This is a genomic window from Pseudomonas sp. G(2018) (genome assembly GCF_005502415.1).
GTDB lineage: Bacteria > Pseudomonadota > Gammaproteobacteria > Pseudomonadales > Pseudomonadaceae > Aquipseudomonas.
On the sequence record NZ_SCOO01000003.1, the window covers coordinates 112,647 to 169,484 of the forward strand.

At 60.2% G+C, this 56,838-nt stretch carries 53 protein-coding genes (1 of these 53 cut by a window edge); 24 read left to right on the forward strand and 29 right to left on the reverse strand.

What is annotated here, in order from left to right; all coding sequences use genetic code 11:
• The 4 genes from FFS64_RS04055 to FFS64_RS04070 form a co-directional block, all read left to right on the forward strand.
• Positions 1 to 619, forward strand: the 3' portion of a protein-coding gene (locus tag FFS64_RS04055) for an aldo/keto reductase (RefSeq protein ID WP_137804333.1). It extends 215 nt beyond the left edge of the window; only the last 619 of its 834 coding nucleotides appear in the window; the start codon falls outside the window, past its left edge; it ends in the stop codon at positions 617 to 619.
• Positions 620 to 757: 138 nt separating this feature from the next.
• The gene (locus FFS64_RS04060) at positions 758 to 1,612 is read left to right on the forward strand and encodes a neutral zinc metallopeptidase (protein ID WP_137804334.1); all 855 of its coding nucleotides are present in this window, start codon (positions 758 to 760) and stop codon (positions 1,610 to 1,612) included.
• A gap of 148 nt (positions 1,613 to 1,760) precedes the next feature.
• The gene (locus FFS64_RS04065) at positions 1,761 to 2,651 is read left to right on the forward strand and encodes a neutral zinc metallopeptidase (RefSeq protein ID WP_137804335.1); all 891 of its coding nucleotides are present in this window, start codon (positions 1,761 to 1,763) and stop codon (positions 2,649 to 2,651) included.
• Entirely contained in the window at positions 2,652 to 3,623 is a 972-nt protein-coding gene (locus FFS64_RS04070; protein WP_137804336.1) for an alpha/beta hydrolase, read from the forward strand.
• Positions 3,624 to 3,675: 52 nt separating this feature from the next.
• Here the strand turns inward: FFS64_RS04070 and FFS64_RS04075 are convergent, their stop codons facing one another.
• The 3 genes from FFS64_RS04075 to FFS64_RS04085 all read right to left on the reverse strand — a co-directional run bounded on the left by FFS64_RS04075 (position 3,676) and on the right by FFS64_RS04085 (position 5,811).
• On the reverse strand, positions 3,676 to 4,269 hold the full coding sequence (locus FFS64_RS04075) for an HAD family hydrolase (RefSeq protein WP_137804337.1): 594 nt from the start codon (positions 4,267 to 4,269) through the stop codon (positions 3,676 to 3,678).
• The gene (gene tesB, locus FFS64_RS04080; RefSeq protein ID WP_137804338.1) at positions 4,266 to 5,135 is read right to left on the reverse strand and encodes an acyl-CoA thioesterase II; all 870 of its coding nucleotides are present in this window, start codon (positions 5,133 to 5,135) and stop codon (positions 4,266 to 4,268) included. The genes FFS64_RS04075 and tesB overlap by 4 nt, the downstream gene beginning before the upstream one ends.
• Before the next feature lie 106 nt (positions 5,136 to 5,241).
• Positions 5,242 to 5,811, reverse strand: a complete 570-nt coding sequence (locus tag FFS64_RS04085; protein WP_095196672.1) for a GNAT family N-acetyltransferase — start codon at positions 5,809 to 5,811, stop codon at positions 5,242 to 5,244.
• Between the two features lie 92 nt (positions 5,812 to 5,903).
• Here FFS64_RS04085 and FFS64_RS04090 point away from each other — a divergent pair, with 92 nt between their 5' ends.
• Both FFS64_RS04090 and FFS64_RS04100 read left to right on the forward strand, forming a co-directional pair.
• The gene (locus FFS64_RS04090; RefSeq protein ID WP_137804339.1) at positions 5,904 to 6,824 is read left to right on the forward strand and encodes a histone deacetylase; all 921 of its coding nucleotides are present in this window, start codon (positions 5,904 to 5,906) and stop codon (positions 6,822 to 6,824) included.
• A 292-nt stretch (positions 6,825 to 7,116) separates the two neighbouring features.
• Positions 7,117 to 8,364, forward strand: coding sequence for a TIGR03862 family flavoprotein (locus tag FFS64_RS04100; RefSeq protein WP_137804341.1), 1,248 nt, complete (start codon positions 7,117 to 7,119; stop codon positions 8,362 to 8,364).
• A gap of 58 nt (positions 8,365 to 8,422) precedes the next feature.
• Here the strand turns inward: FFS64_RS04100 and FFS64_RS04105 are convergent, their stop codons facing one another.
• Complete coding sequence (locus FFS64_RS04105; RefSeq protein ID WP_137804342.1) at positions 8,423 to 9,760, reverse strand: DEAD/DEAH box helicase; 1,338 nt, start codon at positions 9,758 to 9,760, stop codon at positions 8,423 to 8,425.
• A gap of 52 nt (positions 9,761 to 9,812) precedes the next feature.
• Positions 9,813 to 10,754, reverse strand: a complete 942-nt coding sequence (gene yedA / locus FFS64_RS04110) for a drug/metabolite exporter YedA (RefSeq protein WP_137804343.1) — start codon at positions 10,752 to 10,754, stop codon at positions 9,813 to 9,815.
• Between the two features lie 166 nt (positions 10,755 to 10,920).
• On the opposite strand from yedA, the gene FFS64_RS04115 reads away from it, so the two are divergent.
• Positions 10,921 to 11,379 carry an Lrp/AsnC family transcriptional regulator gene (locus FFS64_RS04115; protein ID WP_095196677.1) on the forward strand — a complete coding sequence of 153 codons (459 nt, stop codon included), beginning with the start codon at positions 10,921 to 10,923 and terminating at the stop codon, positions 11,377 to 11,379.
• Between the two features lie 33 nt (positions 11,380 to 11,412).
• Here the strand turns inward: FFS64_RS04115 and FFS64_RS04120 are convergent, their stop codons facing one another.
• From FFS64_RS04120 to FFS64_RS04130, 3 genes are all read right to left on the reverse strand, one after another.
• Positions 11,413 to 12,024, reverse strand: a complete 612-nt coding sequence (locus FFS64_RS04120; RefSeq protein ID WP_103396515.1) for a PolC-type DNA polymerase III — start codon at positions 12,022 to 12,024, stop codon at positions 11,413 to 11,415.
• A 22-nt stretch (positions 12,025 to 12,046) separates the two neighbouring features.
• Positions 12,047 to 12,526, reverse strand: coding sequence for an NYN domain-containing protein (locus FFS64_RS04125; protein ID WP_095196679.1), 480 nt, complete (start codon positions 12,524 to 12,526; stop codon positions 12,047 to 12,049).
• Positions 12,527 to 12,714: 188 nt separating this feature from the next.
• Positions 12,715 to 13,485, reverse strand: a complete 771-nt coding sequence (locus FFS64_RS04130) for a DUF2076 domain-containing protein (RefSeq protein WP_137804344.1) — start codon at positions 13,483 to 13,485, stop codon at positions 12,715 to 12,717.
• A gap of 178 nt (positions 13,486 to 13,663) precedes the next feature.
• Here FFS64_RS04130 and FFS64_RS04135 point away from each other — a divergent pair, with 178 nt between their 5' ends.
• Together FFS64_RS04135 and FFS64_RS04140 are read left to right on the forward strand one after the other, a co-directional pair.
• Positions 13,664 to 14,338 (forward strand): YciC family protein, encoded by a 675-nt coding sequence (locus FFS64_RS04135; RefSeq protein ID WP_137804345.1) that lies wholly within the window; start codon positions 13,664 to 13,666, stop codon positions 14,336 to 14,338.
• A gap of 66 nt (positions 14,339 to 14,404) precedes the next feature.
• Complete coding sequence (locus FFS64_RS04140) at positions 14,405 to 15,484, forward strand: endonuclease/exonuclease/phosphatase family protein (protein WP_137804346.1); 1,080 nt, start codon at positions 14,405 to 14,407, stop codon at positions 15,482 to 15,484.
• Positions 15,485 to 15,561: 77 nt separating this feature from the next.
• On the opposite strand, the gene FFS64_RS04145 is transcribed toward FFS64_RS04140, so the two are convergent.
• From FFS64_RS04145 to FFS64_RS04170, 6 genes are all read right to left on the reverse strand, one after another.
• Positions 15,562 to 15,987, reverse strand: a complete 426-nt coding sequence (locus FFS64_RS04145) for a RidA family protein (RefSeq protein ID WP_095196683.1) — start codon at positions 15,985 to 15,987, stop codon at positions 15,562 to 15,564.
• Between the two features lie 37 nt (positions 15,988 to 16,024).
• Positions 16,025 to 17,290: an NAD(P)/FAD-dependent oxidoreductase gene (locus FFS64_RS04150; protein WP_137804347.1), complete on the reverse strand. Its 1,266-nt coding sequence runs from the start codon at positions 17,288 to 17,290 to the stop codon at positions 16,025 to 16,027.
• A gap of 310 nt (positions 17,291 to 17,600) precedes the next feature.
• The gene (locus FFS64_RS04155; RefSeq protein ID WP_137804348.1) at positions 17,601 to 18,983 is read right to left on the reverse strand and encodes an aspartate aminotransferase family protein; all 1,383 of its coding nucleotides are present in this window, start codon (positions 18,981 to 18,983) and stop codon (positions 17,601 to 17,603) included.
• 28 nt (positions 18,984 to 19,011) lie between these two features.
• Entirely contained in the window at positions 19,012 to 20,457 is a 1,446-nt protein-coding gene (locus FFS64_RS04160; protein WP_137804349.1) for an APC family permease, read from the reverse strand.
• Between the two features lie 139 nt (positions 20,458 to 20,596).
• Positions 20,597 to 21,652, reverse strand: a complete 1,056-nt coding sequence (locus FFS64_RS04165) for an ABC transporter substrate-binding protein (protein WP_137804350.1) — start codon at positions 21,650 to 21,652, stop codon at positions 20,597 to 20,599.
• Between the two features lie 132 nt (positions 21,653 to 21,784).
• On the reverse strand, positions 21,785 to 23,275 hold the full coding sequence (locus FFS64_RS04170) for an aldehyde dehydrogenase (protein WP_137804351.1): 1,491 nt from the start codon (positions 23,273 to 23,275) through the stop codon (positions 21,785 to 21,787).
• Positions 23,276 to 23,507: 232 nt separating this feature from the next.
• Here FFS64_RS04170 and FFS64_RS04175 point away from each other — a divergent pair, with 232 nt between their 5' ends.
• Positions 23,508 to 24,437, forward strand: a complete 930-nt coding sequence (locus FFS64_RS04175) for a LysR family transcriptional regulator (RefSeq protein WP_137804352.1) — start codon at positions 23,508 to 23,510, stop codon at positions 24,435 to 24,437.
• A gap of 84 nt (positions 24,438 to 24,521) precedes the next feature.
• Here the strand turns inward: FFS64_RS04175 and argE are convergent, their stop codons facing one another.
• The 7 genes from argE to hrpB all read right to left on the reverse strand — a co-directional run bounded on the left by argE (position 24,522) and on the right by hrpB (position 32,383).
• Entirely contained in the window at positions 24,522 to 25,688 is a 1,167-nt protein-coding gene (gene argE, locus FFS64_RS04180) for an acetylornithine deacetylase (protein ID WP_137804353.1), read from the reverse strand.
• Entirely contained in the window at positions 25,681 to 26,358 is a 678-nt protein-coding gene (locus tag FFS64_RS04185; protein WP_137804354.1) for a DUF1028 domain-containing protein, read from the reverse strand. The genes argE and FFS64_RS04185 overlap by 8 nt, the downstream gene beginning before the upstream one ends.
• A gap of 181 nt (positions 26,359 to 26,539) precedes the next feature.
• The gene (locus tag FFS64_RS04190) at positions 26,540 to 26,932 is read right to left on the reverse strand and encodes a hypothetical protein (RefSeq protein WP_256660403.1); all 393 of its coding nucleotides are present in this window, start codon (positions 26,930 to 26,932) and stop codon (positions 26,540 to 26,542) included.
• Positions 26,932 to 28,341, reverse strand: a complete 1,410-nt coding sequence (locus FFS64_RS04195) for a PAAR domain-containing protein (RefSeq protein ID WP_137804355.1) — start codon at positions 28,339 to 28,341, stop codon at positions 26,932 to 26,934. The genes FFS64_RS04190 and FFS64_RS04195 overlap by 1 nt, the downstream gene beginning before the upstream one ends.
• Positions 28,338 to 28,835, reverse strand: coding sequence for a hypothetical protein (locus FFS64_RS04200; RefSeq protein ID WP_137804356.1), 498 nt, complete (start codon positions 28,833 to 28,835; stop codon positions 28,338 to 28,340). The genes FFS64_RS04195 and FFS64_RS04200 overlap by 4 nt, the downstream gene beginning before the upstream one ends.
• Positions 28,836 to 29,102: 267 nt before the next feature.
• Positions 29,103 to 29,462 carry a DUF6124 family protein gene (locus FFS64_RS04205; RefSeq protein WP_137804357.1) on the reverse strand — a complete coding sequence of 120 codons (360 nt, stop codon included), beginning with the start codon at positions 29,460 to 29,462 and terminating at the stop codon, positions 29,103 to 29,105.
• A gap of 404 nt (positions 29,463 to 29,866) precedes the next feature.
• Complete coding sequence (gene hrpB / locus FFS64_RS04210) at positions 29,867 to 32,383, reverse strand: ATP-dependent helicase HrpB (protein ID WP_137804358.1); 2,517 nt, start codon at positions 32,381 to 32,383, stop codon at positions 29,867 to 29,869.
• A 361-nt stretch (positions 32,384 to 32,744) separates the two neighbouring features.
• Between hrpB and FFS64_RS04215 the strand changes: the two genes are divergently transcribed.
• Both FFS64_RS04215 and FFS64_RS04220 read left to right on the forward strand, forming a co-directional pair.
• Positions 32,745 to 33,164 (forward strand): polyribonucleotide nucleotidyltransferase, encoded by a 420-nt coding sequence (locus FFS64_RS04215; RefSeq protein WP_137804359.1) that lies wholly within the window; start codon positions 32,745 to 32,747, stop codon positions 33,162 to 33,164.
• Positions 33,165 to 33,187: 23 nt separating this feature from the next.
• A complete protein-coding gene (locus FFS64_RS04220) occupies positions 33,188 to 34,093 on the forward strand; it encodes a cation diffusion facilitator family transporter (RefSeq protein ID WP_137804360.1) in 906 nt (301 codons plus the stop codon).
• Here FFS64_RS04220 and FFS64_RS04225 read toward each other — a convergent pair.
• Positions 34,078 to 35,118, reverse strand: coding sequence for a DUF6515 family protein (locus FFS64_RS04225; protein WP_137804361.1), 1,041 nt, complete (start codon positions 35,116 to 35,118; stop codon positions 34,078 to 34,080). The two genes, FFS64_RS04220 and FFS64_RS04225, sit on opposite strands and share 16 nt — an antisense overlap.
• Before the next feature lie 437 nt (positions 35,119 to 35,555).
• On the opposite strand from FFS64_RS04225, the gene FFS64_RS04230 reads away from it, so the two are divergent.
• Positions 35,556 to 36,035 carry an Lrp/AsnC family transcriptional regulator gene (locus tag FFS64_RS04230; RefSeq protein ID WP_007937367.1) on the forward strand — a complete coding sequence of 160 codons (480 nt, stop codon included), beginning with the start codon at positions 35,556 to 35,558 and terminating at the stop codon, positions 36,033 to 36,035.
• 196 nt (positions 36,036 to 36,231) lie between these two features.
• Positions 36,232 to 36,441 carry a DUF2788 domain-containing protein gene (locus FFS64_RS04235; protein WP_095196702.1) on the forward strand — a complete coding sequence of 70 codons (210 nt, stop codon included), beginning with the start codon at positions 36,232 to 36,234 and terminating at the stop codon, positions 36,439 to 36,441.
• Here the strand turns inward: FFS64_RS04235 and FFS64_RS04240 are convergent.
• The 4 genes from FFS64_RS04240 to FFS64_RS04255 form a co-directional block, all read right to left on the reverse strand.
• The gene (locus FFS64_RS04240; RefSeq protein WP_137804362.1) at positions 36,436 to 37,071 is read right to left on the reverse strand and encodes a pseudouridine synthase; all 636 of its coding nucleotides are present in this window, start codon (positions 37,069 to 37,071) and stop codon (positions 36,436 to 36,438) included. The genes FFS64_RS04235 and FFS64_RS04240 overlap by 6 nt on opposite strands.
• 68 nt (positions 37,072 to 37,139) lie before the next feature.
• Entirely contained in the window at positions 37,140 to 38,639 is a 1,500-nt protein-coding gene (gene amn, locus FFS64_RS04245) for an AMP nucleosidase (protein ID WP_171017060.1), read from the reverse strand.
• 86 nt (positions 38,640 to 38,725) lie between these two features.
• Positions 38,726 to 40,375 (reverse strand): acyl-CoA dehydrogenase family protein, encoded by a 1,650-nt coding sequence (locus FFS64_RS04250; RefSeq protein WP_137804364.1) that lies wholly within the window; start codon positions 40,373 to 40,375, stop codon positions 38,726 to 38,728.
• A gap of 74 nt (positions 40,376 to 40,449) precedes the next feature.
• Complete coding sequence (locus tag FFS64_RS04255; protein WP_137804365.1) at positions 40,450 to 42,834, reverse strand: hybrid sensor histidine kinase/response regulator; 2,385 nt, start codon at positions 42,832 to 42,834, stop codon at positions 40,450 to 40,452.
• 313 nt (positions 42,835 to 43,147) lie between these two features.
• Between FFS64_RS04255 and FFS64_RS04260 the strand changes: the two genes are divergently transcribed.
• The 4 genes from FFS64_RS04260 (at position 43,148) to FFS64_RS04275 (ending at position 46,677) form a co-directional block, all read left to right on the forward strand.
• On the forward strand, positions 43,148 to 43,945 hold the full coding sequence (locus tag FFS64_RS04260; protein ID WP_095197261.1) for a hydroxymethylpyrimidine/phosphomethylpyrimidine kinase: 798 nt from the start codon (positions 43,148 to 43,150) through the stop codon (positions 43,943 to 43,945).
• Between the two features lie 18 nt (positions 43,946 to 43,963).
• Complete coding sequence (gene thiE / locus FFS64_RS04265) at positions 43,964 to 44,590, forward strand: thiamine phosphate synthase (protein ID WP_137804366.1); 627 nt, start codon at positions 43,964 to 43,966, stop codon at positions 44,588 to 44,590.
• A gap of 22 nt (positions 44,591 to 44,612) precedes the next feature.
• Complete coding sequence (gene hemL, locus FFS64_RS04270; protein WP_137804367.1) at positions 44,613 to 45,896, forward strand: glutamate-1-semialdehyde 2,1-aminomutase; 1,284 nt, start codon at positions 44,613 to 44,615, stop codon at positions 45,894 to 45,896.
• A 226-nt stretch (positions 45,897 to 46,122) separates the two neighbouring features.
• Entirely contained in the window at positions 46,123 to 46,677 is a 555-nt protein-coding gene (locus FFS64_RS04275) for a tetratricopeptide repeat protein (protein WP_137804368.1), read from the forward strand.
• Positions 46,678 to 46,744: 67 nt separating this feature from the next.
• Here FFS64_RS04275 and FFS64_RS04280 read toward each other — a convergent pair whose 3' ends face one another.
• Positions 46,745 to 47,074 (reverse strand): DUF1820 family protein, encoded by a 330-nt coding sequence (locus tag FFS64_RS04280; RefSeq protein ID WP_007958692.1) that lies wholly within the window; start codon positions 47,072 to 47,074, stop codon positions 46,745 to 46,747.
• Positions 47,075 to 47,209: 135 nt separating this feature from the next.
• Here FFS64_RS04280 and miaB point away from each other — a divergent pair, with 135 nt between their 5' ends.
• The 5 genes from miaB (at position 47,210) to lnt (ending at position 52,621) form a co-directional block, all read left to right on the forward strand.
• Entirely contained in the window at positions 47,210 to 48,538 is a 1,329-nt protein-coding gene (gene miaB / locus FFS64_RS04285) for a tRNA (N6-isopentenyl adenosine(37)-C2)-methylthiotransferase MiaB (RefSeq protein ID WP_137804369.1), read from the forward strand.
• Between the two features lie 207 nt (positions 48,539 to 48,745).
• Entirely contained in the window at positions 48,746 to 49,750 is a 1,005-nt protein-coding gene (locus tag FFS64_RS04290) for a PhoH family protein (RefSeq protein WP_095197265.1), read from the forward strand.
• Positions 49,743 to 50,237, forward strand: a complete 495-nt coding sequence (gene ybeY / locus FFS64_RS04295; protein WP_137804370.1) for an rRNA maturation RNase YbeY — start codon at positions 49,743 to 49,745, stop codon at positions 50,235 to 50,237. The genes FFS64_RS04290 and ybeY overlap by 8 nt, the downstream gene beginning before the upstream one ends.
• 5 nt (positions 50,238 to 50,242) lie before the next feature.
• Positions 50,243 to 51,082 (forward strand): HlyC/CorC family transporter, encoded by an 840-nt coding sequence (locus FFS64_RS04300; protein WP_095197255.1) that lies wholly within the window; start codon positions 50,243 to 50,245, stop codon positions 51,080 to 51,082.
• 15 nt (positions 51,083 to 51,097) lie between these two features.
• Positions 51,098 to 52,621: an apolipoprotein N-acyltransferase gene (lnt, locus tag FFS64_RS04305; RefSeq protein WP_137804371.1), complete on the forward strand. Its 1,524-nt coding sequence runs from the start codon at positions 51,098 to 51,100 to the stop codon at positions 52,619 to 52,621.
• A gap of 67 nt (positions 52,622 to 52,688) precedes the next feature.
• On the opposite strand, the gene FFS64_RS04310 is transcribed toward lnt, so the two are convergent.
• Together FFS64_RS04310 and FFS64_RS04315 are read right to left on the reverse strand one after the other, a co-directional pair.
• Positions 52,689 to 53,450, reverse strand: coding sequence for a YdcF family protein (locus FFS64_RS04310; protein ID WP_137804372.1), 762 nt, complete (start codon positions 53,448 to 53,450; stop codon positions 52,689 to 52,691).
• A gap of 106 nt (positions 53,451 to 53,556) precedes the next feature.
• Positions 53,557 to 53,877 (reverse strand): hypothetical protein, encoded by a 321-nt coding sequence (locus FFS64_RS04315; RefSeq protein WP_095197252.1) that lies wholly within the window; start codon positions 53,875 to 53,877, stop codon positions 53,557 to 53,559.
• A gap of 280 nt (positions 53,878 to 54,157) precedes the next feature.
• Between FFS64_RS04315 and leuS the strand changes: the two genes are divergently transcribed.
• A complete protein-coding gene (gene leuS, locus FFS64_RS04320) occupies positions 54,158 to 56,764 on the forward strand; it encodes a leucine--tRNA ligase (RefSeq protein ID WP_137804373.1) in 2,607 nt (868 codons plus the stop codon).
• The last annotated feature ends 74 nt before the right edge of the window (positions 56,765 to 56,838 follow it).

The window sequence follows — 56,838 nt, forward strand, 5'->3', positions numbered from 1 at the left end:
CAAAGTCTGGTGGGATCAACTGCAGCCCGACGCCATGCGCCATTCCATGGACCGCAGCCTCAAGGCCCTGCACAGCGATTACGTCGACTTGTTCATGATTCATTGGCCCTCCACGGATTGGGATCTGCTGCGCACCCTTGAAACCCTGGTGTCGTTCAAGGAACAAGGCCTGGCGCGCAACATCGGCGTGGCGAATTTTCCATTGCCACTGCTGCGCAAAGTCGTCGAGGAGCTTGGCGCGCCTCTGTCCGCGATTCAGGTCGAATACCACGTGCTGCTCGGACAAAACGCCTTGCTGAACTACGCCCGCCTACACGACATGGCGCTGACGGCCTACACACCACTGGCCCGCAACAAGGTGTCGGATATTCCTGCAATCCAGCAGATCGCCGCCAAACACGGTGTGCTTCCGACCCAGGTCGCACTCAAATGGTTGCTGGATCAACCGAACGTGGCGGCGATTCCCAAAGCCAGCAGCGAGGCCAATCAACGAGCCAATCTCGCCGCGCTGAACGTGCACCTGGATGATGAGGATCGTCGATTGATCGCCGGTTTGTCCAAGCGCGAACGTCAGGTCAGCCCGGACTTTGCACCGGTGTGGGATGCGTTCGACCAGTAAGCGGGAAATGGCCATGGCCGTTCCGCGACGATCGTGGCCTTACTAACCCTTACACATTTTTCCCACACCATTTTTGCCTGTGCAGTTATTCATGGATCTGGCGATACCCGCCCCATCAATCCATGAGAGACCGCAAACATGTTATGGAACAAGGCAAGACGCAGTGACAACGTGAACGACACACGCAAGGGCAAGGATGCCCGCACACTCACAGGGAAAACCCTCGGGGCCGGACTGGCCGTGGCCGCGCTGGCGAGCGCGGGGCTTTACTCGACGCTGGGCGACACTCCGAAAACCTCCTCGCAGCAGCTTGTGCCATCAACCGCCCTCGCCATCGAACCCGAAAAAGATCGGCAGCTGATGTTTGTTCAATCAGTGCTGGGTGAAACCGAAGACACCTGGAAGCAGCTTTTTGCAAAAACAGGACGCCACTATCCGCCTCCCTCACTAACGCTATTCGATGATGGCGTGAGCTCAGGGTGTGGTTTTGCCAGTTCCACCATCGGACCCTTCTACTGCCCGAGCAATCAACAGGTGTACCTTGACCTGGAGTTCCTCTCAAAGCTGGAGCAGCGGTTTTCTTTGGTCGGCGACTTCGCGCGGGCCTACATCATCGCTCACGAAATCGGCCATCACGTGCAGCTGGAACTGGGCCTTTCCGACCCGCTCGAAAAAGCCCTGCGGGACAAGAAACCCGTCGCCGGCGATGGTGGTCTGGAGGTTCGCGGGGAATTGCAGGCCGATTGCCTGGCAGGTGTCTGGGCACATCACGCGCAGCAGCGCCTGGACTGGCTGGAACCTGGTGATATCGAGGCCGCATTGCATGCCGCGACAGTGTTCGGTGACGACTACCTGCAACGCTTCAAGACCACTGGCGTGCGACCAGAGACATTCAGCCACGGCACCTCACAGCAGCGCGTGAACTGGTTCAAAACCGGTTTTGACACAGGCCGCACAGACGCTTGCGACACCTTCGCCGCCTTAGACCTGTAAGACCCGCCGATCAACGAAACCACTGATATCACACCCTGCGCAGAACCCGCGGCGCTCAAGGCTGTCTGACGACCGGACTGGCGCCGCTCCCCCTGAGCAGCAACACTCATCGCACGCTTCTTTACCCGGAACGAAAGAGGATTCCCACATGCTATGGAAAAAAGGCCGACGCAGCGACAACGTGGTCGATGCCCGTGGCGATGATGTCGGCGGCGGTGGCGGGATGCGCTTCGGTGGCGGCAAGGGCCTGAGCCTGACGGCGATCCTTCTGATTGTCGGGATCGGTTGGATCACCGGCCAGGACCCGATGCAAATACTCGGTGAACTGACGGGCCAGATGGGCGAGCAATCGGCACCGACCACCAACCAGACCCGCAAGGCGCCACCGGCCAACGATGAAGGGGCGGAATTCGTCCGTTCGATCCTCGGCGATACCGAAGACACTTGGCGGCAGATTTTCCAGCAGGCCGGTCGTCAATATAAAGACCCGACCCTGGTGCTGTTCAGCAATCGCGTCAATTCGGCATGTGGCATGGCGACGTCGGCCACGGGACCGTTCTATTGCCCGGCGGATCAGAAGGTCTATCTGGATACGAGCTTCTTCCAGGAGATGTCACAACGCTTTGCGGCCGCCGGCGATTTCGCCCAGGCCTACGTGATCGCTCACGAAGTCGGACACCATGTACAGACCTTGCTTGGCGTTTCCGCGAAGATTCAGGCAGCCCGCCAACAGGGCCGGCAAATGGAAGGCGACGGCGGCTTGCTGGTTCGTCAGGAATTGCAAGCCGACTGCCTGGCCGGGGTCTGGGCCAATAATGCACAGCAGCGACTGAACTGGCTGGAGCCGGGTGATATCGAAGAAGCACTGAACGCAGCAAATGCCATCGGCGACGATCGATTGCAGCAACAGGGTCAAGGCCGCGTGGTGCCTGACTCGTTCACCCATGGTACGTCGGCGCAACGGGTGCGCTGGTTCAAAACCGGATTCGCGCAAGGCCAGGTTGGCCAGTGCGATACCTTTGCGGCGAAAAATCTGTAAATGAAAAAATGGTTGTTGGTGTTGCTTTTCACTTGCGCAAGCCCTTTGACAAATTCTTGGGCGGCCGAGCATGGGGTCAAGGAACTCAGCCCGGGACGCCTGCTGTTGAAATCCGGCGAGATGGCGGTAGGTCTCGGCCCCGCGCCGGCAAAGATCGAACGGGTATTGATCATCGTCCACGGTCGCTTGCGCAATGCACAAACCTACCTTAAAAGCGGCGAACATTCGGCAGAACTGGCAGGGCAAAGTGCATCGACCCTGGTGATCGCCCCGCAATTTCTCAATGAAGCCGACGTCGCGCTGCACCCGGTGGCCGAGACGGTTTTGCGCTGGCAAGGCAACGAATGGATGGCCGGCGGCGAGTCCTCCGCACCGTTTCGTCTGAGTTCCTACGAGGCACTGGACGAAATCGTCGCACGCCTGAGTGATCGCAAGCAGTTTCCGGATGTGAAGCAAATCGTGATCGCCGGTCATTCCGGTGGTGCTCAAGTGGTTCAGCGCTACGCTTTGCTGGGCCACGATCAACCCGCCGTGCAGGCCGCTGGCGTGCAAGTGCGCTACGTCATCGCCAATCCGTCTTCTTATGCGTATTTCGATGAGCGTCGACCGGTGGCCTTCAATCACGCCGGATGCCCGGACTTCAACCGCTGGAAGTACGGACTGACAGATTTACCCGCCTATGCCGAAGGACAAAGTGCCGCGCAATTGCAGGAAAAATACCTCAAGCGCGACATCGTTTATCTACTGGGGCAACAGGACACCGACGCCAATCACCCGGCGCTGGATAAAAGCTGCGAGGCCAAGGCACAAGGCCCGAATCGATTGGCGCGGGGGCGTTTTTACTTCAATTATCTGAAGCGCCTGCAACCGCAAGGGTTGAAGCAGCAGCTGATCGAAGTGCGCGGGGTGGGGCATGACGGGGATGGGATGTTTACCTCGCCGGAGGGGCAAAGGGCGTTGTTTGGACAGTAAGATTTTAGGTGTTTGATCTGACGCCATCGCGGGCAAGCCCGCGATGAGGCCCTCAAGCCGACAGCATCCGCCGCAACTCGACACAATCCGCCGCATGCCAATCCGTCAATTCGGGCCACGGATTATCCGGCAAATTCACCAACACCGTCCGCGTGCCCGCCGCACGCCCGCAATCCAGATCGAAGCGATAATCGCCGACCATCACCATCTCGCTGGTCGGCACATTCCAGGCCTCGGCCAGTTTCAGCAAACCACCGGGATGCGGTTTTGGTGGCGCTTCATCGCGACCGAGTACATCCTCCACCGCGAAGCAGTCGGCCAGGCCGATGGCCTCCAGGGTGACATGCGCCAGCTCACGGGCATTGCGCGTGAGAATGCCCAGGCGATAGCCACGTCCGGCCAGTTCACGTACCAACTCCACAGCACCCGGTGCCGGCTTCGAGCCCAGCGCCAGATCCCGCTCGTGTTCCAGAAGCCACGCGTGTTTGGTTGCGGCCTCATCCGCCGGCAACGCCGCGAGATGAGTCAGGATGTCGTGGTCCGCCGGGATCGCCAAGGCCACGCGTATCGCCGCGAAGTCATGCACGGCCACCGTCAGGGTGCCGTCCATGTCGAACACCCAATGACGCACGTCGGCCAGGCTCATGCCCAATCCTTGCGATGGCGGATCAGGCCTTCCTGAGTGACCGAGGCCACCAGTTGCCCGGCACGGTTGAACACGCTGCCGCGGGAGAACCCTCGGGAGTTACCGGCCCACGGACTGTCCATGGCGTACAGCAACCAGTCATCGGCACGCAGGTCGGCATGGAACCACAGCGCGTGGTCGAGGCTGGCGACCTGCATGTCCTTGTGCCAGACCGATTTGCCATGGGGCTGCATCGAGGTGGTCAACAGTCCGAAGTCCGAGGCGTAGGCCAGTAAATATTTGTGCAGCGCCGGAGAGTCGGCCAAGGCACCGTCGGCACGAAACCAGACGTACTTGATCGGATCCGAGGGTTGCGGGTTGTAGGGATCTTTCTCGGTGATTGGCCGAAACTCGATCGGTTTCGGGCACAGCAGCTTTTCGCGCATTTTTTCCGGGATCAGGTGCGCGCGCTGCTGGGTCAGCTCCAGTTCCGATGGCAGGCTTTCCGGCCCGACCACTTGCGGCATCTCGCTCTGGTGCTGGAAACCCTCTTCGTCGTACTGGAACGAGGCGCTGCAGGTGAAGATCGGATGCCCCTTCTGGATCGCCGTCACCCGGCGCGTGCTGAAACTGCCGCCGTCGCGGACCCGATCAACTTGATACACCACCGGCAACCCGGCATCGCCCGGACGCAGGAAGTAACCGTGCATCGAATGCACGTGGCGCGTTTCTTCAACGGTCTGACTGGCCGCCGACAGCGACTGGCCGAGTACCTGACCGCCGAACAACTGACGAAAGCCCAGGTCCTGGCTGCGGCCACGGAACAGGTTTTCTTCGATCGGCTCCAGGGTCAGCAGGTCCACCAGATCATCCAACACTTGGCTCATTCAGACTCTCCTCACACAACGCAATGCCGCGCAGTCTTGGCTGCGTCGGTCGATTCAGTTTCTGGCCCGTGCCAACATGAGGGCCATTGTAAACGTCCGTGCCAGGTTATCCATGCAAGGTTTGCAGCCATTGTTCACGGCTGATGCGATACAGCACGTGATGACGCAGCGGATGATCGACGGCGAGCTTCGGATGCTCGAAGTCATCGGCAGGGTCATGGTGCATGCCGATGGCCTGCATGACCTTCTGCGAAGGCAGATTGTTGTCAGCGGTGAACGAGACGATTTCGCTCAGCGGCAATCGGTCAAAGCCACAACGCAGAGCGGTCCATGCCGCTTCGCTGGCATAGCCAAGTCCCCAGTGTTGCCGCGCCAGGCGCCAGCCGATCTCGATGGCCGGGGTGAAAGGCGCGTCGAAGCCGACCACGCCCAGACCGGTAAAACCGATGAACTGCCCCGTGTCCTTGCGCTCCAGCGCCCAGAGGCCGAAGCCGTGCTCGGCAAAATGACCTCTGATTCGCCCAATCAATGAAGCGCTTTCCAGGCGACTCAAGGGCGCCGGAAAATAACGCATGACCTGTGGATCGGCACACATCGCCGCAAACTCCGGCAGATCCTCGTCGCGCCACTGGCGCATCAACAGTCGCGCACTCTCGAGCTTCAGTATCGGCTCCATCGTCCCCCCGCCCTCCGTCTGGATGTCGCAAGTCTACAACGCTGGTAGGATCGTTCACTCATTCCCGTATGCCTTTTAAAGACAAAGCAGCTATGCCCCTGCCGCTGATCTATCACGAAGACTACAGCCCCGAGTTCCCGGCGGAACATCGCTTCCCCATGGACAAGTTTCGCCTGCTGCGCGATCACCTGGTGGACAGCGGCCTGACGTGCGATGCCGACCTGCTGCGCCCGGAACTGTGCCCCCCGGAGATTCTCGCCCTCGCCCATGACCCTTCGTATATCGAGCGCTACATGGGTGGCGAACTTTCCCGCGAGGATCAACGGCGCCTGGGACTGCCCTGGAGCGAAGCCCTGGCCCGGCGCACGGTGCGGGCGGTCGGCGGTTCCCTGCTGGCGGCCGAGCAGGCGCTGCAGCATGGCCTGGCCTGTCATCTGGCGGGCGGTACACACCACGCGCACTACGACCACCCGGCAGGTTTTTGCATCTTCAATGACTTGGCGGTGATCAGCCATTTCCTGCTGGAAAGTGGCCGGGTGAACCGGGTATTGATCTTCGATTGCGATGTGCACCAGGGCGACGGCACCGCGCGCATCCTGCACAACACCCCGGAAGCGGTGACCGTTTCCCTGCATTGCGAAAAGAACTTTCCCGCACGCAAGGCCGAAAGTGACTGGGACATCCCGTTGCCCAATGGCATGGGCGATGCCGATTACCTGAAGGTCGTCGACGATGCACTCAACTATCTGCTGCCGCTCTACCAACCGGATCTGGTGCTGTACGACGCCGGTGTCGATGTGCACAAAGATGACGCGCTGGGCTACCTGAAACTGACCGACCAAGGCGTCGCCGCCCGCGATGAAAGCGTGATGCGCCATTGCCTGGGCCGGGATATTCCGGTGGTCGGGGTGATCGGCGGCGGCTACAGCAAGGACCGCAAGGCCCTGGCCCGCCGCCACGGCATTCTCCATCACAGCGCACAGCGGGTCTGGCAGTCATCAGGCTGTCATTGAGCTGTGGATGCTTTACCCACAATGCCTGTGGAGCGGCCTGTGGATAACCTGAGCGAAAGGGACTACAGGCCACGCTGCATATGGGCTACAGAACACTGATCATTTTTTGACCAGACCTCAAATCCACCAACGATCCCTGTAGGAGCGAGCTTGCTCGCGAAAAACTCAACGTCACCGCTGAGCATCTGGTTACCCGCGTTATCGTTCAAGACCATCGCGAGCAAGCTCGCTCCTACAGGGGACGGGGCTGTTAGAATGACCGGCTTCATTGGCCATCACCGCAGCGCTCCCCATGACCCGATCCTCGACCGCCTCCCCTTCCCACGTCGCCATCATCGGCGGCGGCCCCGCCGGTCTGATGGCGGCTGAAGTGTTGAGCCAGGCAGGGATCAAGGTCGACCTGTACGACGGCATGCCTTCGGTGGGGCGCAAATTCCTCCTGGCCGGTGTCGGCGGCATGAATATCACTCACTCCGAAGCCTACCCGGCGTTCCTCTCGCGCTACGCCGAACGTGCACCGCAGATTGCGCCGTTGCTGCGGGGCTTCGGGGCCGATGCGCTATGTCAGTGGATTCATGATCTGGGCATCGAGACCTTTGTCGGCAGCTCCGGCCGGGTGTTTCCAACCGACATGAAAGCCGCGCCATTGCTGCGCGCCTGGCTCAAGCGCCTGCGCGACAGCGGTGTAGTTATCCACACCCGTCACCGTTGGCTCGGCTGGGATGACCTCGGCGGTTTGCGCATCGACGGCCCCGATGGCGAGAAAACCGTTCAAGCCGATGCCACTCTGCTCGCCCTAGGTGGTGGCAGTTGGGCACGCCTGGGCTCGGATGGTGCGTGGATGCTGCCACTGGAGCAGCGCGGCGTAGGATTGGCGCCGTTGCAACCGAGTAATTGCGGCTTCGAGGTGCAGGCCTGGAGCGAACTGATGGTCAGCAAATTCGCCGGCGCACCGTTGAAAAACATCGCCATCGGTTTGAATGACGACATTCCACGATTGGGTGAATGTGTGATCACCGCCACGGGCATTGAAGGCAGTCTGATTTACGCCCTGTCGGCACCGATCCGCGAAACCATAAACCTGCACGGCTCCGCGACCCTCCATATCGATCTGTTGCCGGGCCGGCCTGTGGATAAAGTCCAGGCCGCGCTCAACAAACCGCGCGGCTCACGCTCGATGGCCAAGCATCTGCACAGTCAACTCGGAATCGACGGCGTGAAAGCCGCGCTGTTGCGAGAGCTGACATCTGCCGAAACCTTTGCAGACATGACGTTACTGGCCATTGCGATCAAGGCATTGCCTTTGACCCTGGTGAAAACCCGTCCATTGGACGAAGCGATCAGCAGTGCTGGCGGCGTGATGTTCGAATCGATGGATGAACGTTTGATGCTCAAGCAACTGCCCGGCGTGTTCTGCGCAGGGGAAATGCTCGATTGGGAAGCGCCGACCGGGGGCTATCTGCTGACCGCGTGTTTCGCCAGCGGGCGTGCGGTGGGGTTGGGGATTGTCGAGTGGCTTAGGGGCAGCGGCAAGCTATAAGCTGCAAGCCACAAGCTAACTGCATTTGACTTGCAGCTTGCAGCTTGCAGCTGCTTTTTTAAGGCTTACGCTTGCGCGGCCCAGTGTTGAACACCGGCACCTTGCGCACAGGCTTGACCGAAGGTTCCGGCGCAGAAACCTCCCCGCTATCGACCCACTTACCGAGGTTACGCTTGCCGCCACCACCGGAAGCCTTTGGCTTCTTCGGTTTTTTCGGTTTCTTGATCACCTGACCACTCGCATCGGTATCCGGCACCCGATGCTCAGGCTCGAAGTCCGGCTCGTTCTGACGCTTCAAGGTCTGACGGGTCAGCATTTCGATAGCCGACAGCAGATTCACTTCATCGGCACACACCAGAGAAATCGCCTCCCCGGTGGATCCCGCACGACCGGTACGACCGATCCGGTGGATGTAGTCCTCGGCCACGATCGGCAAGTCGAAATTGACCACCAGCGGCAAGTCTTCGATATCCAGGCCACGGGCCGCGACGTCGGTGGCGACCAGGATCTGTACTTCGCTGAGTTTGAAGCGGTCCAGCGCACGCTGACGAGTCGCCTGGGGTTTGTCGCCGTGGATGCCGTCGGCATTGATGCCCAGGCCCTGGAGTTTTTCCACCAACGCGTCCACGCCGTTACGGGTCTTGGCGAACACCAGCACCTGCTTCCACTTGCCCTTGCGCATCAAGTGCACAAACAGCTCCGGCTTGCGCTTCTTGTCCACCGTCACGACCCACTGCTTGACGGTGTTGGCCGCCACGTTGCGTGGGCTTACTTCGATGCTCAGCGGATCGTTGAGCATTTGCCCGGCCAACAGGCGAATGTCGTCGGAGAAGGTCGCGGAGAACAACAGGGTCTGACGTTTCTTCGGCAGCGCCTTGTAGATGTTCGCCAGTTCTTCGGAAAAGCCCAGATCGAGCATGCGGTCGGCTTCGTCCAGCACCAGGGTTTGCAACTGGTTGAACTTCAGCGCGTTCTGGCGGAACAGGTCGAGCAATCGGCCCGGCGTGGCGACCAACAGATCGACGCCGCTGCGCAGCTTCATCATTTGCGGGTTGATGCTGACGCCGCCGTACACCGCATAGGTGCGCAATGGCAGGTTCTCGGCGTACTGGCGCACGGCTTCGTGAACCTGCTCGGCCAGTTCGCGGGTCGGCACCAGGATCAGCGCGCGAACCGAGTTGGCGCTGACTTTCGGCCCTTCCATGGCCAGCAATTGCAGGAGTGGCAAGGCGAAGCCGGCGGTCTTGCCAGTGCCGGTCTGAGCCGCGGCCATCAGGTCGCGACCGGCCAGCACCGCCGGAATGGCTTGCGCCTGAACCGGCGTCGGAGTCTGGTAGCCGAGCGTCTCAAGAGAGCGCAGCAAGGGTTCGATCAGGCCAAGGGTGGCGAAAGTCATGGGAGTACCGTAGGAAAATTCAGCGCGGGCATGCAATGGCGCGCAGTTTACCCTAATTCACACGGGATTCTGTTGGCACCACCGTCGGCACGACCTTCGCCACCGGCTGCTGTGGCGTCCTTCGCCATTGCGGCAGGCCAATCAGTACCACAGCACTGATGATCACCAGCATCGCCAGTGCCTCCTCGATACCGATCGTCTCACCGACAAACACAATCCCGAGCAACACCGCCACGGCCGGGTTGACGTAGGCATAACTGGTGGCCGCCGCCGGACGTACGTGTTTCAACAGGTACATGTAGGCGTTGAAGGCGATGATCGAACCGAACACGGTCAAGTACGCCAGCGCGGCCCAGCCTTCGATCGGCGGCATCTTTTCCAGATGCTCGCCGCTGACCGCACTACCGATCAGCAACACCACGCCACCCACCAGCATTTCCACGGCACTGGCCATTGCACCCTCAGGCAACGGCAAGTGTTTGCTCCACACCGAGCCGAAGGCCCAGGTGGCCGCGGCAAAAATCAGCAGGGCGGCGCCCAACGGGCTCGATTGCAGGTTGGAGCCGAGGTTGAGCATGACGATGCCGATCATTCCCAGCGCAACGCCAGCCCATTCGAGACGGGTATTGCGCGCGCCCCAAAAATAGCCACAGAGTAAGGTAAACAGCGGCACCGTCGCCACCGCCAGGGCCGCCACCCCGGAGGCCACCCCTGTGTGCTCGGCCACGCTGACCGCGCCGTTGCCGCATGCCAGCAGCAATACCCCGATGATCCCGGCGGCTTTCCATTGCGCCCAAGTCGGCGCCGGCGCCCCGCGCCAGCGCAGGAAGGCATACATCAAGGTGCCGGCGATGACGAAGCGGATGCCCGCGAGCAGCAAGGGCGGCCAGTACTCCACACCGATGCGGATCACCAGGTAAGTCGAGCCCCAAATCACGTACAAGGCGAAAAAGGCAGCGATCAACGGTAAGGGAAAGCGACGTAGGCCGGACATGACGGGCAGCTCACAGACAGAACAGGTGAACGGCTATTCTAGAAAGGCTGGCGCTGGAAAATAAGTTACAAAACCTGTTTAAAGCGCCAGTACACTTTTCAAAACACGGAGTTCAAAGCTATAAACCGTGTTTTCGAAAGTCCGTCATTTTTAAGGAGTCAGCACGATGGATAAATACGACCGCATGCTGCTCAGCGCCCTGCTGGAAAACGGCCGCGCGTCTTACGCCGACCTGGCGCGCAAGGTCAACCTGTCGGCCCCGGCCGTGGCCGAGCGCGTGGCCAAACTCGAAGCCAGCGGCGTCATCACCGGTTACCAGGCGAAAGTCGATATGTCCAAGGTCGGCCTGCCGATCCGGTGCGTCATCGAACTGCGCCTGAACCAGCACGGCAATCAGAAAGCCTACGACGACCTGATCCAAATCCCACAGCTCACCGAATGCCACCGGGTGACCGGCGACCCGTGCGTGATCATGCAGGCGGCGGTGGGCTCGATGCCGGAGCTGGAAGAGTTGATCAACCGGGTTGCCCAATTCGGGTTCAGCAAGACGTCGATTGTGTTGTCGAGCGCGATAGAAAAGCGCGTGCCGTTGGGGCAACTGGAAGGGAATGGCAAGGCGATTTAATTTTTGTAGGTGATCACCTGTGGGAACCTGCGGTCAGAACCCGCGATACCGCTTGAGGTGCTCACCCACCTTCGCCGCCGGCACTTTCTGCAACTTGCACAGCAAATCATGGGACAGCTCGCGCAAACCATGCTTTTGGCGCAGCTCTTCTGCCAGATGCGCCGTCAGGTTGGCGGCCATTTCCGCATCGGCCATCGCCCGGTGGGCCTTGCCGGTGTGGGGCAGGTTGGCGAAGGTAGTGAGGGTGCCGAGTTTGTGGTTCGGCGCGGCGGGCATCAGGCGACGGGCCAGTAACAGCGAACAGGCGAAGTTCTGCAGGCGGGTGCGTTTGATCCGCCCCAGTTCGAAGTCCCAGAACTTCTGGTCGAACGCGGCGTTGTGCGCCAGCAACGGCGTAGTGCCGACGAATTCGTTGACCTCGTTCATCACCTGCTCCGCCGAGGGCGCGGTGCGCAGCATGGCGTTACTGATGCCGGTGAGTTGCTCGATGAATGCCGGGACGCGTACACCTGCGTTCATCAGGCTCTGGTAACGCTCGACGATGCGCCCCTGTTCAAGAATCACCACGGCGATTTCCGTGGCCCGGCAGCTGCTGCTCGGGGAGATCCCGGTGGTTTCAAAGTCGATGACTGCAATGCGTTCCAAACCTGTTTCAACTCCGTAAAAATCAATTCTTGAGCAGCAAGGCGCCTTCGATCGGCACATAGCGGCTGGCGGCGCGGATCAGCGAGTTGGCGGTCAGGCCCGGCACACCATAGGCCACCGCCTGGATGCCGTGCTTGCTGATGATGCGTTCCAGCAGCATGTCGAAATCTCCGTCTCCGGACGCCAGCACCACTTCGTCGACATGGTCCGCCGCATCCATGATGTCGAGGGTGATGCCCACGTCCCAGTCGCCCTTGGCTGAGCCATCGCTGCGCTGGATGTAGGGCTTGAGCTTCACGGTGAAGCCGAGGTTGCGCAGGATCTGCTGGAACTGCTGCTGTTTGCTGTCGCCACGATCGATGGCGTAGGCATAGGCCTCGACGATCTGCCCCTGCTTGCTGATTTCAGCCCACAGCGCGGCATAGTTGAAGTGGCAACCGTAGGCCTGACGCACGGTGTAATAGAGGTTCTGGACATCGGCGAACACAGCGATTTTCTTCACCGCAACATCCCCTTGGTGCGCAGGCAGGATCAGGCCCCAGGCCCGAAAGTCGCCCAGTATGCCAGTCCGAAGGAGAGTTCCGCGAAAAATCGGCCGGAGGCACCTGGCAATCTCGGACGAATGGCGCCCTGTGGCGAGGGAGCTTGCGCCCTCGCCACAGGGTTAGGTGCTAAATCTGAAAGCTTGAATCAGACGAAGGAATCGTCGTCGCCACCAAAGAACGATGAGCTGTCATCGCTGTAGTCGGCGTCGGTAAAACCGCCCTGGTCATTGTCGTAGGAATCGTTACCGGCCATGCGCTGATCGTCGCCCCAGCCATTGTTACTTTGGTCGTTGACCTGGGCCGGCTCTTCCTTGATGACTTCGACGACTTCCTGCGGTTGCTGATTGTGATGGAACAGGCTGCTGATGCCTTGTGCCAGCATCACGCCACCCGCCACACCGGCCGCGGCTTTCAGCGCGCCGCCGAGGAAGCTGCTGCCTGCTGCAGGCATCTGTTGTTGTGGCGCGTAGTTCTGTTGCGGCGGGGCACCGAAACTCTGCTGCGGCGGTTGCGAATTGAACGAGGACCGCCCCGGCTCTTGCCAGCCGCCACCGTTCGACACTGGCGCACTTCGGTTTGGCGCAGGCTGCGGATCACGCGTGCCACCACCGAAAATGCTCGACAGAAAACCACCGCTGCTCGGCGCCGGAGTCGCTGTCTGCGCCTTCGCCTGTTGCAGGTCAGCCTGCAATTGCTGAACTTGCGCGGTCAATTGTCTGTTCTGTTCATCGAGGCTTTTGATCGCCGCCTCTTGCACCAGGATCGCCTGGGTCATGAAATAACCTGCCGCGGGCTGGCGAGTCAGGTGTTCCTTGATCCGCGCCTCGGCCTGGGCGTCGCGCGGGGCTGAGTCCGCTTCGGCCTGTTGCAGCCGGGAAAACAGTCCATCGATCAGGGTTTGTTCTTCGCTGTTCATGGCGACCTCGTAGATTGCCGGGGAAATCGTTGCCCCTTCCCTCTCAGGATAAGGTGCTCGACCTTAATGGAGGCTGAAACAAGTTGTTTCAATGACCTTTACCGAACGTTTACGTTTGCGCCCTCCTCCACTTCATCGGTTAAAGTGAGCCACTGCTTTCAACCTGCGATCCCGACTGATGAATCCGTTCGATGTACTGCGTGACTCCCTGTATTTCTTCAAGCGCAATCTGGGCCAGATCGTGCGGCTGTGTCTGCCGCTGGTGATCGTCGAGGCCCTGTTGCAACAAGTGGTCGACCGCTCCACCGAGCCGGACAGTTTCCCCGGCATCAGTGTGATGGTCGGCCTGCTGGTTTATCCGCTGTACACCGCCGCGCTGATCCTGTTTCTCGATGCCCGCAGCCGTGGCGAATCGCCAAGCAACCGCGAGCTGCTGTCGCGATCCGCCTACCTGTGGCCACGATTCGCCCTGCTGACCGCCCTCAACACCCTACTGATTCTTCTGGGTCTGTCACTGTACTTCCTGCCGGGCATCTGGCTGATGGTGACCCTGGCGTTCGGCGAGTACCTGCTGGTGTTGCGTGGCTTGGCGCCGCTGGCGGCGATGAAGGAAAGCCTGCGCCTGACCCGCGGCCATTTCATGCGCATTCTGGTGTGCATTCTGTGCGTGATGGCGCCGTTGTGGCTGCTCAAGGGCGCGACGCTGGCGGCATATCCCGAGCCGCAGAACCCGGTGATCTCGCTGCTGATCGACAGCACCCACAGCTTCCTGCAACTGTTCACCAGCGTGGTCATCTTCCGTCTGTTCATGCTGATCAGCGAAGTGCCGGAAAAAATCGACGGGCCACTCTGACCTTGGGCGACCGACCGTCAGTCGGGTATGCTCGGGGTCAATTTCCGTAACGCTAAAAGCCGAGCCATGACCCGACTACTGCGCTACACCTTGCTGGGATTGCTGATTGTCATCGGTCTGGCCGGCGTGATGATCTACAGCCTGACCTGGCGCCCCGAAGCCAGGGAAGTGCTGCCGGTCAGTTGCAGTACCCGGGCACCCTCCCTGGCGCCCGGCCAGGTGCTGAAGGTGATGACCTGGAACGTCCAGTACCTGGCGGGCAAGCGTTACGTATTCTGGAATGACCTGGCAGCCGGCACCGACGACGCCCCTACCCCCGAAGACATGGCCTTCAGCCTCGATGAAGTGGCACGGGTGATTCGCGACGAACAACCGGACGTGGTGCTGTTGCAGGAACTCGATGACGGCGCCAAGGCCAGCGAATACCAGAACCAGCTCAAACTGCTGCTGGAACGGGTCGCCGATCTGTATCCCTGCAGCGTCCATGCCTTCGACTGGAAGGCTGACTTCGTCCCCGATCCGCATATCTTCGGCAGCGTCGGCCGGCAACTGGCGACCTTGAGCCGTTATCAGATCGATCATGCCCAGCGCCTGCAATTGCCGGTCGCCCCGACCAATCTGATCAACCGCCAGTTTCAACCGAAAAACGCCCTGCTGGTCGCCTACCTGCCGTTGAGCGACGGCGGCCAGCTGGCCGTGCTCAACACCCACCTGGACCGCGTGACGCAACCGGACGAGGCACTGCAAACGCAGATTTCCGCCGTGGCCAAAGTCCTCGACAAGTTCGAAAGCCGCGGTACGCCCTGGCTGATCGGCGGCGATTTCAATCTGTTGCCGCTAGGGCAATACCAGCGCCTGCCCAGTGAGCAACGCACGCCCTACACCGCCGACAGCGCCTTGCACGCCCTGTGGGACAAATACCCGATGATCCCCACCAACAATGAAGCCAGCGGCATCGACCGCGCCCGCTGGCTGACCCACTACCCCAACGACCCGGGCCTGAACGGCCCGGATCGTACCGTCGATTACCTTTTTTACAGCCCCCGCATCAAACGGGTGGAAGCGATGGTCAGGCAGGACGATACGTTGCGTATTTCCGATCATTTGCCGGTGATTGCGCGGTTCCTGCTCCCCGCTGCGCCATAACGCCGCTCTCCAGGCAAATGCACAACCTGTGGGAGCGAGCTTGCTCGCTCCCACAGGGATCGCGTCGGGCTCAATACTTAGTTCGCCTGCCAGTCATCCGGGATGACAGCAATCACGTCGATTTCCATCAACCACTGAGGTTGCCCAAGCCCGGAAATCACCAGACCCGTCGAGATCGGGAAAACACCTTTCAGCCACTTGCCCACGACTTGATAAACCGGCTCACGGTAACGTGGGTCAATGATGTAGGTCGTGGTTTTGACGATATGGGAAAGATCGCTGCCAGCCTCTTCCAGCAGTTGCTTGACGTTCTTCATCGCCTGTTCGGCCTGGGCACCCGGATCGCCAAGCCCCACCAGGTTGCCTTCGAAATCCGTACCGATCTGGCCCCTGACATACACCGTGTTGCCCGCCCGTACGGCTTGGCAAAGATCATTGTCCAGAGACTGGTTGGGATAGGTGTCTTTGGTATTGAACATGCGAATTCGAGTGTGAGTAGGCATCTGCTGGCTCCCCTGAAGCTTGATTGATGATCGATTCTTAACGCTGCGACGGATCCCGGTATTCCAGGTACTGGCGCTGGGTCGCAATGTGGCCAGCGACATGTTTGGCGTCGTGCCAAACGCCCCAGATAAAGCTCGAGCCGCGACGGGACAGCCACGGCAGACCCACGAAATAAACACCTGGCTCACTCGAAACACCGCGCTGATGACGTGGCTTACCCTTATCGTCGAACGCGTCGACCTGCAGCCAGCTGTAATCGACCGCGTAGCCGGTGGCCCAAATGATCGAGGTGACTCCCGCCTCGGCCAAATCCAGCTCAAGGATCGGGTGGGTGATGCAATCCGGGTCGGGCAGCATGAAGCGGGCTTCGGGTTCTTCCGGCAGGTCAAGGCCATTGCGCGCTACGTAGGCATCCGCCGCATCAAGCAGCGACAGGTAGTTCTCGTCTCCGGCAGCGACGTTTCGCGCCAGATCCTGCTGGAACGTCACCACGCCGTCGTTGAAGGATTGCGTCAGCCCCACCAGCGTGACGCCTTGCCTGGCCAGCTCGCGGAAATCGACGGTATTGCCGCCACGGGCACCGCTGACCGCGATGGTCACGTGCTCGCGACCTGGCTGCATGACTTCGGCATCCCAGAGCCCCAGAACCCCCAGCCACCAGCAGAAGTCACGGTTGCGATAGGCGCGAGGCGGACGGTCATGCTGGCCGACGGACAGGTAGACCTGTTTACCGGCACGCTGTAGCTCATCAGCGATCTGTACGCCGGAAGAGCCTGCTCCCACCACCAGAACCCCGCCCTCGGGCAGTTGCTGCGGATTGAAATACTGGGCCGAATGAATTTGCGTGATCCGCTCGTCTTTCGGGGCAATCGGCGGAATGACCGGGCGCTGGAAAGGGCCGGTCGCCGCCACCACGCGATTAGCCTCGATCACGCCTTCGGACGTTTCGATGGTGAAGCCGGGGCGATCGGCGTTGCGCACCACTTTTTTGACTTCGACACCGGTACGGATCGGCGCTTCGAACTTCTCGGCATAAGCTTCGAAATAGGCGGCAACGCGATCTTTTGAAGCAAAGGCATCGGGCTCAAGGTCTTCGAACGCCAACCCGGGGAAGCGGTCATGCCAGACAGGACCGTTGGCAACCAGCGAATCCCAACGCCCGGTGCGCCACGCCTCAGCAATGCGATTACGCTCCAGAACGAGGTGCGGAACACCGAGCTTGCTCAAGTGCTCACTCATGGCGACGCCAGCCTGGCCGGCCCCGACAACAAGCGTATCTACTTCGATTTTATTAACAGTCATGCCTGTGCCCTTCAGTGAGGCGACTATGGCGCGCCAAGTCGCGACAGATCAGCCGTTTTTTATTGATTGAGTTCCGCTCTTGCGGCGTACTTTTATTGTGTTCGGTTAATGCAAATAGCGAAAATATGATTTTTGTCGTTGTTGCCCAGCAAAAAACTAACTAACGACCCAGCTCTTTATTTGTTCTATTTAATAGTTATTAACGCAAACCTGTGGGAGCGAGCCTGCTCGCGAATGCGGTGCATCAGTCGACATCAATGTTGAATGATCAACCGCATTCGCGAGCAGGCTCGCTCCCACAGTTATTTGTTTAAAGCACGCCGATTTCTTGAGCGGTTCGATCAACAGCAATCTTGGTCTTGGCGATAAGTTCGTCAATTTCACTGCGCGTCGCGATCAGTGCCGGCGCCATGATCATGCGGCCCAGCGTCGAACGGACGATCACGCCCTCTTCAAAACCGATCGTGCGGCAGCGCCAGGCGATGTCACCTTCGTTGGCAAAGCGCTTGCGCGTCGCCTTGTCTTGCGCAAACTGCAACGCCGCCACCAATCCGACACCCTGGATCTCCCCCACCAACGGGTGGTTGCCGAATACTTCGCGCAGGCACTGCTGCAAGTACGGGCCGGTGTCGTTCTTCACCTGGGTGACAACCCCCTCATCGCGCAATGCCGTGAGGTTGGCGATAGCCACTGCGGCCGCCACCGGGTGACCGGAGTAAGTCAGACCGTGGGCAAACACACCGCCCTGCTCCACCAGCACTTCGGCCATGCGCCGGCTCAGAATCAGGCCGCCCATGGGGATGTAGCCCGAGGTCAGGCCCTTGGCGATGGACAGGGTGTCCGGCTCGAAATCGAAGTGTTGGTGGGCAAACCACTCACCGGTACGCCCGAAGCCACCGATCACCTCGTCAGCACACAGCAGAACGTCGTACTGGCGGCAGATGCGCTGGATTTCCGGCCAGTAGCTTTCTGGCGGGAAAATCATGCCGCCAGCGCCCTGGAAGGGTTCGGCGATAAAGGCGGCGACGTTCTCGGCGCCCAGTTCGAGAATCTTCGTTTCCAGTTGCCGGGCTGCACGCAGGCCGAACTCCGCCGGGGTCAGATCACCCTCATGGGCGAACCAGTAGGGTTCATCGATGTGCGCGACATCGGGAATCACACCGCCCATTTCGTGCATGAACTTCATGCCGCCCAGCGCGCTGGCACCCAGCGTGGAGCCGTGATAACCGTTCCAGCGACCGATCATGACCTTCTTCTGCGGCTTGCCGAGAATTTGCCAGTAACGGCGCACCGTACGAATCAGCACTTCGTTGGCTTCGGAACCGGAGTTGGTGTAGATCGCGTGGCTGTAGTGCTTGGGCAGCAGGCTGAACAGCATCTCCGACAACTCGACCACCGCAGGGTGAGTGGTGTGGAAGAACATGTTGTAGTACGGCAACTGCTCCAGCTGACGAGTCGCCGCGGCGGCCAGATCCTTGCGTCCATAACCGAGGTTGGTGCACCACAAGCCCGACATGCCATCGAGGTAGCGATTGCCGTCGTTGTCCCACAGATGCAGACGCTCACCACCGACGATGACGCGAGGGCCTTCGGCATTCAGCGCTTTCTGATCAAGGAATGCGTGAATGTGGTGTGCGGCGTCGCTCGCTTGATAGTCCCTGGTTTCACGCTGGGGTTTGTAGTCTGTTGTCATCTCTTGTTCTCCTGAATTGAATAAAGGTTCAGTTCCCGGACACCGTGGTGAGCGGTGCCACACCAGGCGCATCGTTGCCCTGCGATGAGTGTTGAATGAGGGGTTCTGGGGTAAACAGCGGCTTGCGCATCACGAATTTGACCCACAGCACGGCAATCACCGATATCACCCCCAGCACCACACCGGCGCAGCCAAAGATTCGCGCGGTCATCTCCGGTGCCGGAGAGACGTGATAGATGGCGAACAGCATGCCGGCGATGCCGATGACCTGTGGCCACGGATAAAACGGTGAACGGAATGGACGTGCCAGATGGGGATAGCGCCGGCGCAAGGCGATCACATCGATGTGAACGATGATGTAGGCCAGCAGCCAGGCAAGGGCGGCGGCCAACAGCAGCAGGCTGATCGCCGCAGAGTCGTGACCCAGGATCAGGATCGGCAGGCCGGTGATCGCCGCGACGAATAGCACCGCCACCCAAGGTGTGCGGCCGCGCTTCGTGAGTTGCTTGAATTGCGGGAAGGCCTGGCCGTTTTGCGCCATGCCGTACAGCATGCGCGGCAAGGCGGCCAGGGACGAATTCACCGTACTGCAAGTCGCGGTGATGGCCGCGATGACCAGAAACAGCTTGCCTGCCTCACCGAAAACGGTGGTCGCGACCAGATAGTGCGGCAGTGCATCGCTGGCCAGTTGCTCACGCGGGATACAGAGCAATGCGCCCAGGCAATACAAAGCGATCACGCCGAAGATCACGGTCAAACCGATGGTCATGGCGCGTGGAATGTTGCGCTCGGGGTTGCGCGTCTCTTCCACCAGCGGGCAGACGAACTCAGCCCCGACAAATCCCCAGACGGCCATGGCAGCCAGGGTGATGGCGCCGAACTCCAACGGGTTCCAGCCCTGATCGAGCGGCAGCTGGAAATCGGCCTGGCCGTTGCTCAGCGAAGCAAGGCCCATGGCGACGAGGACCACGACCATGACCAGCGCCAGGACGTTCTGTAGCTTGGCGAACACATCGATGCCGAACAGGTTCAGCACAGTGAACAGCCCCAGCACGCCATAGGCCACCAGCATGTGCGGAAGGACACCCGGGTAAACCTTGCTGATCACCAGGTCCAGCAGGAGCAGTTCGGCGGAGAGCGCAAACATGGCAACCACCATGTAGCCCGAAAAAGTCGCCAGGATCGCCGGAAAATGCCCGATCGCCACTTCCGTGTAACTGCTGAGGCTGCCCGCCCTGGGAATCATCAAGGCCAGCTCGGAAAACGACCAGGCATAGGTCAGTGCAAGCACATAGGCGATGGCCAGCGGAATGATGAAACCGAAACCGGCGATGCCCGCACCTTGCAGCATCAGCACCATGACGCCCTGGGACACCACGACGCCTATCGCAACAGCCAGTAAGGAGCCCAGCCCTAGGACACGACGCAATCCGCCAGAATTGCCAAGGATGGCGGCGGATGTGTTTGAACTCATGACAATCTCCCCGTGTTTTTGTTGTTGATCGCCTCCACGCGGGAGGCAGGGATGAATGAGCGAGGCCCCGGTTTCCCGGCAGCCTCACGTTTCGCCCATCGCGTCTCGTCCTGGAATCGCGATGGGCGACCCGAACGGCTTAGCGGGCCGCCCAGGCGTTGAAGCGTTCCTCCAGCTCTTCGCCGTGATCGACCCAGAAGGTGGCATCTACCAGTTGCCCCTCAGCCAGATTGGCCTGGGCCGTGGGCAGCTGGGACAGCGTGTCGGCCGGCAACTGCGCCAGCACGTCCTTGCGGATCGGGCCGTAGGGAATCTGCGTGGAGAAGGACTTCTGGCCGCTCGCCTGGCTGGCGAACACGATGAAACGCTCGGCAAGCGCCTTGTTCGGGCTGCCGCGAACGATGGCCCAGTGATCAGGATCGTAAAGGTGGCCGTTCCATGAAATGGCGAGTTTCGAGCCTTCCTTTTGTGCGACTGCGATACGGCCGTTGTAGGCGGCCGACATGACGACGTCGCCCGCCGTTAGCCATTGAGGGGGTTGGGCACCGGCTTCCCACCACTGAATCGAAGGTTTGATCTGGTCAAGCTTGTGAAACGCCCGATCCACCCCTTCCTTGGTCCCCAGCACTCTGTAGAGGTCAGCTTGTTTGACGCCATCGGCGAGCAGCGCAACCTCCAGTGTGTATTTGGCGCCCTTGCGCAGACCGCGCTTGCCTGGAAACTGCTGCAGATTCCACATGTCTGCCCAGGAGGTTGGCGTCGCGGCAACCTTGCCTGAGTTGTAGGCGAGCACCATCGACCAGACGTAACTGGCCACACCGCACTCGCTGACCGCGCCAGGCAAGTAGTTGCCCGCTTCGCCGATCAGTCCCGGGTCCAGCCGCTCGAACAAACCCTCTTCGCAACCGCGCAACAACTCAGGGCTTTCAACTTCGACAACGTCCCAACTGACCTGGCCCACATCCACCATGGCCTTCACTTTGGAAAGTTCGCCGCTGTACTCGCCGACTACAACTTTGCCAGCACCGCTTTTTTCAAAGGGTTTGAAGTAAGCACCCTCTTGCGCGGCCTTTGTCGCGCCACCAAACGAAATAACCGTAAGACTTTCCGAATGTGCGGCGAGTGGCACGGTGAATGTAAGTAGCGCGGTTAAACCCGCGACCGCTGTAACGCTCGAAGACGAATATCTGAACATAGAAGCTCCCTCACTTTTTAATTGTGATTAGTTACTGAGGCAGTCACGACCACGCGGCCGTAAACACGCGCATGACCAGCCGCGCGAGGACATCTTTTTATTGTTAATTCGTAATCAAACTACCAAGTCAGCTCAACGCAGTTGAAACCAGGTTGTTTTCAGCTGGGTATATTTATCGAACGAGTGCAGCGACAGGTCCCGGCCAAAACCCGATTGCTTGCCCCCCCCGAACGGCACGGTCACATCCAGGGCATCCACGGTATTGACCGACACTGTGCCGGCCTTCAGAGCGCGAGCGACGCGATGCGCGCGATTCAGGTCATCACTCCACACAGAGGCCGCCAGCCCATAAATGCTGTCGTTGGCCAGTTGCACCGCTTGCTCTTCGGTGTCGAAGGTGGAAATCGCCAGCACCGGCCCGAACACCTCTTCACGGGAAAGGTGCGATTCATGGGCGACGTCGGCAAAAATCGTCGGTTCGATGAAATTGTCGGAACCATTGAAGCTCAAGCGACGACCGCCAGTCAGCAGCCTTGCCCCGTCTTCCCTGGCGCGCTCGATAAAGCTCATCACACGCGAGGTCTGTCCCGCATCAACGATGGCGCCCGCCGGGCTCGCAGGGTCCAGTGGATCGCCAGGCATCCACGCTTTGGCTTTTTCCAGAAGCCGCTCGATAAACTCATCCTTGATCGAACGCTGCACATAGAGGCGAGAGTTGGCCGAGCAGACCTCCCCCTGATTGAAGAAGATGCCGAATGCGGCTTTCTCTGCCGCCAGGTCCAGATCCTGGCAGTCGTCGAACACCAGGCTCGGGCTCTTGCCGCCACACTCAAGCCAGACCTGCTTGAGGTTCGATTGCGCCGAGTACTGCATGAAGTATTTGCCCACCTGGGTCGAACCGGTAAACACCAGGCAATCGACATCAGGGTGCAGGCCCAGCGCCTTGCCGGCGGACTCACCCAGCCCGGGCAGCACATTCAGCACGCCTGGCGGCAAACCGGCTTCCAGGGCCAACTCCGCCAGACGCAATGCCGAGAACGGTGATTGCTCGGCGGGCTTGAGTACCACGCTATTGCCGGCAGCCAAGGCCGGCGCCAGCTTCCAGGCCGCCATGTCGAGCGGGAAATTCCACGGTACGACAGCCGCGACAACACCCAGTGCTTCACGGGTGATGGTCGCCAGCGCCGATGACGCGGTGGGCGCGACCTGGTCGTACAACTTGTCCAGCGATTCGCCATACCAGGCCAATACATGGGCGGCGCCCGGGACATCGATGTTGTAGGCATCCATCACCGGTTTGCCCATGTTGAGCGAATCCAGCAGCGCCAGTTCTTCACGGTGCGCAAGAACAAGTTCAGACAGACGCAGCATCACCCGCTTGCGCTCGACCGGCGCCATGCGTGCCCAAGGCCCTTCGTTGAAGGCCCGGCGCGCACTGCGAACCGCCAGCTCCACTTCCACTTCGCCACAGGCAGCGACACGGGCCAGCAACTGGTTGGTCGCAGGGTTGATGGCGTCGAATGTTGCGCCTGAAGAGGCAGATACCTGCCGGCCATCGATCAAGGCTTTGTCTGAGAAGGTTTGCCGGGCAGCTCTTTGCTGCCAATAGTCGAGGTCGAACACGCTACGCTCCCTTTACGACCGCCTGAGGTGGTCGGGGTAGTTATCAGTGGTTGGAGAGATAGTGCGTCAACCGTGCCCAGAGGAAAATTATTAAAAATATGCTCCGGGTATAAGAAAAAACTGGGCAAGCGCGGGACCAGCCCGGAACCGTCATAGGGTAAGGTTCAGTCAAGCATTCGTGCGACAGGAGCCATCCCGGCTCTCACCGCAAGCAGAGCAAAAAGAGGTGCGTGTGGCTTCCTATACCTTGCGACAACTCAAGTACTTCGTCACCACGGTAGAAGCCGGCAGCGTGGCGCAGGCTTCAAGACAGCTCTATATCGCGCAGCCATCGGTTTCAACGGCGATCAAAAGCCTGGAGGAGTCGTTCAATGTCCAGCTGTTCATCCGCCACCATGCCCAGGGCGTTTCCCTGACACCCACCGGCACGCGTTTCTATCACAAGGCGCAAGAGCTGCTGCGCATGGCCAGGGAGTTTGAACAGAATGCGTTGGCCGATAACGATACGGTGTCCGGACAGATCGACATCGGTTGCTTCGAGACAGTTGCCCCGCTGTACTTGCCACAGCTCATTGCAGACTTTCGCAAGCTGTATCCGGGCGTGGACATTCGCATACGCGACGGCGAGCAGCAGGAGCTGGTCCAAGGTTTGACCGCAGGCACTTTCGACGTCGCCTTCCTCTACGATCACGGGCTCGACAGCACCATAGAAACCACGCCACTGATGCCACCGCAAAAACCCTACGTCCTGCTGCCTGAAGGGCATCGTTTTGCTGATCAGAAGGAGGTATCGCTGAGGGATCTGTGCGGGGAGCCGATGATTCTTCTCGATGTGCAGCCGAGCCGAACCTACTTTGTCAGCCTGTTCCACGAACTGGAACTGACGCCGAACATCGTATTCAGCTCGCCTTCGATCGAGATGGTGCGTGGCATGGTCGGTCAGGGATTCGGCTTTTCCATCCTCGTGACCCGCCCGCATTCGGAATGCACTTACGATGGGAAAAAGGTGGTGACGGTCGATATCAAGGAACCGGTCTCAACCTCCGGACTGGCTTGCGCACGCTTGAAACGCAATCAACTGACCAAGCCTGCGCAATTGTTCGTGGACTTTTGCCGCGAGCAGTTGAGTTGTAGGAGCGAGCTTGCTCGCGATGGACGTTAACGATTACGCGTGTTTATTGGTTAAACGCGGTGCTCTTGAATCCATCGCGAGCAAGCTCGCTCCTACAAGAGCATTACTCCGGCGTCAGAGTCTGATTGCACACAGATAGTCAGCCAATCGAATCAGCATCGCATCACAACCGTTCAACTGATCCAGCGCGATGAACTCGTCGGGCTTGTGCCCTTGATCCATGCTGCCAGGGCCGCAGACCACGGTGGGGATTCCGACATGATCGAACAAACCGCCCTCGGTCCCAAAGGCCACTGTGCCAAAGGTTGAAGACTGGCTCAGGATCGCCAGCAGGCGCGCCGCCTCACTCTCGGGCGAAGTCGCCAAACCGGGATAGGCACTCAGCGGCCGCAGTTTGATGTCGGTGTCCGCCTGCACGGCCCGCATCTTGGGCAACAACTGTTCCTCGGCGTAAGTCTGCAACTGGCTGGCCACGTCCTGGGCATCGAAGTCAGGCAGCGCCCTCACTTCAAAATCGAACTCACATTCAGCCGGAACAATATTCAGCGCCCTGCCCCCCTTGATGACACCCGTTTGCACCGTTGAATACGGCGGATCAAATCGCTCGTCATGGTGATCGGGATGCGCAAGCTCGGCCCCGATTGCGCCCAGCCGACCAATCAGCTGCGCGGCGTATTCGATCGCGTTGACGCCATAAGGCGCATAGGCGGAATGGCAAGCAGCACCGCGCACTTCGCAGCGCATCGCCAACTTGCCTTTGTGGCCTAGCACCGGCTTGAGTTCGGTCGGTTCGCCGATCAGACAGAGCCTGGGTTTGTACGGCCGTTTCTGCAACTCGGCAAGCATCGGCCTTACCCCCAGGCATCCCACTTCTTCATCGTATGAAAACGCCAGATGCACTGGAGCTAGAAGCGGTCGCCGAACAAAGACCGGCACCGCCGCAAGCACCGAGGCGATGAACCCTTTCATGTCTGCCGTGCCGCGACCGTAGAGACGCCCATCCTTTTCCGTCAATTGAAAGGGATCAACCGTCCAGGCCTGCCCCTCAACCGGCACCACATCGGTGTGACCGGAGAGCACTACCCCGCCTGACGTGAGCGGGCCGATGGTCGCGAACAAATTCGCTTTGGTGCCTTCGTCGTTGAAGAAGAGTTCACTCTGAACGTCATGCCCGGCCAGGTACGCCTCGATGAAGCGGATCAATTCGAGGTTGGAATCCCGGCTCACGGTAGCGAAGCCCACCAGACGTTCCAGAAGGTCGCGGCTGGAGGCATTACTCATCCCCAGGCACTCCATAGCTCGGCGCAGCCGTCGGGTTGAGCGCGCGGGTCAGGTAGTCCTGCATTTGCGGTCGATACGCCTGCCAGAGCCCGCCAAGCTGTCCGATGGGATCTTCCTCCGCCCAATCGACCCGCAAGTCGATGATGGGCCACGTGTAGTCACCCACCACTTTGAGCGCCGCGGAGTGAACCGGTCCCGCCTCACCACCGGCAGCCATGGCCGCCTGCATGGCGGCCAGCAAACGATCGGCCAACTGACCGGGCTCGGCTTCGAACGCCGCGACCATGGCTTCGATGACCCGCACATCGCTGAGCAGATTACCCGCCGCGACACACTGCTCGCCTTTCACCGCGTTATGCACGCCCAACGACTCCTTGCCGCTGAAGCATGCAATCCGGCCTGACGCATCGATCACCGTGACCTGCCGGTACTGACTCCAACCGTTGGAATTGAGCGCCTTGTCCAGCGCCGCGTCGGCCTCCAGATGCTGATGCTCCAGCAGATCCAGTATCTGCGACCCCAACGCCGGCAACGTAATGTTCTGCGTAGAGACAGCCCCGACACCCGCCCGCGCCCAAGGGCAACGCGCGCCTACCGCAATGCTTGAAGAACTGATGGCAATACCGAGCTGCCCGGTTTCAGGGCAACGCCCGATAATTGAGAACGTCATGGCTCACTCCTTAGGTTTCCTGTGCATGCGGATTCGTATTCTGTTCATGCACAGGAAAGGGAGAAAGCAGGTTTTTTGTGGCTTTGGGGTAGGAAAAAACTGGGGTGCGCTGATGGGTAAGTCAAAACGGGCGCCTTGATGGCGCCCGTTTTTTTTATTCACTGCCAGGTTGTCCAGACAATCATGCAAGCTCCAACAGCACGTAGGCAACTGCCATCCAAATCGATCCTGAAAACAGCAGTACTGAATCGATAACTGCCAATCGTTTGAGATGTGCAGGGAAGTTCTGGAGATCGACAGGGTCTACATCCCCCCAACGAATATATGTCGACGGCCACGTCACCATCGCTGTGATATTGCTCATCAGCCAGAAACGACCGGACCATCCCGAATTCCGCCAGTACGGCCCCCAAAGGTAGAGATATCGACTGTTAGGCAAGGCCTCCATCATCGCGTCAAGATAGCGCCGACTCAGGTACAGATTGAATGCAACAAACAGGTAACACAGCACGATTGGACTGCTCACGAACAAAAGCGCAAGCCATTGTGATCCAAAGTATTCAACCATTTTCATTAAGGCAGTGTCGCTTCGTACAAAATTTCACCCACTTGCTCACCGAATTTTTCACCACCAGAAGTACCTCCCCATGCGCCAACCCCTGTCCCGATCAGAACACAGATAACCCCGCCAACTGGCGTACGCTTGAGTGCCACGCAGGCTTCTGTGCTGACAACCTTGCCAACCACTGCACCTGCTATGCCTCCAGCAGTAGACCCCATAAACTTCCCACCCTCGGTAAACCAGACCTTCTCGCAAGCAGCTTCAGACCCACCGCTACAAACCTCCTGAATAGCCAGCAACGAAGAAACCGCACCCAGCCCGATCCCGATGTAACCACCGGTCTGCATGTATTTAGCCGCGCGACTAGTGGCATTCACATGCGTCGCATAACCCGGTATCTGCCCCGGCCCACCGGCTTTGTCCCAGCGATGCACCAGGCTTCGGCTGGAAATGCCCAGAGCGGTTTTAAGTTTGGGGTGATCGCCCAGGCTCGTGTGGCTGCGCAGGCGGGTGGAGTTCAGCAGATGGGCATCGAGCTGACTCAGCAGGTGCTTGCGATCCTGGAAGAACTGGGGTGACCTGAGATGACCGTACTGGCGATAGCTGTCCTGATGCAGGCGTTCCATGGCGAGCAGCGTGTCGCGCATTCGGTTCAGATGTTGCTCCATCATCGCCGCGCTGACACCGAGCCAGGTTGAGGTCTGCCCGGTGAAGCTGGCAATTTCCGCCGCATGACGGAACATGAAGTCCGCCTCGTCCGGCGTCAGGGGATCGAGAGCTGCTTTGACGTGTTGTGCGGCCTGCATCAGCTGCGCTTCCTGATAGGTACAGGAGCTGTTGTTCGGGTCGCCCAGCACGATCATCGAGCTCGCTTTGACGTCTCCGAGATCTGGATTCAGCGCCTGAAATTTACGCATTATTGCCGGATCAGGCATGCCAAACAGTGAAGCTTCCAATGCTTCGCGGGTCATGCTTTTTGGTACGACATAGAAACCGGGTTCTTCAGCAAGGGCGCTGCCAAACACCGGTGGTGCCGTTGGCCCAGTCGGGACGAAACCGGATTGCCCCGGCGCCACCGAGCGGCTGCTGACCGCAGGCTCTGCCGGTGGAGCGGTTCGCCTTGCCACTGGCGGTGCAGACATCTCAGTATGGTAACCGGCCGAAAATACCGACGGAATCAGTTCAGCTTTACAGGGACAACCGCTACGGCTATCCAACGTGCCAGCCACGGCCTTACCGTTACTGGTCATGTACGGAATGCCACCAACGATCGTGTAAGTCTTACCATCCTTGCCACAGGTGACTCGATCACCCTCATGGGCACGGGCGACGCCATGCATTGTGGCGTGAATATCACCATCCAGGACTTTGCCACCGCAGGCAGTCTCGTCATCCTTGCCAATGAAATAGCCTTTGGTCATGAGATTTCTTCCCCCTCGGTAGAGGACAGAAAATCGTCTGACATCGAGTCACCTTCGCGTACGACGAACAAGCCAATGCCTTGCGGCGTATTGATGATTTCGTCGCCATTGCTGAGACGGCTGCCAACCAGTGCCAAATAACTGTTCCCCTCCCCGGCAGTGGTTACAATCTGAGCCGTACTGCCGTCGGCATATGTGACGAGATCACCTTTCTGTGCCGCACGTACCGTCCGACCGCAATCCAAAGTCATTTCCATCGGCGACGTCCCCTGCTGGATCACCCCGCCATCACGGGTCTGGCTACCTTCGGTTGCGAATCGATAGATGGCGCAAGGGCGATACGTTTCAACGTATGCACGCTGCAGAAGAATGACCGCCCGGGCTTCTTCGCTAAATTGCGCGAGTTCCTCCTCGGTGAACGGCGAAATGTCCAGTCTGCTGAGAACTTCGGGCGATAGTTCGTTGGTGTACGAGGTGTGCAGAGGCGCATTCATTTGCAGATCCTTATCCTTGTCGGTTTTGAGTTGAGCCTTTTCTTTCACCTTGGCAAACGCGGTGTGCCGGGTGAATGTCGGGGCGACAAGGAATGAAACGTCTGCGAGCGTTGAGGGGCAATGTCGATGGATCGGCCATCAAGAGTGATTAGGAAAATTCCGCCAATAAACGAAACCAATTCCTACAGCTGGCTGGCCGGCCAGCCTAAATATGTGAAAAAGGGACATCCATCGCCCACCTCAAGGCCAAAGGATGTCCCTGTTTTTTTACTCAGCCGGATCAATCTGATCCAGTACCCGATTGGCCGTGATCTCCGCCAGCATCACGCTGTTGGAAATCCCCAGCAGCGCATTGCGCGAACCGCCGTCCAGATGATCCACCAGCTGATGCACCATCACGTCGACCGAGGCCAGGGTTTCGACCAGATAGACCACCAGGGTTTCGGTCGTGGTTTCTGGGTTCACTGTAAACAAGGTGCTGGGTGCGCGCGGGGTGGCTTTGATGTCGGCAGTCGAAGGGAAGTGAAAGTCGAGGGCGCGTTCGGCGGCCTCGTTGAGTTTGTTTGAGTCGGGTTCGTATGGGGAGGTTGGATCGGCATCCGGGGGATTGGGTGAATGCTTTTTCATAGGCTGAGTTTCCTTAATGGTTGCCAACCTTCCCGCTGCTAAACGAAGAGGGGTGGCAGCTGCACGCAGGTTAGCAGACCGGCAAACTCAGAAAACCCGGCGCGCCCGAGGGCGCCCTACGTACAGCTACCATCAAGTACAGGCAATAAAAAAACCTGCATGACAGATGCACGCACAACCAAGTTTGTCGCCGAGCTGCTAAACCCGATCACTGACGATCAGTGACGCGAATCAAGTTACCCAGCGTCCCCAAGGCGCACAAGCCGGCGGATTCTGGCGTAACGGTAGGCAACGGCGCAAGGAATTGTGGCTTTCAGGAAGTAATCTCAAGGACGCTTAAACACAGACTCCTTGTTGATGTTTAGCAAGCGAATGCGCGCTTCCTACAGAACGAAACAGTGAATTCACTTACGCGGCTTGATGCGTGCCGTGGCTTCAGCCACCAACGGGTCATCCGGCCAATAGTGTTTCGGGTAGCGGCCCTTCAAATCTTTCTTCACCTCGGCGTAAGTGCTGCGCCAGAAGTTCGCCAGGTCCTGGGTCACCTGCACCGGTCTGCGCGCCGGGGACAACAAATGCAACTTCACCACTTGCCGGCCACCGGCGATGCGCGGGGTTTGCGCCAGGCCAAACAGCTCCTGCAAACGCACCGCCAGAATCGGCGGCTGCTCGCTGTAATCCAGACGAATCGACGAACCCGAGGGTACGCTCAAGTGATGTGGCGCCAGTTCATCGAGCCGTTGCGGCAGCGGCCACGGCAGCAGGTTGTGAACGATGCTCGACAGGTCGAGATTGGCGAAGTGACTGAGCCGCGAAACTTTGCCCAGGTACGGCATCAGCCAGTGTTCGAGGCTTTTGAGCAGTGCGGCGTCGCTGACATCCGGCCATTCGCTTTCAGCCTTGCTGGCCAGGTCCAACTGGCGCAGCAACGCGACCCGCGCTTGCCACTGTCGCAGCTCCGGGGTCCACGGCAATAGCTCCAGGCCTTTGCGCCGCACCAGATTCACCAGTGCCTGGCTGCGGGCGGTTTCGTCGAGTCCGGTCAGGGGTTCACGGCTGAGGATCAACTCACCGACCTTGCGTTGGCGTTCGGCGCGCAACACGCCTTCGCGTTCGTCCCAATCCAGTTGATCGACGCAGCGCACCTGCTCGGCCAGCACCGAATCGAACAATGCAGGATCGAAATCCGCCGCCAGGTAAATCCGCTCTTCACGTTGACCCTGTCGGCTGCCGAGGTCGGCGATGACCAGCCACGGTTGCTTCATCAGGCTGTCCGCTTCGGCGAACAGCGCGGCGCGGCCGTTGGCCAGTCGATACTCGGCGCCCCCGGCACGGCGTTGCTGGGCCACGCGATCCGGATAGGCCAGCGCCAATAGCGCGCCGAGCCAGCGCGGATGGTCGGGATCGCTGACCGGCTCCGACGCCTTGCCGCGCAGATAACCGCGATACTGTCGCGCCAGTTGCCGGGCACGTTGCACACCGCCCTGAACGCCACGTGCCGCCCGCTCTTCGCCGGACAACAGCGCCAGTCGACTGTGCAGATCCGCCCCGGCGCCGCGCAGGATGTCCCGCTCGCCGAGCAGCGCCGCGACATCGCAGGCCATGTCCGCCAGCCCCAGCGCCTGCCCGCGCAACAGTAAATGGGCGATGCGCGGATGGGCCGGCAATTCGGCCATGGCCTGACCATGACGGGTCAACGCTTCGCCTTCCAGGGCGCCCAGGCGCTCGAGCAGATCCTGCGCCTGTGCATAGGCCGCGGCTGGTGGCACGTCGAGCCAAACCAACTGTTCCGGCGTTACGCCCCAACGGCCGAGTTGCAACGCCAGTCCGGCAAGGTCGGCAGAGAGAATTTCCGCACTACCGTAGGCCGCCAGTTGTTCGTGCTGATCCTGCGACCACAAGCGATAACACACGCCCGGTTCCAGTCGCCCGGCACGGCCCGCGCGTTGCGTGGCGCTGGCCTTGGAAATGCGTTGTGTGTCGAGGCGTGTCATGCCGCTACCGGGATCGAAACGCGGCACCCGCGCCAGCCCGGCATCGATCACCACCCGCACACCGTTAATGGTCAGGCTGGTCTCGGCGATGTTGGTCGCCAGCACCACTTTGCGTTTGCCTTCTGGTGCCGGATCGATCGCCGCACGCTGCGCCGACAGGTCCAGCTCGCCATGCAGCGGGCAGAGCAAAATCTGCGTGCTCTCACCCAGCGCGTCGGCCAATTGTTGATGCACGCGACGGATTTCCGCCTGCCCGGGCAGGAACACCAGTACGCTGCCGGTTTCATCGTTCAAGGCTTCGAGAATGGTTTGTACCAACCGTGGCTCGATGAATTCACCGGCCTGGAACGGCCGGCCCCAGCGCATCGCCACCGGGTACATGCGGCCTTCGCTGCGCAGGATCGGCGCATCGTCAAGCAACCCGGCCAGGCGCTCGCCCTCCAGAGTGGCGGACATCAACAGGATTTTCAGCGGTTGATCATCACGGAACAGCTCCCGGCCGTTGAGGCTCAGGGCCAAGGCCAGATCGGCGTCCAGGCTGCGTTCGTGGAACTCGTCAAAGATCAGCAGTCCCACACCTTCCAGCGCCGGATCGTCCTGCAAACGGCGGGTGAGAATGCCTTCCGTGACCACTTCGATACGGGTGTTGGGGCCAACCTTGCTATCGAGCCGGATGCGATAGCCCACGGTTTCGCCGACCTTCTCGCCCAGTTCGCTGGCCAGCCGTTCCGCCGCCGCCCGCGCCGCCAACCGGCGCGGTTCAAGCATGAGAATGGTCTGCCCGGCCAACCATGGCTCATCGAGCAAGGCCAGGGGCACACGGGTGGTTTTACCGGCACCGGGCGGTGCTTCGAGCACGGCTTCGTGGCGTGTAGCGAGGGCTTCACGCAGGGCGGGTAAAACTTCATCTATCGGCAAAGAAATCATGCTGGCTCCCCAGGGCGTGCCCACAGTAAATTGCGAGTCGCGTTGAAGCTGTGGGCGTGCCAGGCAAGGCGCGGGGCGCAGGTAAGGGTCGTTTCCTTGCCAAGTCCCGCAACGCAGCATGGCGCGCCCACAGCTTCAGCCCGGAGGGCCGAACCCCGATAACATTCAGCAGCCGTGACGTGGTATCGATCTGGAAAAAACAACGTGAATCCTCAACTACTCCTGTGGGGGTGAGACGCGGCCGCAATTTACTGTGGGCACGCCCTGCCGCCGCGAGTATAACGGCGAACTGCCCGGTGTTCGTTGCGGTCTTAATTCGTATCGACGACGCTTCGTTTTGAGATTACTCAGGAGATTTCCTATGCGTGTTCCCTTTCGCCTGATTGGCGGTGTATTGATCGCGAGCCTGCTGACCCAAGTCACCGCGTGCGGTTCGATTTTCTACCCGGATCGCCGTGGCCAGATCGACGGCAAGATCGACCCGGCGATTGCCGTTCTCGATGCCGTGGGCCTGCTGTTCTACATCATCCCCGGCCTGATCGCGTTTGCCGTGGACTTCGCCACCGGCGCGATTTACTACGCGCCAGGCGAGACCGCCCAAGTGGCTCCGGAGAAGCTCAAGGAAGCTATCGGTGCCGACGGCAAGGTCGATAACCACAAGTTGCAGACTATTCTGGAGCGTGAACTGGGCCGCAGCTTCCCACTGGACGATCCACGCCTGATCCAGCACAAGGGCAGCACCCAGCAACTGGCCCTGTTGGGCCTGCAACCGGCCGCGTAAGCGCTCAAGGAAAAGCCGCACTTATGATCTCCAGCTCCGAACACGCCCGCCTGCTGCGGCTGGCGACCCGTGCCTCGGTGGCGGTGGCCTGTACGCTGATCATCGCCAAGGCCATCGCCTGGTGGTTGAGTGGTTCGGTGAGCATGCTCGCCGGGTTGACCGACTCGGCACTCGACGGTGTTACATCACTGCTCAACCTGCTGGCCGTGCATTACGCCCTGCGTCCCGCCGACGACGATCATCGCTACGGCCATGGCAAGGCGGAATCACTGGCCGGCATGGCCCAGGCCCTGTTCATTGGCGGCAGTGCGGTGCTGATTGCGTTGCAGGCATTCGATCGGCTCAAGCATCCAGAGCCGGTGGACGCGCCGTGGATCAGCACCGGGGTGATTGTGTTCTCGCTGGGCCTGACCCTGGCACTGCTGATGCTGCAGCATCGGGTGGTCAAGGCCACCGGTTCCAACGCAGTGCGCGCCGACTCTCTGCATTACCGTTCGGACTTGTTGCTCAATGGCAGCATTTTGGTGGCACTGGTCTTGGCCGGGTTTGGCTGGCATCAGGTCGATGCCTGGTTCGGCCTCGGGATCGCCGCCTACATTTTCTGGAGTGCGACTTGGATCGCCCGGGAAAGCTTCGCGGTGCTGATGGATGAAGAACTGCCACCGGATGTCAGCCAGCATATGCTGGAACTGGCCTGCAGCGTGCCGGGCGTTTTAGGCGCCCATGACTTGCGCACGCGGATTTCCGGCAACCAGTGGTTCGTGCAGCTGCACCTGGAACTGCCGGGGGAGCTGACGCTGTCGGTCGCCCACGGCATCAGCGATCAAGCCGCCGATGCGATCCACGCCGCCTATCCGCGGGCCGAAGTGCTGGTGCACGCCGACCCGCAGGAAGTGGTGAAAGCCGCCCGGGCTCAGAAACTCACCTGATAGCCGCGACTGCTCAGGCAATTGCCCTGTGCCTGGCGGTAGGTTTGCACCACTGACGGGGCGGGTTGATAGGTCGCGGTTCGCGGATCGAAGCCACTCTGCTGCACCGCGTATTGATAGCACTCGTAACCGTCCTGATTGACCTGCTCCTGCGACTGGCCGTTGGTGGGGTATGCCACCACGTCGTAACCGTTACTGGCCGGTTGTGGCTGCACGGTGTTCATGGGTGGCTCGACCACGACGTAATCCTGGGTGCTGTCCTGCCAGGCGTAATACGAACCGGCCGCAAGGAAAAGCACCGACCCACCGATCAAGACCTGCTCGGCGTAGTCAGGCAGATAGCGGACCCGGATCCCGCGAGGCGGCTCGACCACCACATAGCGCGGACCCAACGGGCGATACCAATAGCCACCGGAATAGTAGTAATCCATGCCACGGTAAGGCACGCGATAGTCGCGATCCGGGAAGCGGTCGATCACATGACCGGGCCGATACTGCGGGCCGGGCCCCCAACCGTTGCCGCGCCCTGGCCCCCGAGGGTCATTGGACGGAGCGCCTATATAGCCGTTCCAGTGCTGGTTGGGATCGTTGCGCCGCGGTTGATCCTGATAGTAACCACGCCGCGGCTGTTGAGTCTGTTGCACGGTGTCGGGCCGACCCTGGATGGGTAAATCGTTAGCCGGCAGTTGCGGCGGTGGCGGGGGTGGCCGAACCGGGTTGTTGAAGTCAGGCTGCGGACGGCTCTGCCATTGGCCGCCATTCTGATTCTGGGCGTTGTTTTGATGACCGTCGCGCTCGAACTGGCGACTGTTGTCGCCACGAATGATGTCGTTGTTTTGCTGGCGTGGCTGATTGTTGCCACCATGGCCCTGATTATTGTTGCCCTGATGGCCACCGTCCCCGTGCTGCCCAGCATCGGGACCCCGGTTCTGCGGCTCATCGGCTTGCGATTGCGCAGTGACACTGACCTCAACACCGATAATCAGCAAACCAACACCGGTCACACGCCAGATGCGCGACTTCATGCTTTTCCTCATTGCGGGTTAGGGCCTGTAGGTAAGACTGGCAATGCATTGGCCGGTTCTGCAACAGGTTATCAGTCGCGCAACTTATTTATTGAGGGTGGCCGATCAAATTCCAGGCAAAGAAAAAGGGGAGACCCGTCGGCCTCCCCTTGAGAACTTCGTCCGTGCTCGACGCTTTTGACGTCGGCTCACCTCACGCCGTCTTCTGGACAGTGTGTAGCTCGGGGGCCGGCTCATCCCCTGTGGGAGTGGCGACCGCAGCTGGCCTGTTTGGGCGAGCCGCACTGGACTGTTTGTCCGAGCAGTGATTCTGGTGATAAGAATAGGCTCGGAGCGCCGACAGAGGATTGCGAAGATTGCTCAAATAAACATCACTTGCGCAATTTTTAACCCTGGATAGATAATCTGCCGCAATAGATACGACAAGGGACCGTTTGATGAGCAAACTCGACCGTTATGACCTGAGCATTTTGGCTGAATTGCAGCGCGACGCGCGCATCTCCAATCAGGAGCTGGCCGAACGCATCGGCCTGTCGCCTTCACCCTGCTCGCGTCGGGTCAAGCAACTGGAGGATGACGGCTACATTTCCCGCCAGGTCGCCCTGCTCGACCGCAAGATGCTCGGCCTGAGCCTGACGGCCTACGTGCTGATCGGCATGGACCGGCACACGCCGGAGCGTTTCGAGAACTTCGAAGCGGCCATTCGTACCTTGCCGCAGGTGCTGGAATGCAGCCTCGTGACGGGAATGGATGCCGACTATCAGCTCAAGGTCGTGGTACCGGACATGGACCATTACCAGAAACTGCTGCTGGGGCATCTGACGCGGATTGAAGGGGTGACCAGCGTGCGGTCGAGCTTTGTGTTGAACCAGGTGTTGAACAGCACCGAACTGCCTTTGACTCATTTGCGCAGCTGAAGACGCCTTCGCGGCAAGCCCGCTCCCACGGGGATCTCACATGCACTGAAGATCCATTGTGGGAGCGGGCTTGCTCGCGAAGAGGTCCGTACAGGCGACGAATAGCTGCGACACACCGCCGCAGGCCCGCACCTCACGCACCCGCCATGCCTTATACTCCAGCGCCTTTTAGCCCCGCCCGCACTGGAGATGTCCGATGGATCCTGCAGTATTCGAAGAGTGGATGATGACCGGACTGGTCAGCATTCTGATCATTTTCATGGGTTTCATCGTCTGGGATCTGGCGAAGAAGTCCAAGGCCGGACGCTTCGGTTCGTTCATTCTGTTCTTCGTGCTGGGCCTTGGCGTGGCAGCATTCATCATCAAGAGTGTAGTGATCGGCCTGATCGAAACCGGCACGCTATAAACGCGCCGGCACTTCCTTCCATTGGCCCTGATCGAGCCCTTCGATCGTCCAGTCGCCGATCCTGACCCGCACCAGCCGCAACGTTGGCAACCCGACCGCCGCTGTCATGCGCCGCACCTGCCGGTTGCGACCTTCGCGAATCACCAGTTCCAGCCAACTTGTCGGCACGCTTTTGCGAAAGCGTACCGGCGGATTGCGCGGCCACAACGCGGGCTCATCCAGTTGCCGCGCCTCGGCGGGCAAGGTCATGCCGTCGTTCAACTCCACACCATCACGCAAACGCTGCAGCTGCTCGACACTCGGCTCGCCTTCGACCTGTACCCAGTAGGTCTTGGCCAGTTTGTGCCTGGGGTCGGCGATGCGCGCCTGAAGCTGGCCGTCGTTGGTCAGCAACAGCAAGCCTTCGCTGTCGCGGTCCAGCCTGCCTGCCGGGTAAATCCCGGGAATCTCGATAAAATCCTTGAGCGTCGCGCGCCCTTCGCCGTCGCTGAACTGTGTCAGTACGTCGAACGGTTTGTTGAACAGGATCAGCCTCGGCTCGGCCGGTGGCGCCTTGGCGACACGGCGCGCTGCTGAAGGAGATGGCTTCACGCCGGGGCGGCGGGAAACGGGACGTTGAGGACGAGACATGAGCAAAGGAACATCTAGCGGTCAGGGCTCACTATGCTAGTGGCCTGACCGCCAAATGACCATGACTGTCAGCGGAACGGCGGCTCGTCGAAGCTACGCAGTTTGCGCGAATGCAACGAGTTGAGTTCGGTACGCAGCAGGTCCACTGCTTCGATGCCGATTTTCAAATGCTGGCTGACCGCGCGCTCATAGAACGCGTTGGCCGAACCCGGCAGCTTGATTTCGCTGTGCAGCGGTTTGTCCGAGACGCAGAGCAACGTGCCGTAAGGCACCCGCAAACGATACCCCTGGGCGGCAATGGTGCCGCTTTCCATGTCCACCGCCACGGCGCGGGACAGGTTAATCAGCGGTCGCTCCTGGGCCCAGCGCAGTTCCCAGTTGCGGTCGTCGTAGGTCAGCACGGTGCCGGTGCGCAGGCGTTTCTTCAGCTCATCTCCATGTTCGCCGGTGATGTTGGCCGCCGCCTGCTGCAAGGCCATCTGCACTTCGGCCAAGGCCGGGATCGGAATGTTCGGCGGTACCACGCGGTCGAGAATCCCGTCACGGCGCATGTAAGCGTGAGCCAGTACGTAGTCGCCGATTGTCTGCGACTGACGCAAGCCACCGCAGTGGCCGATCATCAACCAGCAATGCGGACGCAGCACGGCCAGGTGATCGGTGATGTTCTTGGCGTTGGACGGGCCGACACCGATGTTCACCAGCGTCACACCGTGGCCGTCGGTGGCGATCAGGTGATAGGCCGGCATCTGGTAACGGTGCCAGACCACACCGGCGGCAATGGCCGAGGCTTCGCCGTGGTCCATGCTCTTTTCGATGATCACATTGCCCGGCAGCACCATGCGCACAAAACGCGGGTCACTGCGCAACTGCTCCAGGCCATGGACGATGAACTGGTCGACGTAACGGTGATAGTTGGTCAGCAGGATCCACGGCTGTACATGGCGCCAGTCGCTGCCGGTGTAGTGCACCAGTCGGCGCAGGGAGAAGTCCACCCGCGCCGCGTCGAACAGCGCCAGCGGCAGCGGATCGGTGTTTTCCCAATCGTACAGGCCATCGGCAATGCCATCGGACGCTGCCGACAGGTCGGTACTTGGGAACACTCGCGCCAGCACGGCGGCGGTGACACCGGAGCCGGCCAGTTCGTCGCCCTGCTCGACCACGTATGGATAAGGAATGTTCTGCTCGCTGACCCCGACCTCTACGGTCACGGTGAAGTCGTGCATCAATGGCACCAGCTGTTCCAGCAGGTACTTACGGAAAGCGGAGGGATGAGTGACGGTGACCCTGTAGGTGCCCGGCAACTGGACCTTGGCGTAAGCGCGGGTGGTCTGCGGGACTTCACCCTGGCAGTGGTAGGTCAGGCGCAGCTCGGGATAACGAAACATTGCCCGCTGCTCGGCATCCGGCTCGATACGATCCTTGAGATAGCGCTTGAGCGCCTGACTCAGCGCGGTGGTTGCACGATTGTGCAAGAGCGCAAGCCGATCCACGGCTTGCTCGGCGGTTTGAACGACAATAAAAGCTTCGGTCACGATCAGCATCCTGTGTTCTGACTTGCAGAGCTTCATCTTGCCTGCATCGTCGCTTCACGGGAACAGCGCAGACACAAATGCCAGACTCACCAAAGGTCAAAATGTTGCCTACAAAATAGCGGTCAGAAACCCTGCGGGGTCGAACGGGCGACGATCGCTTCCACATCCAGCCCACGCGGCAACGCGCCATAAACCCGCCCCCCCCCATTCAGACGACTGGCGATGAACGCATCACTGACCGCCGAATTCCCCGCCTCCAGCAACAACTTGGCCTGCAGCCCCAGCGCAATGTCCTCGGTCAGTTGCCGGGCGCGATACTGGATGTCGTCGGTGTCCTTGAACGCCGCCTGCAATTGAGTGATGTGAGTTGCCAAACGCTTGTCGCCATGGCCATCACCCAATTCGCTGAACAACGCATCAAGCACACCCGATTCTTTCGACAAAGCCCGCAGTACATCGAGGCATTGCACGTTGCCGGAGCCTTCCCACGTCGAGTTTACCGGCGCCTCACGGTAAAGGCGCGGCAGGATGCTGTCTTCGACATAACCGGCACCGCCCATGCATTCGGCGGCTTCGTTGATCATGGCCGGCGCGCGTTTGCAGATCCAGTACTTGCCTACTGCCGTCACCAGTCGGGCGAATTTCGCTTCCTGGGAATCATCCAGATGATCCAGCGCACGGCCCATGCGCAGGCTCAAGGCCAAGGCCGCTTCGCTTTCCAGCGCCAGGTCGGCCAGTACGTTTTGCATCAGGGGTTGTTCACTGAGCAACTTGCCACCGACCATGCGGTGGGCACAGTGATGGCTGGCCTGGGTCAGTGCCTGGCGCATCAAGGCACTTGAGCCGACCATGCAATCGAATCGGGTCATCGCCACCATTTCGATAATGGTCGGAACGCCCCGGCCTTCTTCGCCGACCATCCATGCCAGGGCACCACGGAACTCTACTTCGCTGGAGGCGTTGGAGCAGTTGCCGAGTTTGTTTTTCAGGCGCTGGATATAGAACTGGTTACGCGTGTCATCCGGGCGATGGCGCGGCAGCAGGAAACAGGTCAGGCCTTTATCCGTCTGCGCCAGGGTCAGGAAGGCGTCGCACATCGGCGCCGAACAGAACCATTTGTGCCCCACCAGCTCATAGGCCTGGCCAGGACCGCTTGCCCCCACCGGATAGGCCTTGGTGGTGTTGGCCCGGACATCGGTGCCGCCCTGTTTTTCGGTCATGGCCATGCCGATGGTGACACCCGCCTTGTGGGCCATGCCGACATTACGCGGGTCGTACTCGGTGGCGAGGATCTTCGGTAGCCATTTGTCCGCCAGGTCCGGTTGCAGACGCAGTGCAGGGACACTGGCGAAGGTCATGGTCAGCGGGCAGCCGCTGCCGGCTTCAGCCTGGCTATGCAGATACGTCATGGACGCCCGGGCGACGTGGGCGCCGTCCTGCGGATGCGCCCAAGGCAACGAGGTCAGGCCATGTTCGATCGCCGCATGCATCAGCTGGTGATAGGCCGGGTGAAATTCCACCAGGTCGATGCGGTGGCCATAGCGGTCGTGACTGTTGAATACCGGTTTGTTCTGGTTGGCCAGAAACCCCGCTTCCATCAGTGGCCCGCCGGCCAGTGCGCCGTAAGCCTCAATCCGCGACTCGGCCCAGCCGGCCTCGAAACGCCGCGACCACTCCTGCAGCGGCAAATCGATGCGATACAGGTTGGCGCCGTCCAGTGACGGTGGCTGGTTGGTGACTTCGTGGGTTTCGGCGAACTGATGCAGGTTCATGACGGGGCTCCTTTGGTCAGCCAAGGAATTTCAGTTAAGCACCGCCCCTTGGCCGAACAAAGTGTCATATCCGCCTAACTGTCGGCGCTTTCACCCTGCTTCGGACAAAGTACCCGGCGATAGAGCGCTGCCTGCAAGTCTTCGAATTTTACCGGTTTGCTCAGGCAATCGATCAGCGCGCCCGTCGGGCAACGTTCCCGATCCGCGCCCTGAGCGATCATGAACACCGGCAAGTCCGCGCACTTCGGTAAGGCCCGGATCTGGCAACAGACGGACACCCCCTCCACGGGTGGTACCTGACTATCGAGCAACACCGCATCAAAGGTTTCACGCTGCAGGAATTCGAGCGCAGCGATGCCGCTGTCAGCGGTCCGCACCCGGAACCCGAGCTTGAGCAACATGCCGCGCATCACCAATTGATTGATGTTGTTGTCATCCACCAACAGCACGGTGCAATCCTGCGGTAGCCGCAAACGCGGGAAGTCGCGCGTCATGAAGGGTACTGATGGAGACTCGATCGCCGGGAATTCGAACTCGACATCGAGCTGGAAACGACTGCCATGACCGGGTTCGGAACGGTGCGTCAGACGGCCGCCGAGCAACTCGACCAATTGCCGGCAGATCGCCAGACCCACGCCCAGACCGCCGTACTCGCGCGTCATCGAACCATCGAGCTGGAAGAACCGCTGGTACATCGTCGCCTCGCCCAGATCGGTAAAGCCGATGCCGGTGTCGATCACCGCGAAGGACAACGCCAGCCGATCGGAATTAGCTGTTTTCCCGGTCACCCGCAGCGCCAGACCTCCGACGCGGGTGAACTTGATGGCGTTATCCAGCAAGCATTCCAGGCATTGCGCCAACTTGGCACTGTCGCCGTGCAAGCGATCCGGCACGCCCGGCGCCACATCGACCTTGAAATCCAGAGACTTGCTGGAAGCATTACCTTCAAATTGCACGCGCAATGCCTCGACCACGCTACGCAGACTGAACGTCGACGGGGAAGCCTTGAGCTTGCCGGCCTGCAATTCGGTCAGCGTGAGAATGCCATTGACCATGCGCATCATGTCCCGCGCCGACCCGGCGGCGGTTTGCTGGTATTGCTCCAGTTCCGGGTCCATTTCGACGGTTTGCATCAGCTCCAGCGAACCGATCACGCCGTTCATGGGCGTGCGCAATTCATGGGTCAGGGTCGCGAGGAATTCGTCCTTGAGCTGGTTACTGCGGGCCAGTTGCTGGTTGAGTACTTCCAGCTTTTGCCCGGCGTCGAGCAGAGTTTGCGCCTGCTGCTCGCGCATGGCATTGATGCGGTCGGCCAGGGCCAGCGACAGCAGCGCCACTTCGATGGCCGAGCCGATCTGGCTGGAATACATGGTCAGGAACACGTTCGGCAGATAACCCAGGACCATCAGGGTATTGATGATGCCGCCGAGCAAAAAAGCCGACCAGGCAATGATGAAATAGCGCGCGACCCGCAGCCCGCGCAGCCAGGCGAAAATCCCCGCAGCAAAAATCACCACCGTGAAGGTCAGCGCCAGGGCTGTCGCCAGGCGCAAGGCCAGGGCATAACTGGTCATCAGTGATAACCCGACCACCAATGCACTGAACACCACCAACGCCAGCAAAAAGCGGTCAAGCCAGCGACTGAGAGTGGCCGTCTGCAAGAAACTGCGGGCGAACTGGCTGCCGAACAGCCCGGCACAGCCGATGAAAAACGGCGTCGCCGCGTTGGCCCACCAGGGATTGTCCGGCCAGAAATACTGTACGGCCGCGCCATTCACCGAGAGCTGATACAAGCCGAACGAGGCGATGTAGAAGATGTAATAGAGGTAGCTGGTATCCCGCACACTGAGGTAGATGAACAGGTTGTAGACCAGCATTCCCAGCAATACACCGTAGATCAGCCCCAACACGTAAAGCCTGACCGGCTGCGCTTCGAGGTAGGCGGTACTCGACCACAGCGTGACCGGCGCCTGGATCGAGCCCTGGCTTTGCAGGCGCAGATACAGGGTTTGCGTTTGGTCGGGAATGAAATCCAGATTGAACAGGTAGTTGTTCTGTCGGATTTCGCGACTGGAGAATGGCAAGGCATCGCCAGTCTGGCGAACCCGTTGATAGTTGCCGGCCGCATCGGGCTGGTACAGGTCAAGGTGATCGAGGGGCGGATAGGCCAGTTCCAGCAGCCAGGTCCGCTGCGCCGTCGGGTTGGTCGGACGGTAGTGCAGGTCGATTTTCAGCCAGTACACCGAACGCGAATACCCGGCGTTGAGGGTGGCCTTGTCATGAGGCTTGAAGTTGCCGGCCGCGGCGAGCGCGCGCACATCTGCGATGCTCGCCTGACCACCGGCATCTTCAAACACTTGCAGAGTTCGGCCCAGGGGGAGGCTTTGAGTGAACTCATCGAATTCGACGGCGTTCGCCAGGAGGGGCAAACACAACAGCAACATCAGCAAATAGCGCATTTATGCCCCAGCGTGGCCTTTCCGGTTCCGTCAGGAAGCCCCCCATTCCCTTTGAGTAGACGTAAAACCGGTGTTACCTGTTATTGGTTTGGATCCACTCTAGCATAGCCGTTGATGGCCATTGAGCACTACTGAAATTTTTCCTACAAAGGCTCTAGCACGGGCGTTCCAGCGGATGTTATTGAGATAGAGCTGTTTGGTGGGTCAGATTGTGAAAATGCCACTCCGAACAGTGTCCCCTCGCCACAATGTATCGGCTGGACAGGATGACACCACACCCGAAAAAAGATGTTTGGTGGTAAGCTCGCGCACCATGAATATCTACAGCTCTCGCCCCGTTGTCCTCTGTCTCTCCGGCCACGACCCAAGTGGTGGCGCCGGCTTGCAGGCAGATATCGAAGCCCTGCTCGCCCAGGGTTGCCATGCGGCTCCGGCCGTCACCGCCCTGACCGTGCAAGACACCGTCAATGTCACTGACTTCCGCGTCCTCGACCGTGAGTGGGTGTTGGCCCAGGCCAATGCCGTGCTCAACGACTCCGAAGTCGCAGCCGTCAAACTGGGCATGCTCGGTTCCCTGGAAATGGTCGACACCGTTGTCGAACTGCTTTCGGCGCACCCGCATTTGCCAGTGGTCTGCGACCCGGTGTTGCGCGCCGGCGGCGGCGGACGCCTGGGCAAGGATGAAGTCGGCTACGCCATGCGCGAACGCCTGCTGCCCCTGTCGATCATCGCCACCCCCAACCTCCCCGAAGCCCGAATCCTCGCCGAACTGCCTGAAGGCACCGCGGACGAGTGCGCTGAAAAACTCCTGCCGTTCGTCAAACACCTGCTGATCACCGGCGGCCATGGCGACGAGACCGAAATCCACAATCGCCTCTACAGCCGCGATGGCCTGCGCCAGACCTATACCTGCCAGCGCTTGCCCGGCAGCTATCACGGCTCCGGCTGCACCTTGGCCAGCGCCCTCGCCGGCCGTCTGGCCCAAGGTGAAAACCTCGCCAGTGCCGTGCAGACCGCGCTTAACTACACGTGGCGTACCCTGCGCGATGCCGAGCAGTTGGGTAAAGGCCAGTTCGTGCCACGCCGCCTGCCACTGGACTTCTGTTCGTAACGCCATGAGGGCTGTCCGATGAAACTACGTGGTCTGTACGCCATTACCGACAGCCATCTACTGAACGGTAAATTGCTTCAGTATGTGGAGGCGGCGCTGGAAGGCGGCGTTACCCTGCTGCAATACCGTGACAAGAGCAGCGATGAAGCCCGCCGCCTGCGTGAAGCCGAAGCCTTGCGTGAACTGTGCGAACGCTACAAGACCCGGCTGATCATCAATGACGACGCCGAGCTGGCTGCACGCCTGAACGTCGGCGTGCACCTGGGGCAGACCGACGGTCCGCTGACCCCGGCTCGCGCGTTGCTCGGTTCCAAGGCCATTATCGGTTCGACTTGCCACGCGCAACTCGAACTCGCCGAACAGGCCGCCAGGGAAGGTGCCAGTTATGTCGCCTTCGGCCGCTTCTTCAACTCCAATACCAAACCCGGCGCCCCGACCTGCAGCCTCGACCTGCTCGACCAGGCCCGCCAGCGGTTGCACCTGCCGATCTGCGCGATTGGTGGCATCACCCTCGACAATGCGGCCCCGCTGGTGGCCCATGGGGTCGATCTGCTGGCCGTGGTGCATGGCCTGTTTGGCGCCGAGAGTACGGCTGAAGTGACCCGCCGCGCCCGCGCGTTCAACGAACTGCTTTCTATTAATTAGCTAAAAGTCTGAGAGCCCGATCATGTCTCGTTCCGAAACCCTGTTTGCCAATGCCCAGAAACACATTCCCGGCGGTGTGAATTCGCCGGTTCGTGCGTTCAAAAGTGTTGGCGGCACGCCGCTGTTCTTCAAGCACGCCGAAGGCGCCTACGTCACCGACGAAGACAACAAACGCTATGTGGATTACGTCGGTTCCTGGGGCCCGATGATTCTGGGTCACAGCCATCCGGAGGTGCTGGACGCCGTGCGCAAGCAGCTTGAACACGGCCTGTCCTATGGTGCCCCGACCGAGATGGAAACCCAGATGGCTGATCTGGTCTGCTCGCTGGTGCCGTCGATGGAAATGGTGCGCATGGTCAGCTCCGGCACCGAAGCGACCATGAGCGCGATCCGTCTGGCCCGTGGTTTCACCGGTCGCGACAGCATCATCAAATTTGAAGGCTGCTACCACGGCCACTCCGACAGCCTGCTGGTCAAGGCCGGTTCCGGCGCCTTGACTCAAGGCGTCCCAAGCTCGGCCGGTGTTCCGGCGGCCTTCGCCAAACACACCCTGACCCTGCCGTTCAACGACATCGACGCCGTTGAAGCCATGCTCGCCGAAGTCGGTCAGGATGTGGCTTGCATCATCGTCGAGCCCGTAGCCGGCAACATGAACTGCGTACCACCGGCCCCAGGTTTCCTCGAAGGCCTGCGCACCCTGTGCGACAAGCACGGCGTGGTGCTGATCTTCGACGAAGTGATGACCGGTTTCCGCGTCGCCCTCGGCGGTGCCCAGGCCCACTACGGCGTAACGCCGGACCTGACCACCTTCGGCAAGATCATCGGCGGTGGCATGCCGGTCGGCTGCTTCGGCGGTAAGCGCGAAATCATGTCGCGCATTGCCCCGCTGGGTCCGGTTTACCAGGCTGGCACCTTGTCCGGTAACCCGTTGGCGATGGCGGCCGGCCTGACCACCCTGCGCCTGATCAGCCGTCCAGGCTTCCACGCCGAGCTGACCGACTACACCACTCGCCTGCTCGATGGCCTGCAAGTGCGTGCGGATGCAGCGGGTATTCCGTTCGTGACCACCCAGGCCGGCGGTATGTTCGGTCTGTACTTCAGCGGTGCCGACGACATCGTGACTTTCGATGACGTAATGGCCAGCGACGCCGCCCTGTTCGGCCGCTTCTTCCACCTGATGCTGGAAGGTGGTGTGTACCTGGCACCGAGCGCCTTCGAAGCCGGCTTCACCTCGATCGCTCACGGCGAAGCCGAGCTGAAACTGACGCTGGATGCCGCCGAGCGCGCATTTGCTGCCTTGAAGTAATGCTCGAAACGCTGACGTTGGCCATCGCCAGCGTCAGCTTACACCTACACTCCAGCGCTTTTTCCTACTCATCTGCCAATAATCCCCCGCAAACCGGGCGATATATTTCCCTCGCAGCAGAAAAACGAGTAAAGACTTTGTAAGGTTGGCCCTGCTTATTTCATAATGCCCGCTTATTGGATCCCCTCGATGGGTCCGCGCGCCCTTCAGAGGTAAGTCGATTCCCATGAACCGCACCGGCCGCGCCCTTTCACTGGGCTGCCTGTTGCTCCTTCAGCCCCTGCTCGCGCTCGCACAAGCAGGCGGTAACTCGTTGTTAATCCCAGCGATGGGTCGCTGCACCCTCAATACCCAGCCGCAAGACCTGGCACAGGCGCTGGCCACCTGCCAGAAAGCGTCGGATGAAGGGGATGCGCAAGCGCAATACGAGTTGGGTGAGTTCTACTACGAAGGCAAAAATGCGCCGCGCGACCTCAATCAAGCCCTGAGCTACTTCGAAAAGGCCTCGCTGCAAGGCCACGCCCAGGCGCAATTCAAGCTCGGCTCCATGTTCTTCCACGGCGAAGGTGTCCCGGCCAACAACGTTCAGGCTTACATCCTGCTGAAAATGGCCGCGGTCAACGGCGCTGAAGACGCGCTGGATACCGCCGACGAAGTCACCGAGAAAATGCGCCGCGAAGAGCTGGAAGTCGCCACTCAGGTGCTTGGGCAAATTTTCCGCAAATACCTGATGGAATTGCAGAGTGCCGACGGGCGTACGCCTTTCTCGCCATTGCCCTGATTTTCATATCGCCCTGGCTGACCCCTTCGCAAGCAGGCTCGCGAAGGGAACGACTCGGTCTTGAGACTTACTTCTCAGGCATCGGCACCGGAAACGGCATCACATTGCCGACCCCGCCGCGGGCTTCGCTGATTTTCGGGGTCCCCAGGCGCTCGACTTCATCGATGCGCACGATCGAGTGCATCGGCACGAAGCTGCGCACAACGCCTTCGAACTGCGCCTTGAGCTTCTCTTCGCTCGGATCGACGACCACTTGCGTGCGCTCGCCAAAGACGAACTCTTCCACTTCCAGAAAGCCCCACAGATCGCTCTGATAGATCTGCTTGGCGTACATTTCGAACACCTGGCCCTGGTTGAGGAAAATCACCTTGTAGATTGGAGCTTCACGTTTGGTCATGGTGGGCGAGTAACACATCGGGGATAAAAAAGAGGGCGCGAACTATAGCATAGCCACCGGACGCGCAGCGGTAGGAACCTGGGAACATGTTCCCTATAATGCGCGGTTCTTCGAATCACGTGATGACCCTTTTCCATGGCCAAGAAGCTTTACATCAAAACCCACGGTTGCCAGATGAACGAGTACGACAGCTCGCGCATGGTCGATCTGCTGGGCGAACACCAGGCCCTGGAAGTCACCGCTCGGGCTGAAGACGCCGACGTGATCCTGCTCAACACCTGCTCGATCCGCGAACGCGCCCAGGATCGCGTCTACTCGCAGCTCGGCCGCTGGCGCGAACTTAAACTGGCCAATCCGGACATGGTGATTGCCGTTGGCGGTTGCGTGGCCAGCCAGGAAGGCGCCGCCATCCGCGATCGCGCGCCTTATGTCGACGTGGTGTTCGGCCCGCAAACCCTGCACCGCCTGCCGGAAATGATCGACGCCGCGCGCATCAGCAAGCTGCCGCAAGTCGACGTCTCGTTCCCGGAAATCGAAAAGTTCGACCACTTGCCCGAGCCGCGCATCGACGGCCCGAGTGCTTACGTATCGGTAATGGAAGGCTGCAGCAAGTACTGCACCTTCTGCGTGGTGCCCTACACCCGGGGCGAAGAAGTCAGCCGCCCGTTCGACGACGTGATCGCCGAGATCATTCACCTAGCCGAAAACGGCGTGCGTGAAGTGACGCTGCTGGGGCAGAACGTCAACGGTTATCGCGGCACGACCCATGACGGTCGTCTGGCTGATCTGGCCGAATTGATCCGGGTGGTTGCCGCCGTCGAGGGCATCGACCGTATCCGCTATACCACCTCGCACCCGCTGGAGTTCTCCGACAGTCTGATCCAGGCCCATGCCGAAGTACCGGAGCTGGTGAAACACCTGCATTTGCCGGTGCAATCGGGTTCGGACCGGATCCTGGCCGCGATGAAGCGCAACCACACCGCGCTTGAGTACAAATCCAAACTGCGCAAGCTGCGGGCTGCCGTGCCGGGCATTTGCATCAGCTCGGACTTTATCGTTGGCTTCCCCGGCGAGACCGAAAAAGACTTCGAACAGACCATGAAGCTGATCCAGGACGTCGGTTTCGACTTCTCCTACTCGTTCGTCTACAGCCAGCGTCCCGGCACACCGGCCGCCGACCTGGCCGATGACACACCGGAAGAACTGAAAAAAGAGCGCTTGAATGCCCTGCAACATCGGTTGAACCAGCAAGGTTTCGAAATCAGCCGACAAATGGTCGGTTCGATCCAGCGCATTCTGGTCACCGATTATTCGAAAAAAGATCCTGGCGAGCTGCAAGGTCGCACCGAAAATAACCGTATCGTCAATTTCCGCTGCGACAATCCGACGTTGATCGGCCAGTTCGCCGATGTGCACATCGACGCGGCCCAGCCGCATTCGCTGCGGGGTTCGCTGATCCAATAACACCGCATCCCCCCTGTGGGAGCGAGCCTGCTCGCGAATACGGTTTGACATTCAACTTATGATTCGACTGTCAGGCCGCTTTCGCGAGCAGGCTCGCCCCCACAAGGGATGGTGTTTGGCGCCGGGAAATTTAAGAGCTTTCGCGCCCACGCCACTGGCGTTATCCTTGATTTCATCACTATTGCCCCAGGGCGGCTAAATACGACCTTGAACGCACCCATAGAACCACATCGTTTCATCCTCGAGCCTTTTGAGGCTCGTCGCTTCGCCAATCTGTGCGGGCAATTCGACGAGCATCTGCGCTTGATCGAACAGCGCCTGACCATCGAGATCCGCAACCGCGGAAACCAGTTCGAACTGATCGGCGAGCGTAAACACACCACCTCCGCGGAAAACCTTCTGCGCCGCCTGTACCGGGAAACCAAGGGTACCGAGCTGTCGCCGGACATGGTTCACCTGTTCCTGCAGGAATCCGCCGTCGAAGAGCTGGACAACCACTCGCCCGCCGACGCCGCCGTCGCCCTGCGCACCAAAAAAGGCATGATTCGCCCTCGTGGTGTGAATCAGCAGCGCTATGTGAAGGAAATCCTCGGTAACGACATCAACTTCGGCATTGGCCCGGCCGGTACTGGCAAGACCTATCTGGCCGTTGCCTGCGCGGTGGATGCCCTGGAACGCGAGCAGATCCGCCGCATCCTGCTGGTTCGCCCGGCGGTCGAAGCCGGCGAAAAACTCGGCTTCCTGCCTGGCGATCTGTCCCAGAAGATCGACCCGTACCTGCGCCCGCTCTATGACGCACTCTACGAAATGCTCGGCTTCGAACACGTCGCCAAGCTGATCGAACGCCAGGTCATCGAAGTCGCGCCGCTGGCCTACATGCGTGGCCGTACGCTGAACAACAGCTTCATCATCCTCGACGAAAGCCAGAACACCACCGTCGAGCAAATGAAAATGTTCCTGACCCGGATCGGCTTCGGTTCCACGGCCGTCATCACCGGTGATATCACCCAGGTCGACCTGCCACGCGGCACCAAATCCGGGCTGCATCACGTAATCGAAGTGTTGAAGGACGTGCCGGGCATCAGCTTCACCCACTTCCAGCCCAAGGACGTCGTGCGTCATCCGCTGGTACAGCGCATCGTCGAAGCCTATGAGCGCTTTGAAAATCGTGTGGCTGATGAAGCATCGAAGGATAACCGCCGCGATGCTTGAGCTTGACCTGCAAATCGCGACCCAAGCCCCCGCCCCCAGCGAAGCCGAATTCCGCCAGTGGTGCGAACTGGCCCTGCGTCAGCGCACTGCCGACTCCGAAATGACCATTCGCCTGGTCGACGAAGCCGAAGGCCGCGAGCTGAACCACACCTGGCGGCAAAAGGATTACGCAACTAACGTCTTGTCTTTCCCGGCCGATGTGCCGGACGAGTTCCTCGACATCCCGTTGCTGGGCGACCTGGTGATCTGTGTCGCCGTGGTCGAGCGCGAAGCCGCCGAACAGGGCAAGGCACTCAAGGCCCACTGGGCGCATCTGGTGATTCACGGCTGCTTGCATCTGCTCGGTTACGACCATATAGATGACGACGAAGCCGAAGAAATGGAAGCACTGGAACGCACATTGCTTGCAGAACTGGGCTATCCCGATCCGTACGCGGACGACGAAACCGAAACATCCCCAACCGTCACAACAAAGGATTCAGAGTAATCGCTATGAGCGAAGATCGATCGAGCAACGGGCAGAAGTCATGGCTGGGTAAGCTCACCCAGGCTTTTGCCCACGAGCCGAAAAACCGCCAGGAGCTGCTGGAGCTGCTGCGCGATGCACATCAGAACAAACTGCTGGACAGCGAAGCGCTGGCCATCGTCGAAGGCGCCATCCAGGTAGCCGACCTGCAGGTACGGGACATCATGGTCCCGCGCTCGCAGATGATCAGCATCAAGGCGACCCAGACACCCCGCGAATTCCTGCCTGCCGTGGTCGACTCGGCCCACTCCCGCTACCCGGTGATCGGCGAAAGCCATGATGACGTGATGGGCGTGTTGCTGGCCAAGGACTTGCTGCCGCTGATCCTCAAGGAGAACGGCGACCACTTCAACATCAAGGATCTGCTGCGCCCGGCCACCTTCGTGCCGGAGTCCAAGCGACTGAATGTGCTGCTGCGCGAATTCCGCGCCAACCACAACCACATGGCCATCGTCATCGACGAATACGGCGGCGTGGCAGGCCTGGTGACCATCGAAGACGTACTGGAGCAGATCGTCGGCGACATCGAAGACGAGCACGACGTCGAAGAAGACAGCTACATCAAGCCGCTGCCCAGCGGTGATTTCCTGATCAAGGCTCTGACACCGATCGAGAACTTCAACGAGTTCTTCGACAGCGAGTTCTCCGACGATGAGTTCGACACGGTTGGCGGCCTGGTGATGAGTGCGTTCGGGCACTTGCCAAAACGCAACGAAATCACTGAAATCGGCACCTATCGTTTCCGCATCCTGAACGCCGACAGTCGTCGGATTCATTTGCTGCGCCTGACGCCTATTGCTCGGTAAACACTAAGGATAGAAATGCGCTGGATAACCCGCCCCGGCTGGCCCGGTAACCTGCTGGCCGTGGCGGCCGGTGCAATCACCACCCTGGCCCTGGCGCCTTTCGATATCTGGCCGCTGGCACTGCTGGCAGTGGGGCTTTTCTACGCAGGCACGCGTGAACTGAGCCCCCGCCAGGCACTCGGCCGTGGCTGGTGTTTCGGCTTCGGCCTGTTCGGCGCCGGTACCAGCTGGATCTATTACAGCATTCACCATTTCGGTGGCGCCTCGGTGCTGCTGGCCGGATTCCTGATGCTGATTTTCACTGCGGCGATCGCCTGGTTCTTCGCCTTGCCGGCGTGGATCTGGGCACGCTGGCTGCGCCGCAACGAGGCGCCCTTGGCCGACGCCCTGGCTTTCGCGGCGTTGTGGGTTGGCCAGGAAGCGTTTCGCGGCTGGTTCCTCACCGGTTTCCCGTGGCTCTATTCCGGTTACAGCCAACTCGACGGCCCCCTGGCCGGGCTCGCCCCTGTGGGCGGCATGTGGTTGATTTCCTTCACGCTGGCCCTGACCGCCGCGCTGATCTACAACGGCTTGCGTCTGGCCCGTGGCGGCCGCAAGGCTTTCATCGCGCTGGGCGCCCTGCTGCTGGTCGGCCCATGGGTGGCTGGTATCGCACTCAAACATCATGCCTGGACCAGTCCCGCGGGCGCGCCGCTGAGCGTCGCAGCAATTCAGGGCAACATTGAACAAAACATGAAGTGGGACCCGGCGCAGCTCAATGCACAGTTGGAGCTGTACCGCGACATGAGCTTCACCTCCAAACGCGTCGACCTGCTGATCTGGCCTGAAACCGCGATCCCGGTGCTCAAGGAGTCTGCCCAAGGTTACCTGGACATGATGGGTAAATTCGCGGCGGAACGGGACTCGGCGATGATTACCGGCGTTCCGATCCGTGAAATCGTCCACCAGGAAAAACGCTACTTCAACGGCATCACAGTGGTCGGCGAAGGCGATGGCACTTACCTCAAGCAGAAACTGGTGCCCTTCGGCGAATACGTTCCACTGCAAGATGTGCTGCGCGGACTGATCGCCTTCTTCGACCTGCCGATGTCGGACTTTGCCCGTGGCCCTGCCGATCAGGCCATGCTGCAAGCCAAGGGCTACCAGATTGCGCCCTTCATCTGTTACGAAGTGGTGTACCCGGAGTTCGCCGCCGGCCTGGCCGCCCAAAGCGATCTGCTGCTGACCATCAGCAACGACACCTGGTTCGGCACGTCCATTGGTCCGCTGCAACACTTGCAGATGGCCCAGATGCGCGCACTTGAGGCCGGTCGCTGGATGATCCGCGCCACCAACAATGGCGTGACCGGCCTGATCAACCCGTTCGGGCAGATCACCGTGCAGATCCCGCAGTTCGAACGCGGCATCCTGTATGGCGAAGTCGTGCCGATGCACAACCTGACGCCTTATCTGCAATGGCGTTCGTGGCCGTTGATCATTGTTTGTGTGCTGTTGTTCGGTTGGGCACTGGTGGCTAACCGGATGGCCAAAACCGTTTAATCGCGTCACCTGCAAAACGATCGCAACCTCGTTTCACTCGAATCGAGGCTGCGGCCTATTAATTTTCTTAGCGATAAAACAGCGAATACCCGACCTGCCCCACCGCCTCATTCATCAATTGCCCGCTCTGCCAGATCGACTTGAACTCCGGCAACCAGCCACCAAACGGCCGAGCGTTATCCACACCTAAAAAGCCCATTGGCGCCGGCACCACCTCAAATCCGGCCTTCTGGAAACTCCAGACCGCTCGCGGCATATGCCAGGCCTGAGTCACAAGCACCACTCGCTTGATCCCTTCGGGCAACAACACCTGTGCGCTGAACTGCGCGTTCTCCCAGGTCGTACGGCTACGCCCTTCCTGCCAGCGAACAGGCACGCCAAAGTCATCGCGCAATGAATCAGCCATCAATCGGGCTTCGGTCGGTGGCGTGCCGTAATGCAGGCCGCCACTGGTCAGAATCGGCAAGCCCGAGGCCTTGGCCAGACGCGCCGCATAGCGCTGGCGCTCAAGACCAACACCGGTCGGCTGATCGTCTCCCCACGCTGGATCGCCCCGCTCACGCCCCGAGCCAAGGATTACAATCGCATCGGCGTGCTGACTCAGTGTTGCCCACTCCTCGAACGCCAGCGGCGGCTCACGCTCCAGCATTTCGGCGCTCCACTGCACCACAATCGGCAGGCTCATCAACCAGAAACCACCTAGCCCCAGGGCAAAGCACACGCCGGCGAGCCGCGGTCTTGAGCGTCGCAGGCACCAGGCAAGCAAAAGCAGCAGCAACAGGATGCCGGGTGGCAAGAGAAGTTGTTTCACAAAATAACGAAAAGGCATCGAGCATCTCCATGAAGATGCTCGAAGCCTAAGTGGGTTGACGCGATGCGACAATAAATACGGAAGGACTATGCTTCAGAAAATCATGGAGCATGGCTCTGTTGCCCTATTTGCACCGCAGTGACCGGACCTTTACCGCGTCTCTGCCAGGTACTTTATCCTTGAGCCAGATGATCTTGGCCGAACGTGGTGCGTCAAGTTGCTTGACTGCCTCGGACAAGCATCCGTGTGTCTCACGTTCACTACGATCCAGATACGCCTTGACCAGGGCAAATTCTGCGGGGCTCAAGCCGCGCAACTCCAGTTCCAGTGGGCGTTCGTCGCGCAGCCGACCAGCGGTTTTTGCCGCCTCCAGGGCCATGCCCAGACGATCGATCAGTCTTTCGTACAGCTCCGGTTTTGTAGCTTTTTGCTGTGACTCAACCATCCCTCACCTCATTGGAAGATAAGACCTACTCCCCAGTTAGAGCTTAGCTTCCATGCACAAACCGGCTGAGCGCCGCGACCAACGGCCCTCGCAGCCGTTTTCACGAGACGCGCGGCAGTAATCAGGGTTTCCCTCGGTCGAGTGCGGTCATGTATGCTACGGCGCTTCCTGTAACTCCACTTCCAGCTCGCCTGGGCACCGAAACGCCGAATTGGCGCATTCATCGTCCAGCGTTGCATTGAAGAGGATTAGGCCACCCCTATTCAGTTCAAAAGTAGCCATGCACGAACAATATCAGCCCCGTGAAATCGAAGCCGCCGCCCAGTCGTTCTGGGATGAGCAAAAGTCCTTTGAAGTCAGTGAACAGCCAGGCAAGGAGACCTACTACTGCCTGTCGATGTTCCCTTACCCCAGCGGCAAGCTACACATGGGGCACGTGCGCAACTACACCATCGGCGACGTGATCTCCCGCTATCAGCGCATGCAAGGCAAGAACGTCCTGCAACCCATGGGTTGGGACGCCTTCGGCATGCCAGCGGAAAACGCCGCGATGAAGAACAACGTAGCGCCCGCCAAATGGACCTACGAAAACATCGCCTACATGAAAAGCCAGCTGCGCAGCCTGGGCCTGGCGGTGGACTGGTCGCGTGAAGTGACCACCTGCAAGCCGGACTACTACCGCTGGGAACAATGGCTGTTCACCCGCCTGTTCGAAAAAGGCGTGATTTACAAAAAAAGCGGCACCGTGAACTGGGATCCGGTGGACCAGACCGTTCTGGCCAACGAACAGGTGATCGACGGTCGCGGCTGGCGTTCCGGCGCGCTGATCGAAAAGCGCGAAATCCCGATGTATTACTTCAAGATCACCGCCTACGCGGATGAGCTGCTGGAGAGCCTCGACGAACTGACCGGCTGGCCTGAACAGGTCAAGACCATGCAGCGCAACTGGATCGGCAAATCCCGCGGCATGGAAGTGCAGTTCCCGTACAACGTCGATTCCATCGGCGAAACCGGCGCGCTGAAAGTCTTCACCACCCGCCCGGACACCCTGATGGGCGCGACCTACGTCGCCGTAGCCGCCGAACACCACCTGGCCACCCTGGCCGCGCAGAACAATCCTGAGCTGCAAGCGTTCATCGCCGAATGCAAGGGCGGCAGCGTCGCAGAAGCCGACGTCGCCACCCAGGAGAAAAAAGGCCTGCCGACCGGCCTGTTCGTCGAGCACCCGCTGACCGGCGAGAAACTGCCGGTGTGGGTCGCCAACTACGTGCTGATGCACTACGGCGATGGCGCGGTGATGGCGGTTCCGGCGCACGACGAACGTGATTTCGAGTTCGCCCACAAGTACAACCTGCCGGTCAAATCCGTGGTACGCACCAGTTCGGGTGAGACCAACCCGGCCCCGTGGCAGGACGCTTACGGCGAGTACGGCACGCTGATCAACTCCGGCGAGTTTGACGGCCTCGATTTCGCCGGCGCCTTCGACGCCATCGAAGTGGCGCTGATCAAGAAAAACCTTGGTGCCTCGCGCACCCAGTTCCGTCTGCGCGACTGGGGTATCAGCCGTCAGCGCTACTGGGGCTGCCCGATCCCGATCATCCACTGCAAAACTTGCGGTGATGTGCCGGTGCCGGAAGATCAACTGCCGGTCGTGCTGCCGGAAGACGTCGTACCCGACGGCGCCGGGTCGCCACTGGCACGCATGCCCGAGTTCTACGAATGCAGCTGCCCGAAATGCGGACAGCCTGCCAAGCGTGAAACCGACACCATGGACACCTTTGTCGAGTCCTCGTGGTACTACGCCCGCTACGCCTCGCCGCACTTCGAAGGTGGCCTGGTTGAAAAATCGGCGGCTGACCACTGGTTGCCGGTGGATCAGTACATCGGCGGTATCGAACACGCGATTCTTCACCTGCTCTACGCACGCTTCTTCCACAAGCTGATGCGCGACGAAGGCCTGGTGAGCTCCAACGAGCCGTTCAAGAACCTGCTGACCCAGGGCATGGTGATCGCCGAGACCTACTATCGTCGCGAAGCCAACGGTGCCTACACCTGGTTCAACCCGGCTGACGTTGAACTCGAACGCGACAGCAAGGCCAAGGTCATCAGCGCCAAGCTGATCGCAGACGGCCTGCCGGTGGAAATCGGTGGCACCGAGAAGATGGCCAAGTCGAAGAACAACGGCGTCGACCCACAGTCGATGATCGACCAGTTCGGCGCAGACACCTGCCGCCTGTTCATGATGTTCGCCTCGCCACCTGACATGAGCGCTGAATGGTCCGACTCCGGTGTGGAAGGTTCGCACCGCTTCCTCAAGCGCGTCTGGCGCCTGGCTCAAGCGCACGTTACCCAGGGCCTGCCGGGCAAACTGGACGTCGCCGGCCTGAACGACGAGCAGAAAGCCATTCGCCGTTCGATCCACCAGGCCATCAAGCAGGCCAGCCATGACGTCGGCCAGAACCACAAATTCAACACCGCCATCGCCCAGGTGATGACGCTGATGAACGTGCTGGAAAAAGCCCCGCAAGGCACCGAACAGGATCGTGCGCTGGTTCAGGAAGGTCTGGAAACCGTGACGCTGCTGCTGGCCCCGATCACCCCGCACATCTGCCATGAGCTGTGGCATCGCCTGGGTCACGCCGACCCGGTGATCGACGCCGGCTGGCCGGTACTGGACGAAAGCGCGCTGGTGCAGGACAGCCTGCAGCTGGTGATTCAGGTCAACGGCAAACTGCGTGGCCACATCGAAATGCCGGCCAGCGCCAGCCGCGAAGAAGTCGAGGCCGCCGCACGCGCCAACGAAAACGTGCTGCGCTTTGTCGACGGTCTGACCATTCGCAAAGTGATCGTGGTGCCCGGGAAACTGGTCAACATCGTCGCCAGCTAATTGGATCAGGCGCCAGGCCAAGCCTGGCGCCGAGTAAAACCTTTCGGGCCGCTTGACCGGCCCACATGGTTTCA

Excerpts from the sequence above, each read along its gene's own strand:
- FFS64_RS04060 (WP_137804334.1), top strand. The coding sequence starts at position 758 with ATGTTATGGAACAAGGCAAGACGCAGTGACAACGTGAACGACACACGC.
- FFS64_RS04065 (WP_137804335.1), top strand. The coding sequence starts at position 1,761 with ATGCTATGGAAAAAAGGCCGACGCAGCGACAACGTGGTCGATGCCCGT.
- FFS64_RS04070 (WP_137804336.1), top strand. The coding sequence starts at position 2,652 with ATGAAAAAATGGTTGTTGGTGTTGCTTTTCACTTGCGCAAGCCCTTTG.
- FFS64_RS04075 (WP_137804337.1), bottom strand. The coding sequence starts at position 4,269 with ATGAGCCTGGCCGACGTGCGTCATTGGGTGTTCGACATGGACGGCACC.
- tesB (WP_137804338.1), bottom strand. The coding sequence starts at position 5,135 with ATGAGCCAAGTGTTGGATGATCTGGTGGACCTGCTGACCCTGGAGCCG.
- FFS64_RS04085 (WP_095196672.1), bottom strand. The coding sequence starts at position 5,811 with ATGGAGCCGATACTGAAGCTCGAGAGTGCGCGACTGTTGATGCGCCAG.
- FFS64_RS04090 (WP_137804339.1), top strand. The coding sequence starts at position 5,904 with ATGCCCCTGCCGCTGATCTATCACGAAGACTACAGCCCCGAGTTCCCG.
- FFS64_RS04100 (WP_137804341.1), top strand. The coding sequence starts at position 7,117 with ATGACCCGATCCTCGACCGCCTCCCCTTCCCACGTCGCCATCATCGGC.
- FFS64_RS04105 (WP_137804342.1), bottom strand. The coding sequence starts at position 9,760 with ATGACTTTCGCCACCCTTGGCCTGATCGAACCCTTGCTGCGCTCTCTT.
- yedA (WP_137804343.1), bottom strand. The coding sequence starts at position 10,754 with ATGTCCGGCCTACGTCGCTTTCCCTTACCGTTGATCGCTGCCTTTTTC.
- FFS64_RS04115 (WP_095196677.1), top strand. The coding sequence starts at position 10,921 with ATGGATAAATACGACCGCATGCTGCTCAGCGCCCTGCTGGAAAACGGC.
- FFS64_RS04130 (WP_137804344.1), bottom strand. The coding sequence starts at position 13,485 with ATGAACAGCGAAGAACAAACCCTGATCGATGGACTGTTTTCCCGGCTG.
- FFS64_RS04135 (WP_137804345.1), top strand. The coding sequence starts at position 13,664 with ATGAATCCGTTCGATGTACTGCGTGACTCCCTGTATTTCTTCAAGCGC.
- FFS64_RS04140 (WP_137804346.1), top strand. The coding sequence starts at position 14,405 with ATGACCCGACTACTGCGCTACACCTTGCTGGGATTGCTGATTGTCATC.
- FFS64_RS04145 (WP_095196683.1), bottom strand. The coding sequence starts at position 15,987 with ATGCCTACTCACACTCGAATTCGCATGTTCAATACCAAAGACACCTAT.
- FFS64_RS04150 (WP_137804347.1), bottom strand. The coding sequence starts at position 17,290 with ATGACTGTTAATAAAATCGAAGTAGATACGCTTGTTGTCGGGGCCGGC.
- FFS64_RS04155 (WP_137804348.1), bottom strand. The coding sequence starts at position 18,983 with ATGACAACAGACTACAAACCCCAGCGTGAAACCAGGGACTATCAAGCG.
- FFS64_RS04160 (WP_137804349.1), bottom strand. The coding sequence starts at position 20,457 with ATGAGTTCAAACACATCCGCCGCCATCCTTGGCAATTCTGGCGGATTG.
- FFS64_RS04165 (WP_137804350.1), bottom strand. The coding sequence starts at position 21,652 with ATGTTCAGATATTCGTCTTCGAGCGTTACAGCGGTCGCGGGTTTAACC.
- argE (WP_137804353.1), bottom strand. The coding sequence starts at position 25,688 with ATGAGTAATGCCTCCAGCCGCGACCTTCTGGAACGTCTGGTGGGCTTC.
- FFS64_RS04185 (WP_137804354.1), bottom strand. The coding sequence starts at position 26,358 with ATGACGTTCTCAATTATCGGGCGTTGCCCTGAAACCGGGCAGCTCGGT.
- FFS64_RS04190 (WP_256660403.1), bottom strand. The coding sequence starts at position 26,932 with ATGAAAATGGTTGAATACTTTGGATCACAATGGCTTGCGCTTTTGTTC.
- FFS64_RS04195 (WP_137804355.1), bottom strand. The coding sequence starts at position 28,341 with ATGACCAAAGGCTATTTCATTGGCAAGGATGACGAGACTGCCTGCGGT.
- FFS64_RS04200 (WP_137804356.1), bottom strand. The coding sequence starts at position 28,835 with ATGAATGCGCCTCTGCACACCTCGTACACCAACGAACTATCGCCCGAA.
- FFS64_RS04205 (WP_137804357.1), bottom strand. The coding sequence starts at position 29,462 with ATGAAAAAGCATTCACCCAATCCCCCGGATGCCGATCCAACCTCCCCA.
- hrpB (WP_137804358.1), bottom strand. The coding sequence starts at position 32,383 with ATGATTTCTTTGCCGATAGATGAAGTTTTACCCGCCCTGCGTGAAGCC.
- FFS64_RS04215 (WP_137804359.1), top strand. The coding sequence starts at position 32,745 with ATGCGTGTTCCCTTTCGCCTGATTGGCGGTGTATTGATCGCGAGCCTG.
- FFS64_RS04220 (WP_137804360.1), top strand. The coding sequence starts at position 33,188 with ATGATCTCCAGCTCCGAACACGCCCGCCTGCTGCGGCTGGCGACCCGT.
- FFS64_RS04225 (WP_137804361.1), bottom strand. The coding sequence starts at position 35,118 with ATGAAGTCGCGCATCTGGCGTGTGACCGGTGTTGGTTTGCTGATTATC.
- FFS64_RS04230 (WP_007937367.1), top strand. The coding sequence starts at position 35,556 with ATGAGCAAACTCGACCGTTATGACCTGAGCATTTTGGCTGAATTGCAG.
- FFS64_RS04235 (WP_095196702.1), top strand. The coding sequence starts at position 36,232 with ATGGATCCTGCAGTATTCGAAGAGTGGATGATGACCGGACTGGTCAGC.
- FFS64_RS04240 (WP_137804362.1), bottom strand. The coding sequence starts at position 37,071 with ATGTCTCGTCCTCAACGTCCCGTTTCCCGCCGCCCCGGCGTGAAGCCA.
- amn (WP_171017060.1), bottom strand. The coding sequence starts at position 38,639 with ATGAAGCTCTGCAAGTCAGAACACAGGATGCTGATCGTGACCGAAGCT.
- FFS64_RS04250 (WP_137804364.1), bottom strand. The coding sequence starts at position 40,375 with ATGAACCTGCATCAGTTCGCCGAAACCCACGAAGTCACCAACCAGCCA.
- FFS64_RS04255 (WP_137804365.1), bottom strand. The coding sequence starts at position 42,834 with ATGCGCTATTTGCTGATGTTGCTGTTGTGTTTGCCCCTCCTGGCGAAC.
- FFS64_RS04260 (WP_095197261.1), top strand. The coding sequence starts at position 43,148 with ATGAATATCTACAGCTCTCGCCCCGTTGTCCTCTGTCTCTCCGGCCAC.
- thiE (WP_137804366.1), top strand. The coding sequence starts at position 43,964 with ATGAAACTACGTGGTCTGTACGCCATTACCGACAGCCATCTACTGAAC.
- hemL (WP_137804367.1), top strand. The coding sequence starts at position 44,613 with ATGTCTCGTTCCGAAACCCTGTTTGCCAATGCCCAGAAACACATTCCC.
- FFS64_RS04275 (WP_137804368.1), top strand. The coding sequence starts at position 46,123 with ATGAACCGCACCGGCCGCGCCCTTTCACTGGGCTGCCTGTTGCTCCTT.
- FFS64_RS04280 (WP_007958692.1), bottom strand. The coding sequence starts at position 47,074 with ATGACCAAACGTGAAGCTCCAATCTACAAGGTGATTTTCCTCAACCAG.
- miaB (WP_137804369.1), top strand. The coding sequence starts at position 47,210 with ATGGCCAAGAAGCTTTACATCAAAACCCACGGTTGCCAGATGAACGAG.
- ybeY (WP_137804370.1), top strand. The coding sequence starts at position 49,743 with ATGCTTGAGCTTGACCTGCAAATCGCGACCCAAGCCCCCGCCCCCAGC.
- FFS64_RS04300 (WP_095197255.1), top strand. The coding sequence starts at position 50,243 with ATGAGCGAAGATCGATCGAGCAACGGGCAGAAGTCATGGCTGGGTAAG.
- lnt (WP_137804371.1), top strand. The coding sequence starts at position 51,098 with ATGCGCTGGATAACCCGCCCCGGCTGGCCCGGTAACCTGCTGGCCGTG.
- FFS64_RS04310 (WP_137804372.1), bottom strand. The coding sequence starts at position 53,450 with ATGCCTTTTCGTTATTTTGTGAAACAACTTCTCTTGCCACCCGGCATC.
- FFS64_RS04315 (WP_095197252.1), bottom strand. The coding sequence starts at position 53,877 with ATGGTTGAGTCACAGCAAAAAGCTACAAAACCGGAGCTGTACGAAAGA.
- leuS (WP_137804373.1), top strand. The coding sequence starts at position 54,158 with ATGCACGAACAATATCAGCCCCGTGAAATCGAAGCCGCCGCCCAGTCG.